This window comes from Achromobacter animicus, from assembly GCF_040775605.1.
Taxonomy (GTDB): Bacteria; Pseudomonadota; Gammaproteobacteria; order Burkholderiales; family Burkholderiaceae_B; genus Achromobacter; species Achromobacter animicus.
The window spans coordinates 340,215-396,942 of sequence record NZ_JAYGJK010000001.1; the positions used below are offsets into that span (position 1 = coordinate 340,215).

Here is a 56,728-nt window from a genome sequence, read left to right on the forward strand (position 1 = left end):
CCCGCCACCGAGGAGCGCATCGCGGCCGTGCCCGATGCGTCGCTGGACCAGTTGAACGCCGCCATCGCGGCGGCCCGCGCGGCGTTCGGCCCGTGGCGCGACCGCCCTATCGGCGAGCGCCAGGCGGCGCTGCGCAAGATGGCCGATGAACTTGAACAGCACGCAGACGGCTTCATGCGGCTATTGACGCGCGAGCAAGGCAAGCCGCACGCGGACGCGCGCGCAGAAGTGGGCCGCTGCGTTGCCTGGCTGCGCGCCTTTGCCGCGCGCGATATGCCGGTGGCGCATCACGACAGCGGCGCGGGCCATCGGTTCGAAACGCGTCGCGTGCCGATCGGCGTGGTCGCCGCCATTGCGCCGTGGAATTTTCCGATGACGCTGGCCATCTGGAAGATCGCGCCCGCGCTGCTGGCCGGCAACACGGTGGTGCTCAAGCCCTCGCCGTACACGCCGCTGACCTCATTGAAGATGGGCGAACTGTTTCGCGGCCTGCTGCCGCCCGGCGTGCTGAACGTGGTCAGCGGCGGCGACCGTCTTGGGCCGTGGCTGACCGAGCATCCCGGCATCGACAAGATCGCCTTCACCGGTTCCACCGTGACCGGCCGCCGCGTCATGCAAAGCGCATCAAGCCGGCTCAAGCGGGTGACGCTGGAGCTGGGCGGCAACGACGCGGCCATCGTGCTGCCCGATGTCGATGTCAAGGAAACGGCGGCCAAGCTGTTCTGGGGCGCGTTCCGCAATTCGTCGCAGTATTGCTTGGCGACCAAGCGGTTGTACGTGCACGAGTCCATCTATGACGCGTTTGCCGACGCGCTGGCGGGCGAGGCGGCCAACGTCGTCGTGGGTGACGGTTCGCAGCCCGGCACCGGACTTGGCCCCATCCAGAACCGCGCGCAGTTCGAACGCGTGAAGGACCTGATCGCCGACGCGCACCGGACCGGCGTGCGCTTTCTGACGGGAGGCGAGGTGCCGGAGGGCAAGGGCTACTTCGTGCCGGTCACCATCCTGGACAATCCGCCCGACGATGCGCGCAGCGTGGTCGAAGAGGCCTTCGGGCCGGTGCTGCCGCTGTTGAAGTACCGCGACATCGATGAGGTGATCCGGCGGGCCAACGACACCGAGTACGGATTGGGCGGTTCGGTGTGGTCCAAGGATGTGGCCCTGGCGCAATCGATTGCGCGGCGGCTGGAGACCGGCACCGTCTGGATCAACCACATCCACATCATGTCGCCCGACGTGCCCTTTGGCGGGCACAAGCAGTCGGGCGTGGGGGTGGAAAACGCGCTGGACGGACTGCTGGAATACACCAACACGCAGACGGTTTCGGTGCTGGTGTAGCGGCAAGGGCCGGCGTGGTGATACGCCGGCCCGATCCTCACGCCGCGTAGCGGCTGGCCTCGCCGTTGCGGTTGCTGGCGGGCCACAGGCGCAGGGCCAGGGCGGCAGCTGCGGCGCCGGCGGCGGTCAGCGTCACGCCGGTCCAGCCCCAGTGCGCCAGCGCCAGGCTGCCCAACGCGCCGCCGGCGGCCATGCCGATGAAGACGCCCGTCATCAGGATGGCGTTAAGGCGGCTGCGGGCGGCCGGATCGATGCCGTAGACGATGCTTTGATGCGCGATCAGCGAGGTCTGTATGCCCAGGTCGAAGCCGACCGCGGCGCCGCCGATGAGCCACAGCGCGGCATGCGTGGGCAGGAAGGGCAGGAAGATCATCGCGGCAAACGACACCATCGTCAGGCCGGCGCCCAGGCTGGCGACCGCCAGCGGCCCCCGTGTATCGGCCACGCGGCCAGCCAGCGGCGCGGCCAGGGCGCCCGCGGCGCCGGCAAGACCGAACGCGCCGGCAGCGCCCGCGCCCAGGTGAAACGGCGCGTCGTGCAACATCACGGCCAGCGTCGACCAGAAGGCGCTGAAGCCCAGCGACAGCAGACCCTGCGCGGTGGCGGCGCGGCGCAGGCCGGGGTGCTGGCGCCACAGCGTCAGCAGCGAACCCAGCAACGCGCTGTAGGCCAGCCGGGTCGACGGCTCGAACCGCGGCAGGCCGCGCCACAGTGCCGCGCCCAGCGCTACGATGCTGACGGCGGCGGCCGCGAACATCATGCGCCAGCCGAACTGCTCCGCTACGAAGCCGCTGACCACCCGCGACAGCAGGATGCCCAGCAACAGGCCCGTCATGACGGTGCCGACGATCTTGCCGCGCTGGTCGGCCGGGGCCAGATGCGCGGCGGCCGGCACGATGTCCTGCGCCAGCGTGGCGGACAGGCCAATGGCGAAGCTGGCGGCCAGCAGCAGGCCGATCGTCGGCGACGCGCCGGCCAGCAGCAGCGCCAGGCTCAGCACGGCGGCCTTGATCAGGATGATGCGCTTGCGGTCATAGCGGTCGCCCAGCGGCGCCAGCATCAGGATGCCGAAGGCGTAGCCCAGCTGCGTCAGCGTCGGAATCCAGCCCAGCGTTTCTGCGCTGGCGTGGATGTCCGCGCCCAGCACGCCAAGCATCGGCTGGCTGTAGTAAAGGGAGGCGACGCCCAGGCCGGCGCCCACGGCCAGCAGGAAGACCAGGCCGCGCGATAGGGAAGGGTGGGAAGTGGGGGATGACATGGTGGTGTCCGGTGGCTTTGGGTACGGGGCAGATTCTGGGCTTGCCGCCGGGGTTTTGGTAGCCGACCTTCGGGTACAGGCGTTATACGATAGGCGTATGACCGCCTCCGCCCTCCCCGCCGCAGCCGGCACCGACCGCATGCTGCTGATCGAAACCTTCGTGCGCATCGTCGAGGCCGGCAGCCTGTCCGCCGCCGCCGCCCAGATGGGCGGCACTCAGCCTACCGTCAGCCGCCGCCTGCAACTGCTGGAACGCACCATGGGCGTGCGCCTGTTGAAGCGCTCCACCCACGCCATCCGCCTGACCGAAGACGGCCAGCGCTGCTACGAGCGCGGCAAGGAGCTGCTGGCCAGCTGGCAATCCTTCGAGAGCGAGGTGCGCGGCGCGGACGATGACCCGGCCGGAATGCTGCGTGTGGTGGCGCCGCACGTGTTCGGCCAGGATCAGTTCATCGAGCCGCTGGCTAAGTATTTGAAGCGTTATCCGAACATGCGGGTGGAGTGGCTCCTGCATGACCGCATGCCGGACCTGATCGCCGAGAACGTGGATTGTGCGATCCGCGTCGGGGCGGTGACCGATCCGTCAGTGATTGCGGTGAAGCTGGGCGAGGTGCCGCGCATCGTCGTGGCGTCACCGGACCTGCTTGCGGGCGGGCCGGTTCCGCAGGATCCGTCGGATCTGGCGCGCCTGCCATGGCTGGCGCTGCGCACCTTCTATCGCACCGAGGTGACCCTCACGCACTGCGGCAGCGGCGACAGACAGTCTTTCGACATCCAGCCGCGCCTGTCCACCGACGGCCTGCACGCGCTGCGCAACGCGGCCATCCAGGGATTGGGCGTGGCGCTGGGATCGGCGTGGGCCATGCAACCCGATCTGGCCGCCGGCCGCCTGGTGCACTTGGCGCCGCAGTGGCGTGCGGACGCCCTGCCCGTCTTCCTGGTCTATGCGCCGTCGCGCTTTCAGCCGGCGCGCCTGCGGCGCTTCATCGAGATCATGCGCGAGCATCTGCCGGTGGAGCTGGCGGGCACGTGACGGTCCGCTACGCGTCCCGCACGGATTCGTACACCAGCGTCGCCAGCGTGAGGTCTTCCAGCGCGCTGCCCACCGCCTTGAATACCGTGATCTCCTGATCGTTGCGCCGTCCGGGGGCCTCGCCTTTGGCGAGCTGGTGCAGGTTGCCTTTGATGCCTTCGCGCGTCAGCACGCCGGCGTCGAATGCCGACAGCAGGTCGCCGGACTTGGTCGGCGCCTCGTCGGTATCGACATAGACGGTGGTGCCGTCAAAGCACGCGGGATCGGTCTCGCGCATTTCCGGCTTGAAGCTGCCGATCAGGTCCAAATGCGTGCCGGGGCGCAGCCACGCGCCGTGGATAAGCGGTTCGGTGGACAGCGTGGCGCAGCTGACGATGTCGGCCTGCCCGGCGGCTGCCTGCAGGTCAGTGACCGCCTGCGCATCGAAGCCCTGCTCGCGCAGGGTTGCCGCCAGCGTCTCGGCGCCTGCCGGCCGAACGTTCCACACCAGCACGCGCTGGATCGGGCGCACCGTGCGCATGGCCTGCGCCACCAGGCCGGCAATGCGGCCGGATCCCACGATCAGCAGCGTGCGGGCATCGGCGCGCGCCAGGTAGTCCGCGCCCAGCGCCGCCGCACCCGCAGTGCGGTACACGGTGACGATATCGCCGTCGACCTGCGCAACCGGCACGCCCGTGGTGGCGCTGTACAGGTTGTACGTGGCGTGCAGGCCCGGCAGGCCCTGATGCGTGTTCTCGGGAAAGATGTTGATGATCTTCACGCCAAAATACCCGCGGTCGCTCCACGCGGGCATGATGAGCGACGTGCCGTGCGCGTTGCCGGACTGGATGGCGTGCACGTGGCGGGCGGGCACCGTGGCGTCTTCGCGGAAGGCGTCCCGCAGGGCGGGAATGACGGTGTCGAAGGACAGGGCGTTGCGGGTCTGTTCGGTGTCGATTAAGCGCATCGGATCGTTGCCTGCGTGGTCGGTCAATCAAGGGGCCTCGGGCAGTCTAGCAGCGTGCGGGGCGCGGCCGCCAAAAGAAAATTGCCCGCGATGACGCGGGCAATGGGTCGCTTACCGCAGGCGAACGGCGTCAATCCACGTCGGGCCGGGGCAGCGGATCGCCCGCGCCGGTGCGCTCGACGATGAGCTTGTAGTGATGCGGGCTGCGATGCTTGGCGAAGTTGAACACGTGGTCGCGGAAGGTCTGGCCCATCCCCAGGTCGATGCGCGCGGTGATGACTTCGTCTTCCTCGCCGCTGGCGCGGGCCACGATCTCGCCGGACGGCGCGACGATCATCGAACTGCCGATCATGTGATGGCCGTCCTCGTGCCCGCACTTGGCTGCCGCACCGATCCACACCGCATTCTGGTAGGCGCTGGCCTGCAGTACGATCTCGTGCGTGGTGGTGCGCAGGTGCGCGGGCTCGTTCCAGTGGATGTTCAGCGACGGCGTGTTGTAGCCCAGCACGATCAGTTCGGCGCTTTGCAGCGACATGACGCGGTAGGTCTCGGGCCAGCGGCGGTCATTGCACAGGCACATGCCGATCTTGACGTCGTTGGTCTCCCACACGCCAAAGCCCAGGTCGCCCACTTCGAAGAACTTCTTTTCCAGATGCTGGAAGGGGGCGTCGACCTTGTGGTCCGAGTGGCCCGGCAGGTGGATCTTGCGGTACTTGCCGATGATCTTGGCGCTGCGGTCCACCAGGATGGCCGTGTTGAACTGGCGGCCTTCCGGCGTCAGTTCGGCATAGCCCAGGTAAAAGCCGATGCCCAGCTCGCGCGCCGTGTCGAACAGCGGCTGCACGTCGGCATTGGGCATGGTTTTTTCGAAATAGCGCTCCACCGCTTCGGCGTCGTCCATCCAGTAGCGCGGGAAGAACGTCGTCAGCGCCAGTTCGGGAAACACGACGAACTCGGCCTGGCGGGCGGCGGCTTCGCGCATCATCTCGACAAGGCGGCGCACGACCACCGCGCGGGTGTCGGCCAGATTGACGGCGCCCATCTGGGCGACGGCCAGGCCCATTTTGCGGGACGGGGAAGAGGGGGTCACGGAGATCTCCAGAATCTTGCGAAGGGGCCGCCACGCGGAGGCGCGTTCAAGGCCGAAGGCGCAAGCATGCCCGCGCTCAGGCGGATCGGAAACCGCGGTCTGGCTGTCTGGCGCCGCGTTGCATTGGCCTCGTCCCGGCATGCAACCCACTGATCTGAATGGAAAATCCCGATAAGCCGCGCCATCGCATCCGGCCCTGTGCATAACGCGGGATCATGGGCGTCGCGCAAAGTTTTATATCGGGTTTCCCCGTAGATCCGGTGATTCAGAGGCACTTTGGCGCGGACTGCCCACCGGTTTTCCTAGCAACGTGCCTATTTCCGAAAGCCACAATTAGCGGGTCAGGAGGGGCGAATTTGCCGTTTAGGCTGCGGGAAGTTCGGTTACATTGCCTTACGCGCAGAATTGCATGCCACGCGCCGCCCATGTGCACCGGTCCCCCATGTCACGTTCCAGAATTGCGGCTTTCGTGTTGTTGTTGTCGGCGCTTGGATTCCTCGCGGGGGTGCTGGCTGGACGCCAGATCGAACTGAACCAGGCCGACGACAAACTAGCCGGGCATAACGCCCGGCTGCTTGCGCACGCGCTGCGGGTGGCGCAGGAAAGCCATCGCCTGATGGCTGCGGCCACGCAGGGCGGCCCGCTGTGTTCCGAAGCCGATGTGGCGACCCTGCGCGTGCTGCTCTTCAATTCCACCTATATCCGCGACATCGGCCGCACGCTGGGCGGCATGCTGCGCTGTTCCGCGGCGTGGGGCAAGCTGCCCGATCCGCTGACCCTGCCGCCGCCGGCCTTCACGTTGGCCAGCGGGCTGCAGCTCTGGGTGGGCGCCGCCAATATCGTCGACCGCCGCATCATCGGCGACATGGCGGCGATGCGCGACATCATCGTGTTCACCGCGCCGGGCGCGTTCGACGGATTTCCGGAACCGGGTTCCGGCATCGACGCCAAGATCGTGACGCGTGACGGCGACCATGTGTACCGGCGCTTTGGCCGCGCGCACGACCTGGACATGCCGCGCGAGAACGTGGACGACCAGGGTTTCGCGCCTGAACGGCGCGCCTCGCTGTGCGCGCCGGACGGCGGCCCCGACATCTGCGTCGTGTCGCGGCTGCGGTCCGACGCCTGGTTCCAGCTTCCGGCGATGGTGCTGTCCGTGGTCGGCGCCCTGGCCCTTGCCTTTCTGGCGGGTCTTTGCGTCATGTGGCGGATGCACGCGGGCAGCGCCAAGAGCGAGCTGCGCAAGGCCATCCTGGGCGGCGACATCCAGGTCCACTACCAGCCGCTGCGCCAGCTTGCCTCCCGGCAACTGGCGGGTTTCGAGGCGCTGGCACGGTGGCGCGCCCGTGGCCGCGATGTGTCGCCCCTGCTGTTCGTGCCGCTGGCCGAAGCCATGGGGCTGGGCCGCGCGCTGTCCCGGCTGGTGACCTCGCAGGCGCTGCGCGACCTGCACGAGCGCCTGCGCGGCAATCCCGCGCTCTACGTCAGCATCAACGTGTCGGCGGCCGATTTGAAAGACGCGGGTTACCGGAACTTCCTGTTGGACGCGGTCAGCGAGCGCGGTCTGAAGCCCGGCAACGTCGCGCTGGAAATCACCGAAGGCACGCCGTTGTCTGATGGCCATGTGCTGGCAATGGTCAAGACCTTGCGCGGCAAGGGCTTCAAGGTGTTCATCGACGATTTCGGCACGGGGCATTCCAACCTGAACTATCTGGCCGAAATGCAGGCCGACGCCATCAAGCTGGACCGCAGCTTCACCAGCGCGATCGGCGCCGAGGACGCGGGCACCCTGATCATCGACCACGTCATCGCAATATCCCGGGAGCTGGGCATCAGCCTCATCATCGAGGGCATTGAAACCGAGGCGCAGGCCAGCTATCTGCTCGCCCGCCAACCGGCCGCAGTGGGCCAGGGCTGGCTGTTCGGCCGTCCGGTTCCGCTTGCCGACATCGTGGCCGATTGACCGATGGCCGGCTGGTTGTCGAATGTCCATTTTATTTTTGGCACAACCGACATAATGCAGCGCCGTCGCGCAAACTACGCGGCCCGCATTATCTACACCCCGGCAAAACAATATGCGCCGCTTTTACAGATAGAATGCGGGCGGTATTTAACGGGTTAATTTGCTGCATCTGCCATGGGACATAACCAGACGCTCGTCGACAACCTGCTGCGCATCCTTCCGTATGTCCAGAACGAAGAAACCGATGCGATGGCGATGGGCATGGGCATGGCGGAAATCCGCGACCGGCTGGCCGCGCTGCAGAACCCGGTGCCCGGCGACAAGCAGATCCGCCGCACGCTGCTCAAGCTGGACAGCGTTGGCAGCGTGGGCGCCACCCGCGGCAAGCTCTGGTATCGCACCATCCAGCGCGCCGATTTCCATATCCAGAACATGAACGCGAACATGGCAATGGCGATGTGCGCGCTCAAGCAGGTGGCCGACCGCCACCTGCCGGCCGTCGTGCTGGACGATCTTGAAACCACCTTCGACAGCGCGTGGCGCTACCTGGAAACGCACCGCTCCCAGCCCGGGATCGGGCCGGCACACGACTGGGCGCGCAAGATCCTGCGCATCGACGGCACCCATCCCACCGTGTTGCCCACGGTGTCTGCCGAGGTCTACCGCCAGGTCAGCGGCGCGCTGTACTTCAACCGCAAGCTGTCGTTCCGCAATACGCCCTTCGGCGAGAAGAAGCCCGCCGACCGCCTGTACGTCATGACGCCGCTGGCGATGGTCGACCGCGCGGGCGTGCTGTACATGGTGGCGTGGGGGGCGCGCCAGCCGGGCAGGCGTTTCCTGTTCCGGATGGACAGGTTGTCCGAGGTCCGGCTGCTGGACGAGGCGGCGGACATGGATCCCACGTTCGACCTGCAGGACTTCGTGCGCCGCGAGGAAGCGCTGAACTTCGATCCGGGCGAGGAAACCCGCATCCGTCTGCACGCCGCCGAACCGGTGCTGGACGATGGCCGGCGCCAGCGTCATCCGCTGCGCGAATTCTGGTTGTCGGCGGACCAGATGATCGACGAGGACGAGCGCGGCTTCACGCTGACAGCCACCGTGCGCCCGTCCGTCATGCTGTGGCAACTGCTGCACGGGCACGCGTCCTCGATCGAGGTGCTGGAACCCGACGACATCCGCGCCCGCTTTGCCCAAGAGGCCCGCGAACTGGCGCGCCGCTACCTCTAGTCCGCCGCCCGCGGCGTCAATCGGCGGGCCAGGCGCGCGCCAGCAGCAGCGGCAGCACTTTTTCTGCCGCGCCCCGGATGCTGTGCGTCGCCACGCGATCCAGCGTTGTCGGATTGGGATTGATCTGCACCAGCTGCGCGCCGCATCCGACCGCCTCGTAGCAGAGCTCGGCCGCCGCGGATGTCTGGCACGACGTGCCCGCTGTCAAGATCAGATCGGCGTTGGCCACCAGCCCCTTGGCCACCCGCCAGACGGCGGGCGCGGGCGCCTCGCCGTGCCACAACCGCCCCGGGCGCACCAGTTCGCCGCAGATACGGCAGGCGGGCGGCGCGGGGTACGGGCCGTGCCGCGCGGACTTGTCCGGCGGGGCGGTCAGCGTGTGGGGCATGCCACAGCCCGAGCAGCGCGGCTGGTCGAACCGGCCTTGCAGATGCAGGATGCGCGGGCTGCCCGCCTGCTCATGCAGCGTGTCGCCGTTCTGCGTCACCACGAACGTGCCCGGCACGCGACCGGCCAGCGCCGCAATGGCGCGGTGCGCCGCGTTGGGCGTGGCCAGCAGCGCGCGGCGCCGCCGTTCCTCGTGCCAGGCCCACACCAGCGACGGATCGTTGCGGTAGCCGGCATCGGTCGCCAGGGCCGCGGCATCGTAGCGCGCCCACAGGCCGCGCATGCCATCGCGGGTTTGTGGCAGGCGGCTGGCGGGGTTCAGGCCTGATCCCGTCACGACGACGATCAGACGCGCCGCGCGCAGCGTTTCCACCAGGGGATCAGGGATATCGAGGGAGCGAAGTTTCATGCGAACCGCCCGCCGTTTGAATGGGCCGCGGCGCGGCCAAGGCTGCAGTTAAACGTATCGAACAAACCAGGCATGTCGCTTCCATTTACTGAAACAGCCTGGATTATGAAACCGCATTCGGACAATTCAGGGTTGAATTAATCGGAACGGATTTCAAGGGATTACTCAGGTATTGGCCGGATAATGTCCAAATTCTTGTTTTGCTATTCTTGGCCTCCGCAAATTGCGCCCGGCCTATTTACGCACCATGCAAAAAACCGGCGACCGCCTGTTGTTTTCCGCCTCCGACCTGGTCGGTTTCCTGGAATGCGAGCACCTCACCACGCTGGATCTGCTCAACCTCGAATCGCCGTTGCCGGCCGCGCCAGAGGACGAGCAGCTCGAACTGATCCAGCAGAAGGGGCTGGACCACGAGCGCGCGTATCTTGAACGGCTGCGCGCAAGCGGCCGGCACATCGTCGACGTCAGCGATGCGGGCGACGGGCTGACCGCGCGCCTGGCCCGGACGCGCGAGGCCATGGCCGACGGCGCAGATGTCATCTACCAGGCGGCGTTTCGGCATGGCCAATACATCGGCCATGCCGATTTCCTGCTTAAGACCGAACGCCCTTCACGCCTGGGCGATTACAGCTACGAGGCCAGCGACACCAAGCTGGCGCGGTCGGCGCGCGCCAAGTTCGCGATCCAGCTCTCGTTCTATTCATGGCTGCTGGGCCTGGAACAGGGCGCGGCGCCGCTGCACATGCACGTGGTGCTGGGCAGCGGCCGCGAGGTGTCCCTGCGCGTGGCCGACTATGCCCATTACTTCCGCCAGGTCATGCGCCGCTTCGAGGCGCACGTCGATCAGCGGGACGCTGCGTCCACGTATCCCGACCCCTGTGAGAAGTGCGCCCAGTGCCGCTGGGATCCGCTGTGCATGGCACGCCGCGCGGAAGACGATCACCTGTCGCTGGTCGCCAACATCACGCGGCAGCAGATCCGCAAGCTGAACGCGCAGGGCATCCGCACGCTGGAACAACTGGGCACGCTGGCGCCCGATGCGGCCGTGGCGCGCCTGGAGCCCGCCATCCTCTCCAAGCTGCGATCGCAGGCGGCGCTGCAGCTGCGCGCCCGGACCGACGGCGGCCGCCATTGGGACCGCATCGCCAAAGACCCGGACGACACCGCGCTGCGCGGCTTTGAACGCATGCCGCAGCCCGACGCGGGCGACATGTTCTTCGACATGGAAGGCGATCCGCTGGAGGAAGGCGGGCTGGAGTACCTGTTCGGACTGTACGTCATCGACGACGGCCAAGAGCGTTTCGTGCCGTTCTGGGCGCATAACCGCGGCGAAGAGAAGCTGGCCTTCGAGGCCTTCATCGATTACGTCGTGGCGCGGCTGCACCGCCATCCCGATGCGCACATCTATCACTACGCGCCCTACGAGGCGACGGCGATCAAGAAGCTGATGTCCGTGCACGCCACGCGCGAGGCAGAGGTCGACAACCTGCTGCGCATGAACAAGCTGGTGGACCTGTACCAGGTCGTGCGCGAAGGCGTACGCGTGTCCGAGCCGGGGTACTCCATCAAGAACATCGAACATTTCTACCTGCCGCAGCGCGAGGGCGGCGTGACCAACGCCGGCGCCAGCATCGTCTACTACGAGCGCTGGAAGCGCACCGGCGAGGCGCAATTGCTGCAGGACATCGCCGACTACAACCGGGACGACGTGCTGTCCACGTACAAGCTGCGCGAATGGCTGTGCGCGCTGCGTCCTGACGGCATGCCTTGGGCGAACCGCCGCGACTCGCAGCAGCAGATCGACGCCGCCCGGTTCCAGGTCGGCGAAAAGACCGCAGCCGAACTGCGCCTGGAGCCGTATCGCGCCGCGCTGCTGGGCTCCCTGCCCGCCGACGAGCTGGACTGGTCAGCGCGCGACCGCTATCGCGCGCTGGTCTACCAATTGCTGGATTTTCATCGCCGCGAACAGAAGCCGGAATGGTGGGCCATGTTCGCCCGCATGGAGGCGACCGATGCCGAACTGATGGAAGACAACGAATGCCTGGCCGGACTGGTGCGCGATGACACTGTGGCGCCCGAACCGGTGGCGCAGTCGCTGCGCTACACCTACCGGTTTCCCGCGCAGCAGACCAAGCTGCGCACAGGGTCCCCCTGTACGGACGTGCGCGGCGGGCCGGCGATCAGCCGGCTGACGGTGGATCCTTCGGCCGGCGTTGCCACCTTCACCCTGTCGCGCAAGGCGACGCCGCCGCAGCGCCTGTCGCTCGGGCCCGGCAGGCCGGTCAGCATCGACGAACTGGCCAACGCCATGTTCCGCTACGGCGACGCGCTGCTCGCCTCGGACGATGGCGCCAGCACGCCGTTCCGCGCGGTGGATGCGCTGCTCAAGCACGAGCCGCCGCGCATTGACGGCGTACCGCCCGGCACTCCGCTGGCCGACCCGGGCGCGACGCTGCTGGATCAGGTCGTGGACATCGTCGGCCGCATGGACCAGACCACCCTCTTCCTGCAAGGCCCGCCCGGCGCGGGCAAGACCTACACCGGCTCGCGCGTGCTGGTGAACCTGCTGCGCCAGGGCAAGCGCATCGCGGTCACGTCCAACAGCCATCACGCCATCAACAACCTGCTGGCCGGCCTGGAGAAGGCGGCGCGCGAGGCGGGCCTGACGTTCACCGGCGCCAAGAAGTCGGGCAAGGAGGGCGACGACTCCTGTTTCAACGGCGACTTCATCGAAGACGTCTTTGCCAACGACAGGATCGACCTCGCGCGCCATCAACTGGTGGCGGGCACGGCGTGGCTGTTCAGCCGCGCCGACTTCCAGCAGCAGTTCGATTACCTGTTCGTGGACGAGGCCGGGCAGGTCAGCCTGGCGAATCTGGTGGCGCTGGGCCAATGCGCGCGCAACATCGTGCTGCTGGGCGACCAGATGCAGCTTGGCCAGCCGACCAAGGGCACGCATCCCGGCCGCTCGGGCGAATCCACGCTGGAATACCTCTTGAATGGCCACGCCACGATCGCGGCTGATCGGGGCATCTTCCTGGACACGTCCTATCGCATGCACCCGGCAATCTGCGGCTTCATTTCCGACGCCATCTACGACGGCCGGCTGCGCGCCGCGGAATCGGCCGCGGGCCAGGGCCTGGTGCTGGGCGCGGACGCACCGGACGCGCTGGCCGCCAGCGGCATCCGGTACGTGCCGGTCGTGCATGAGGGCAACGCGCAGTCCAGCGACGAGGAAGCGCGCGAAGTCGCCGCGCTGTACGCCAGCCTGATGCGGCAGCGCTATCTGGACAAGCACGGGCGCGCGGTGCCGATGACGCCCGACGACGTGCTGGTGGTGGCGCCCTACAACGTGCAGGTCAACACGCTGCGGCAGGCGCTGCCCGAGGGTGCGCGAGTAGGCACCGTCGACAAGTTCCAGGGCCAGGAAGCGCAGGTGGTGATCATTTCCATGGCCACCTCCAGCGGCGAGACCATGCCGCGCGACATGGAGTTTCTGTTCAGCAGGAACCGCCTGAACGTGGCGGTGTCGCGGGCCAAGGCGCTGGCGATCCTGGTCGCCAGCCCCGCCCTGTTGTCGGTACGGTGCCAGACGCCGGAACAGATGGCGCTGGTCAACACGCTGTGCTGGGTGGCCGAGGCGGGTCAGAACGTGTAGCGCGGTCGGCGTAACGCCGTCGCAATACGGGCAAGGAAGGCGGGCGCGCCGTACCGGACAGAAATTGCCGGCCCGGCGCGCCCGCAGGCGTTGCCGTCAGCCTCGGCGGGGCGCTTCGGCGGGCGGCGTGCCGTTGTGGAACAGGGACTTGAGCTGCGAGCGCAGTTCGGGCGAGTCAGCGTGCTTGTGCACCGTGGTGGCGTGCTGCACCGCGGCTTCCAGCAACTCCTCGTCCGAGTCCGCGGACAAGGCGACCGAGCAGTTCATCTCGCTCGGGTACTCGCGGCAATCGATGTATTTGCGTGTCATGGGGCTCCCCCCGCGCATGCCTGCAAAGGCATTGCGTGCTTGAACAGCCGGCGCGCCAGGCGCAACACACCGGCGCGATGGCGCGTCGCATCGCGGCCGGTGTTTTCAAAGTATAGGTCTGCGGCGCCCGCCGCAGACGTCTTATTTCAGGGGGCCGCACCGGGTCCGTTTCTCGCCGGCGCCGCCTCGGCGGCGGTGTCGCCGTGCGATACGGGTCGACCCAGCAGATAGCCCTGGAAGTGCGAGCAGCCCTCCGCCGTCAGGCGTTCCAGCTGCGCCGGTGTTTCCACACCCTCGGCCGTCGTCGGAATGTCCAGACTGCGGCCGATACCGTTGATGGCGCGGATGATGGCCAGCGCCTCGCGGCTGGATTCGACGTCCTGCGTGAACGACTTGTCGATCTTGATCTTGTCGAACTCGAAGGTGCGCAGGTAACCCAGTGACGAATAACCCGTTCCGAAGTCGTCCAGCGCCACCTTGACGCCCAATTCCTTCAAGCGGTGCAGCGTTGCCAGGTTGCCGGAGGAATTGGTGAGCAGCACCGATTCGGTGATCTCCAGTTCCAGCCGGCGCGCGGGCAGCCCGGACTTGGTCAGCGCGGACTCCACCAGCGACACCAGCGCGCCGTTGGTGAACTGGCTGGCCGACAGGTTGACCGCCACGGTTTCGTGGTCGTCCCAGCGCATGGCCTCGACGCAGGCCTCGTGCAGCGTGAAGGCGCCCAGTTCGTGGATCAGGCCGGTTTCTTCCGCGATGGGGATGAAGTCCTGCGGCATGATCAGACCCTTTTTCGGATGCTGCCAGCGCATCAGCGCCTCGCGGCCCACGATGCGCACGTGGCTCACGTCCATGATGGGCTGGTAATAGAGCTGCAGCTGATGCGAGATGATCGCCTGGCGCAGATCCATCTCGACCTCGTGGCGCCGCAGCGCGGCGGCTTCCATTTCAGGCTCGAAGAAAGCCAGGCAGTTGCGGCCGTTGCGCTTGGCCTCGTACAGCGCCATGTCCGCGTAGCGCAGCAGGTGGTCGGCCGACAGCGCCTGTGATTCGGATATGGCGATGCCGATGCTCACGCTGACGGGCACGGTGTGCCCGGCGATCTCGAACGGCTGGCGCACCGCCTCGATCAGGCGCTCGGCCAGCTTGCGCACGTCGTCCTGTTCGGCGATGTTGGGCAGCACGATAGCGAATTCGTCGCCGCCCAGCCGCGCCAGCGTGTCCTGTTCGCGCAGGTGCTTGGGCAGGCGCTTGGCCAACAGGCGCAGCAGTTCGTCGCCGTATTGGTGGCCCAGCGTGTCGTTCACGCTCTTGAAGTTGTCCAGATCCAGGCACAGCACCGCGGTCGAACGCTCGCGGCTTGCGCCCAGCGCGCTCAGCAGCCGGTCGCGGAACAGGCGGCGGTTGGGCATGCCCGTCAGCGTGTCGTGGTGCGCCATGTAGCGCACCTGCGCGTGCGCGGCATTCTCGTCGGTGACGTCGTCCGCGATCAGCAGGACGTAGCGCGAGCGCGGATCGTTGCTGTGAAACGCCAACGTCTTGGTGTTCAGCGTGCGCGGGCCGCGCGCGGTGGCCAGTTCTTCTTCCTCTTCGCGCATGGCGCCGTCCGAACGCAGCGCGTCGTTGGTCAGGCGGTCGAAGAACGCGCACACCAGTTCAGGCAGGGCTTCTTGCGCGGTCTGGCCCTGCAGGCCGCCCGGCTTGCCGCCAAACGTTTCCTCGGCCTGCCGGTTCGCCAGCAGGAACTTGCGCGACACGGCATCCAGCACCAGCACGCAGGAGGGGATGTGCGACACCACCGCCTGCAGGAAGGTCGACATGGACGTGAGCTCGCTGTTGTAGTGCTCGACCAATTGCTTGGCCTTCAACAACTGCTGTTCGCGTTCGCGGCGTTCGGTGTTGTCGCGCGTGACCTTGGCAAAGCCGATCAGCGCGCCCGTGTCGTCGTGGATGGCGTCGATGACGACGTGCGCCCAGAACAGCGTGCCGTCCTTGCGCACGCGCCAGCCTTCGGCTTCGAACTTGCCGGTTTCACGCGCGGTGGCCAGGCCGCGCTGCGGAACGCCGCGTGCCTGGTCTTCCTCGGTGTAGAAGCAGGAAAAGTGGCGGCCGACGATTTCGGCGGCGGTGTAGCCCTTGGCGCGCTGCGCGCCGGCGTTCCAGTTGGCGACGGTGCCATCCGGGTTGAGCATGTAGATGGCGTAGTCGACGACGCCTTGCACCAAGTGGCGGTACATGACGTCGGAATTGGCGAGGATCATTGGATGCGGCGGGCTCGCGCTCCGGCCGCGTTGGGGCAACGCGTCTGCGCGGGTGTGCCCTGAAGAACTAGGGGTTATACGGATTTACGTCGTGAAGCCGGCAATATTTACCTTACTGTCACGAAAAAGACCAATCTATCGAATCGTGTCGTACAAACGCATTTCATTGCATCGGTCCGCGATCAGAATTTGACGCGTTGCTTCAATGCCTGCGCGATCATGGCGACGTCGATGTCCTTGCCTGGGTTCTTCAGGCAGAAGTCGTGCAGCACCGCGATGTAGGCATTGCCCAGCAGCTTGGTGATGGCGCCGGCCGTGGTGGCCGCGATGGTGCCGCCGACGGCGCTGCCTGCGCCGGGGATGAACTTCAGCATGCCCGAGACCACCGAGCGGCCGATGAGCGTGGCGGCCGACGCGCCCAGCGTGGACGTGACCAGCGTGGTGATCGCGGTGGTGTTCAGTTCCATGCCGAAGGTGATGCCGATCTTGGCGATCATGCCGACCTGGATCGGCACCAGCGCAAAGGCGTCCGAGAACGGAATGGGTGCTGCGGCGGCCGAGGCGGCCAGGCCCGCCGCCACGTTCACCTCGATCTCAGCCCGTTTTTTTTTTACTTCCAGGGCCTTCTTGTTGCGGGTGGATAGCGCGTTGGCGTAAGCGCGCTGCTGCGCCTCGGGCACGTGCTCGGCCGTCACCTCGATCAGGCGGTCCAGCCCCATGGGCGGCAGTTCGGCGTCCAGTTCGTCGATCCATTCCGGCAACGCGCGCACGGCGACGACCTGCCGGGCGCGCGGCAACAGCTTGCGCGCCTCGTCGACGAACGGACTGTTCTTGCGCGCTTTGGTCAGCACGGCCACGACAGGGATGCCGGCCTTGTCCAGCATGTCGCACAGTTCGATTTCCGCGTCCTCGACGCGGTGGCTGCTGTCCTGGATGCACAGCCACGCCACGTGCAGGTGCCGATCCTGGTCGTCGGATGCCGAGCGTTCCTGGATCAGCTCGGCAAGCTGCGCGCGCGAACCCTCGTAGTCGCCGACTTCCAGGCCGCGCGTGTCGATGATCGTGAGCGGATGGCCCGGCCGGGTGAATTCCTGCGTGGTCTGGGTGACGGGCTTGCCCGCGCCCGTCCGGGCAAGATCGCCGCGGAACACCGCGTTGAGCAGCGTGCTCTTGCCCACGCCCGTCTTGCCGGCAACCAGGATGTTGACGCGGCCGGCGCCGCGCGTGGCCGTGCTGATGGCATCCGCGATGGCGTCCTGCAGGTCGGGGTGGTCGGGGCGGATGGCGCTCATGAGGGAACAAGGAAAGCGAAGGAAGGATGGCGGAACAATATCAGACGACGACTTCTTTGGCGCAAAACGTAATCGCCGCCAAACGCGTCGTCCATACGGGGGACACCATCGGCACGAGTCATGTCACTCATGCCGCCTAGGCATCCCGTGGGGGCGAATGGGATTTTTTCCTGCCGTAAAAGAAGGGGCCGCAGCAGACGCCACATCAGGAATATTTGGGGGCGGATTGTCCAAGTCTTCAAAGGGTTACATCTCACATAATCCCCTCGCGCTTTCCCAAATGGCGCTGCGTAGAATCAGGCCGTTGTAAGGCTACGCCGCGGCACCCGCGCAACCATCATGCACCGTCTTGCGCTCGTCCCCCGCTTGCTGCGCTCGCGCCCCGTGACCAAGGGGCTGCGCTACTTGTACCGCTACACGCGGTCCAGGGCGGACCGTCATAACGAAACGCTTTGGCCCTTCGTGACCGTGCGCCGCGACGGGCCGGAACGTCTGACCGGCTGCAATTTGCATGGCGTGCGCGGCCCCAAGACCCTTCCGCTGGCCGAACTGCCGCGAGGCATCGGCGGCGATGCGCACCTGATTCTCAGCGGCCCCTCTGTCGCGCAGATCGACTACGCCCAATGCCGCATGCGTACCGTGATGGGCGTGAATGGCTCGATCGCGCTGCGCGCCCGCCATCCGGCGCTGCGGTTTGACTACTACGCCATGCTGGACGCGGGGTTCGTGAAGAAGCGCCGCGACCTGGTGGCCGAGGTGCTGGCGCAGGACCTGGTGTTGTTTGTGACGCCCGAAGTCTACCGCTGGATTGCGCTGCTGTTCGACGATCGGACAGTGCGTTGCCGCATCGCACTGTTCGAGGAAGTGCATCAGCGCGCGCAACGGCCGCGTGCGCAACCTGCGGCGCTTGAGGCGCAACTGCGCGCTGACGAGGAACTGGTGCTGTTCGATGCGCATCATCCGATGCACGCGCACGGCTTCAGCCTGAATGCCGCCCGCGGCCTGTTTGGCGGCGGAACGGTGGCCTACACGGCGTTGCAGCTGCTGGCCTGGCTGGGCGCCAAGACCGTGTACCTGCATGGGCTGGACCTGACGGCCACGGCGGGCCCGCGTTTCTACGAAAGCGCCGGCGCGCAGTTGCCCACCGCGCTGGACCGCCAGTTTGCGGGACATATCGAACCCGCATTCCGGCAGGCCGGCAAGCTGCTGCGGGCGCGAGGTGTCCAGGTCTACAACCTGTCGCTGCTGAGCCGGCTGGGCGACGACATATTTGAAAAACGGCATTGGAGTTGTTTGCTGGAAGACCCCTCCTCGCAACCGCCGACGAGACCCGAATCATGAAGATCCTCTACACCAATTTCCATCAGGGCGATGGCGGCGGTCACACGACGTACGTGATGTCGCTGGCCCGCATCCTGTGCCAGAAATCGCAGGTCACGATCGGCGCGCCGCGCAAGAGCCGCCTGCTGGCCGAAGCCGAGGCCCTGCCCGGTCTGCGCACCGTTGATCTCGAATTCAAGGGCAAGCTGTTCGAACAGCTTGCCGCGTTGCGCCGCCTGCGCAACCTGGTCCGCCAGGAACAGTTCGATGTCATCCACGTCAATGGTTCGGCCGATCACCGGCTCTGCATGCTGGCCACCATGGGCATGGGACGCAAGCGCCCGTTCATCGTGTACACGCAGCATAACGACCGCGATGCCAACAGCCTGGGCGTGCGCCTGCGCGCCAAGTGGGGCACGAACCGCGTCATCTGCGTGTGCAGCCACACGTTCCGGCGCATGAAGCAGTCGGTGTTCCGCAACGAGGATCTGCGCGTGGTGCACAACGGCGTGGATACCGAGAAATACCGTCCGGCCTGCCGCACGGAAACAGCCCAGGCGCGCGCGCGTTTCCTGCCGCCCGCGCTGCGCGACCGGCTGGTGATCGGCAGCAATGCCGGCACGGCGGACTACAAGAGCTGGATCGACATGGTGGCTGCGGTGTCGCTGCTGCCCGCCGGCCAGCGCAGCCAGGTCGCCGTCCTGATTGCCGGGGCGATGCCGGGCGATGACATGCTCAACCGGGTGGCCGAGCTGGGCATGCAGGATCAGGTGGTCTTCACCGGCCTGCTCGACAACGTGGAGCCCGTGCTGGCGGCGCTGGATGTGGGGTTTGTGCTGTCGTCCCGGCTGGAGACGATTTCGTTCGCGTGCCGCGAGATGATGGCCGCGGGCAAGCCGGTCATCGTGTCGAGCGTGGGCGGCCTGACGGAGAACGTCACCGAGGGCCGCAATGGCTGGATCGTGCCGCCCGGGTCCCCGGAATCGGTGGCCCGGACGCTGTCGGACATCCTGGCGAACCGCGGCGTGCTGCACGCCATGGGCGTGGATGCGCGCAGCACGGCGCTCAAGGAGTTCTCGCTGGCGACCTTCGTCGGCAATACCGAACGCGTCTACCGCGAGAACGCTTACGTCAGTAGTGGATCACCGTCCGGATCGACTTACCTTCATGCATCAGATCGAAGGCTTCGTTGATACGGTCCAGGGGCAGCGTGTGCGTGACGAAGGGATCGAGGTCGATCTTGCCGCTCATTGCGTCTTCGACCATGCCCGGCAGCTGCGTGCGGCCCTTGACGCCGCCGAACGCTGAGCCGCGCCACACGCGGCCCGTCACCAGCTGGAACGGACGCGTGCTGATTTCCTGACCGGCGCCGGCCACGCCGATGATGATGCTTTCGCCCCAGCCCTTGTGGCAGCATTCCAGCGCGGCGCGCATCACGTGCACGTTGCCGATGCATTCGAACGAGAAGTCCACGCCGCCGTCGGTCAGTTCGACGATGACTTCCTGGATGGGCTTGTCGTAGTCCTTGGGATTGATGCAGTCGGTCGCGCCCATGGCGCTGGCCAGCACGAACTTGTTGGGGTTGGTGTCCACCGCGATGATGCGGCCGGCCTTGGCCTGCACTGCGCCCTGGATGACCGCCAGGCCGATGCCGCCCAGCCCGAACACCGCAACGGTGTCGCCTTCCTTGACCTTGGCGGTGTTGTGCACCGCGCCGATGCCGGTGGTCACGCCGCAACCCAGCAGGCAGACTTTTTCATGCGGGGCGGCGGGGTTGATCTTGGCCAGCGAGATTTCGTTGACGACGGTGTATTCGCTGAACGTCGAGCAGCCCATGTAGTGATAGAGCGGCTTGCCTTCGTAGCTGAAGCGCGAGGTGCCGTCCGGCATGACGCCCTTGCCCTGCGTGGCGCGCACTTTCTGGCACAGGTTGGTCTTGCCCGACAGGCAGAACTTGCACTCGCGGCATTCGGCCGTGTAGAGCGGAATGACGTGATCGCCGGGTTTCAGCGAGGTCACGCCTTCGCCCACTTCCACCACCACGCCCGCGCCTTCGTGACCCAGCACGGCCGGGAACAGGCCTTCGGGATCGTCGCCGCTCAGCGTGAAGGCGTCCGTGTGGCAGACGCCCGTGTGCGTGATCTGCACCAGCACTTCACCGCGCTGCGGCGGCGCGACGTCGATTTCAACGATTTCCAGGGGCTTGCCGGGGCCGAATGCGACTGCTGCGCGTGATTTCATAGCGATGCTCCACGTAGATGGGGTTATTTCAGATAGGAACGGACGATGCGCATGAGGTCATCGATCTGCGATTCGGTCTCGGGCCTGGGGTCGGGCGGATTCGCCTGAGTAGACTGCAGGAAGGTTTCCCGCAGATGGCTTTCCAGCACTTCGGCCATCAGGCCGTTCGTGGCGCCGCGCAACGCCGCCAGCTGCTGCAGCAGCGCGCCGCATTCCGTGCCTTCGTTCACCGCGCGTTCCAATGCTAACGCCTGCCCCTGAATGCGGCGCAGGCGCGTGACAACGCGTTTCTTTTCTTCTGGGGAGTGCGGCACGGCAGGCTCCGATTCGATACAGGGGGGGAGTATACGGATTTCGAGGGGGCGCGTCCAGGCGGAGCGCGGGCAGACGCCGTCGCCTGCGTCGGCCACCCTCATCGGCCACCTATAATTTCGTCTGTCTTCCGCCCGACCCAACAGGACTAATCCGTGGCCATGATCCCCTCTGACGTGCGGCTGTACCGGGCCGCGGACTATCCCCGCATGCCTTGGCGCAACGGCGGCGGGACGACCCAGGAAGTCGCCTGCAATCCGGGCGGCCATACCGCGTCGTTCGGCTGGCGTCTCTCGCTGGCCGACGTCGCGCAGGATGGCGGTTTTTCTGCCTTTGGCGGATATCAGCGGATCATCACCGTGCTGGAAGGCCGCGGTATCGAGCTGACGGTGGACGGGCAGCGCCAGCCGCCTTTGGCGCCGCGCGTCGCGTATGCGTTTTCCGGTGACGCGCAGGTGGCGTGCCGCCTGCTCGACGGCCCCATCCGCGACTTCAACCTGATCTACGCGCCCAACCTCTGGCACGCCCGTCTGCAATGGGTGAGTGGCGCAGAGCCCTGGGTGTTTCACAGCAGCGCGACGAGCGTGCTGGTGTTCAATGCCGGCGGAGACCTGACGGTGGAGCTGGACGGCGCGCAGCATCGGCTGGCCTCGCGCTACGATTGCCTGCACGCCGAAGGACGGGATGGGTTTGGCCAGTATCGTCTTAGCGCGGAACACGGCATCGACGCGTGTGTCATTGAACTGTCGCCGCGCGCGGGCTGATGCGCGCCGCGTGGATGTAAACAACGCATCAGCGCCACCAAAGCCACGACAACAGCGCATCAACGGCGCTTCGAAAAAGGGGTGTGCATGCGGATCTGCATGATGGAAGGCCCGGCCGGCCTGATGCCGGAGGGCGCGAACTGGGAAGGCATCGCCGAGCGCATCCACGAGTTGGCGCCCGACCTGCTGGTCACCAACGAGATGCCGTTCGGCCCCTGGCTGGCGGCGTTGCTGTCCTATGACGCCGCGCTGGCTGCCGAGTCGGTGCGTATCCACGAGGCCGGTCTTGCCGCGCTGGCGGCGCTGAACGTGCCAGCCATCGTGTCGTCCCGCCCCGTGTATGCCGGCGGGCGGCTTGCCAATGAAGCGTTCGCGTTGCAGGACGGACACTATGCGGCGCTGCATCACAAACAGTATTTTCCGCAGGAACCGGGGTTTTTCGAGGCGGCCTGGTTCCACAGCGCGCGCGACGGGTTCGAGGTCGCCGAGGTGGGCGGCATTCGCGTCGGCGTGCTGCTGTGCACCGAGCTGATGTTCAACGAACGCGCGCGCCGCTATGGCCGAGACGGCGCCGAGCTGATCGTCGTGCCGCGCGCCAGCGGCGCGTCTAGCGGCCGCTGGCTGACGGCGGGCGCCATGGCCGCGCTGGTGTCCGGCTGCTATGTTGTCAGTTCGAACCGCGCCGGGCGCACGCCCGAGGGACAGGTGTTCGGCGGCGTGGCGTTTGCGTTCCAGCCAGGGGGCGAGCCGCTGGCGCAAAGCACCGATACGGAGTCCATCGTGGCGTTCGAGGTGGACCCCGCCCGGTCGCGGGCGCAGCAGGCGCTGTATCCCTGCTACGTGAAGGAATAACCCATCAGGCCGGCAATAGCGCCGGCTGGCCGTAGGCAGGCACCGCCTGCTGCGCGGCGCCCTGTCCCTGCGCCGGCAGCCGGAATGCGCTGACCGCCGCCTGCAGCCGCTGCGCCTGCGTTTCCAGCGACGACGCGGCCGCCGCGGCTTCCTCGACCAGCGCCGCGTTCTGCTGCGTGACCTGGTCCATCTGCGTGACGGCGGTATTGACCTGGTCGATTCCGGTCACCTGCTCGTTGGACGCGGTGGCGATGTCGTTCACCAGCATCGTCAGCCGCTCGATGGTCTCCAGGATCTCGGTCATCGTCAGGCCCGCCGCCTCGACCTGCGCCGAGCCGGCCTGCACCGTGGCGCCCGAGGCGTCCAGCAATTGCTTGATCTCCTTGGCGGCGCTGGCGCTGCGCTGCGCCAGCGACCGGACCTCGGCGGCCACCACGGCAAAGCCCTTGCCTTCCTCGCCCGCGCGGGCCGCTTCCACCGCCGCGTTCAGCGCCAGGATGTTGGTCTGGAACGCAATCCCGTCGATCACGCCGACGATGTCCTCGATGCGGCTGGAATCCTGCGCGATCTTGCGCATCGTGCTGACCGCGGCCTGTACGGCATCGCCGCCGCGCTGCACCACCTCGGACGCGGTGGCGGCCATCTCGTTGGCCATGCGGGCATTTTCAGCGTTGCTCGTCACGGTGGACAGCAGTTGCTCCATGCTGGCCGCGGTTTCCTCCAGCGACGCCGCCTGCTGTTCTGTGCGGCTGGACAGGTCCTGGTTGCCCGCCGCGATCTCGCTGGAACCCGTGTTGATCTCGACGACGCCGTCGCGCACGGCGTGCACGGTGCGCACCAGGCTCGCCTGCATGTCCTGAAGGAACGGGATGATCTGGCCCACGCAGTTCCTGCCGAACGACGGAATCGGCGTGGTCAGGTCGCCGCCCGCGATGCGCTGGAAGTGGCCCTTCAGCGAATCCAGCGGGCGCTTGACGAAATACACGACGTAGCGGTCGCCCAGGATCAGCAGCAGCAGGCAGATGCCTAGCACCACACCCATGCCGATATAGGCCTGGCGGCGGTTGGCGTCGGCATTGGCCAGCAGCTGGACTTCGCGCGCCTGCGCGTACGCCTCGTATTCCTCCATGCTCTTGCCGAAGCTGCGGCTGGCGGTGACCACCGGCCCGGACGCCTGGGCGCGCGCCTTGTCGACCTCGCCCGCATCCAGATGCCGGCGCTGCACGGCAATGCCGTCGGCCAGCGCGTCAAATCCCGAACGCATGGCGTCCAGCAACGCCGCCGGGGCGTCGCGCCGGGCCAGCTCGATGAATTGCGCCTGATGCTTCTTCGCTTCGGTCAGCGCGGTGTCGATGCTGCGCCCTTCGGCCGCGGCCTGGTCTTTCTGGCCGCCGGCCACGTATTCCAGCTGGCGCGACAGCCGCAGCCGCGCGCGCATGACCTGGTCGTTGACGCGGGAAAGCGCCGATACCTCGTGCAGGAGTTCGTTGCTGGCTGCGAGCGCTTCCTCTGCGCTGCGCAGCCCATGGACGCTGATGGCCGACAAACCGGCGATGAAGAGGCTGATCACGAGCAAGGTGCCCAGGATCATGCGGCGGATGGTGATGTCTTTCAGAAACTGTGTCATGCGCGTCGTCCCAAAGGTGCAGCAAGCCTGCATAAGGACAACGGCCCCGCCAGAACCTTATTTAGCGGATGTTGCACATCTTACGAATATGACGTCGCACCGCCCGAATATATCGACACGAACGGCAATAGTGTTGCGTGATGACGTTGTCATCGGACTATTGGCGTATCAGCGCGACGCCGGGGTCTGCACCGGTTCACTTGCGTCGAACCGCAGGCGGGCAAAGCTGGCGATGCAGGCCAACCCGGCGCACAGGCCGCCCAGCCAAAGGGCCGCGATGGCGCCGTGTGTGGTCGAGACGTTGAAGCACGCAGCGACCAAGGCCGCACCCGTGGCTTGGCCCAGCAGGCGCACCGTGCCGATCATGCCGCTGGCGCCGCCCGCCCGCGACGCCGGGGCCGAGGTCATGATGGCGCGCAGGTTGGGGGACTGGAAAAAACCAAAGCCCGCGCCGCAGATCGCCATGCGCCACGAGATGTCCAGCACCGACGGGTCGGCCGGCATCAGCGCCAGCAACGCCATGCCCAGCGCCAGCAAAGCAAGCCCCACGCCGCCCAGCATGCCCGCCGGATAGCTGTCGGACAGCCGTCCCGCGATCGGCGCCATGAAGGCCACGACGACGGGCCATGGCGTGATGAGAAACCCGGTCTGGACCTGGCTGTAGCCCAGCACCGACTGGAACAGGAACGGCAGCGACACGAAGGCCAGCGCCTGGGCGGCGAACGCGCACACGGCGGTGGCCGCGGACAGCGCAAAGAGGGGGCGGCGCAGCAGGTCCACTGCCAGGATGGGCGCGGGGTGACCGGCCTGGCGCCGCATCAGCAGCCAGAGGCTGCCCGCCGCCAAGCCGCCCTCCAGCGCCACGCGCGGCCACGGCGCGCCGTGCGCAAGTTCATTGGTCGCCAGGACAAGCAGCCCCAGCGCCATCGCGCACAGCACCGCGGCCAGGCCGTCGAATCCGTGACCGGATCGCGTGGTGTCGGGCAGGCCGCGCAGGGCCAGCACCGCCGCCAGGATGCCGATGGGGAAATTGACCAGAAACAGCCAGTGCCAGGACCCGAGCAGCAGGATGGCCGACGCCACGGTGGGCCCGCCGGCAAACGACAGCCCCACCACCATGGCGTTCAGTCCCAGGCCGCGGCCCAGCATGTGCGAGGGGTAGATGAAGCGCAGCAGCGCGCCGTTCACGCTCATCACGCCCGCCGCGCCCAGCCCTTGCAGAATGCGCGTGGCCACCAGCACGGGCAGCGACGGCGCCAGGCCGCTGGCCAGCGAGGCCAGCGTGAATACCGCGAGTCCGACGATGTAGACGCGCCGGTGACCCAGGATTTCGCCCAGCGCGGCCGCCGGCAGCAAGCCGGCCACCATCGCCAGCTGATAGCCGCTGATGACCCAGATGGAACCCGCCTCGCTGGCCTGCAGGTCGCGCGCGATGGTCGGCAATGCGGTATTGGCGATGGCCGTATCCAGGCTGGCCATGCAGACCGCCAGCATGACGGCGATGAGTGCGCCCAGCCGTTCGGCGGCGGGCAGGCCGACGCCGGCCGGATAGACGGTGCTGCGGGAGAACGAGAGCATGAATGGGCTGCGCTGCGAGGGCGTCCGGCCGGTGCGTCCGGATTCGTAGGCACTGATTCTAATGCGCTGTTTGAATTCGGGCTTTTCGTCTGACGGCATGCGCGCCAGGGTGGGCTCGGGTCAGGGCGGCAATTCAGGATGTGCGCGCCCGATTAAACCTGTCATGCGCGGCGATTATCCGATTGGATAATCAGGCGGTAATTGTCACTTAATGAAACTGCTATGGAAATTCAATCACAACAATATGTACAGCGGAAATTCCCACGGCTTCTAAGAAGAGGTTAATTATTGCGGTGCGGTATCCCAGGCCGATTCGTTAATAATCGTAATAAATTCCCCTGGTATATGAAACTATTTGGTGCCGCATACCAATATTTGGACGTACGATTATCCGCAGCAGGATTGATGGTGCAACCGTATATCGTGGAGGCATACCTCATGAAACGCCCGACCTTGCGCGCAGCGACGCTGTGTTTGTTTATCGGTGGTGCAGCGCCCGGCATAGCGCTCGCTCAGACCGCCACCGCCAATTTCAACGTCACGCTTACCATTACGGCCAATTGCGTCATTTCCGCGACTGATCTCAGTTTCGGCAGTCAGGGCGTGCTGAATACCGCGGTTACCGGCAATACCAACCTGTCAGTTACGTGCAGCAATACCACCCCGTATACCGTCGGCCTGAATGCGGGCACGGGCACGGGGTCGACGGAAGCCCAGCGATTTCTGAGCGGCACCGGCGCCAATACCGCGACGGTGGCTTATCAGTTGTACAAACCGGGCAGCACGACCGTCGTGTGGGGCGATGCCGACGTTGCAGCGCGAGTGGGCGGCACCGGCACCGGCGCCGCGCAGCCCATCCAGGTGAACGGCGTCGTGCCCGCGCAGACCACGCCGGCGCCCGGCACCTACTCTTCCACGGTTACCGCGACGGTCTACTTCTAAGGGGGCCGCCCGATGCGGATGTTTTTTCGGGCGCTGCTTACCGCCTGCCTGGCAGGCTGGGGCGGCGCAGCGGTGGCGGCTGCCCTGCAGATCTCTCCGGTGCTCGTCGAGCTTGCGCCCACGCAGGGAGCAAGCGGCATCATGCTGCGCAATCCCGGGTCCACGCCGATCTACGGGCAGGTGCGCATCTACGGTTGGGAACAGGCGGACGGCGACGACGTGCTCTCGCCAACCGACGACATCCAGGCCAGTCCACCCATCATCCAGGTGCCGCCCGGCGGCGAGCAACTCGTCCGTCTGGTGCGCGTGTCCAAGGATGCGCCGTCGCTGCAGCAGGGGTTCCGCCTCATCATCGACGAAATTCCTGACCCGTCCTCGCCCGGCGTGAATGGCGTGGTGCTGCGCCTGCGTTATTCGGTGCCGGTGTTCGTGTCCGGCACGGCGCCATCTCCGGAACCCGAGCTGGCGTGGCGCGCGGAACGCGCTGGCGGCGACTGGGTGGTGAGGCTGTCCAACAGCGGCAGCCGCTATGCGCAGGTGGCCGCGCTGCAGATCCTGAATGCGGCGGGCAAGCCCGTGGCCGAGGTGGAGGGGCTGCTGGGCTATGCGCTGGCCAACCGGGCGCGCCAATGGAGCATTCCGGCAAAGCAGGGCGCGGCCGGGCCGGTAAAGATCAGGGCAATGATCAACGGCGACACGGTCACCGTCAGCCCGCGTTGACCGTATGACCGCGTTCCGGCTTGCCGCTCGGCCCGCCGGCAACCACAGAAGGGCAGTCTATGGCAGTGCGCGCTACCCGTCTCCGCGGGCAACGCGCCTTGGGTGTCGCACTCTTCCTGCTGGGTGCGCCTGCCCAGGCGGCGGATGTGCCCGGTCAACTGGTCTCGTTCGGCAGCATCGCCGAGCGTGACGTGTACCTGGAGGTCAGCATCAACGGCGTCAACACATCCCAGCTATTGCGCTTTTACGACACGCATGGCCGCCTGTCCGTCAGCGGCGCCGCGTTGCGTTCGCTGGGCGTGGACCTGTCCGTGATCGGCATGTCCGCGACGCGCGAAGTCAGCCTGGATGCCGTGGCCGGCCTGCGCTACGTGTACAACCCGGCGGCGCAGTCGGTGGATCTGGTGCTGCCCGACACGTTGCGCGTGCCGTACGAGGTGAATACCCGCGGACTGCCGGCCACGCCGCTGGCGACGGCCGGGCGCGGCGTGGTGGTGAACTACGACGCCTATGCGCAGACCGACTACGAGTACGGGCTGTCGCTGTATTCCGAACAGCGTTACTTCGATTCGAATGGCGTGTTCAGCAATTCGGGCACGGCCTACTTCGGCGGCCGCGGCGATGAATACGTGCGCTACGACACATTCTGGACGCGCTCGGATCAGGAGACGCTGCGCACGCTGCGCCTGGGCGACACGATCACCTCGTCGCTGAACTGGTCGCGCTCGGTACGCGTGGCCGGCGTGCAATGGGGGCGCAACTTCGCGCTGCGTCCGGACCTGGTCACCTTTCCCGTGTCGTCGCTGAGCGCGTCGTCGGTCGTGCCGTCGTCGGTGTCGCTGTTCGTCAATGGCGTGCAGCAGTACTCGGGCAACGTGCCCCCGGGGCCGTTCGTGGTCAACCAGATTCCGGGCATCACCGGCGCGGGCCAGGCAACCTTGATCACGCGCGACGCGCTGGGCCGCACCGTCAGCACGTCGGTCCCCTTGTACATCGACCCGCGGATGCTGGCGGCGGGGCTGTCCAGCTGGTCGGTCGAGGCGGGCTTCGTGCGCCGCCAGTTCAGCGTGCGCTCGTTCGACTACGACAGCAAGCCGGTGCTGACGGCGTCTGGGCGTTACGGCTACACCGACAACCTGACGCTGGAGGCGCACACCGAGGCCGGCCCGGGGCTGTACAACGCGGGCGCCGGCGCGATGGTGAAGATGGGGCAGCTGGGCGTGCTGAGCAGCTCGCTTTCCGGCAGCGCCGGGGACTACAGCGGCGGACAGGTCAGCCTGGGGTACCAGTACGTGCGGCCCGAATTCAGCGTGGACACGCAGGTCACGCGTTTGATCGGCAACTACGGCGACCTGGGCTCGCGCGAGGACGCGCCGGTGCCGCGCCAGACCGACCGCGTGACGGTGTCGATGCCGCTGGGCCGCTCGCAAAGCGTGGCGCTCAGCTACATCGGCTACCGCATGCCGGACGTGCCGATGGCAAAGCTGGGGTCGGCCTCGTACACGGCCAACCTGCACAGCCGCGTGGTCCTGACGCTGAGCGCGTACAAGGACTTTTCGCAATCGAATTCGGAAGGCGTGTTCCTGGGTCTGGCGGTGATGCTGGGCGAGCGCGCGCAGGCCGGCGTGTCGGTCGGCCGCCAGGGCGGCGAGGACACCTACAGCGTCAACGCGCAGAGCAGCGTGCCGTACGAGGGCGGCTGGGGGTGGGCAGTGCAGAACGGCCGCAGCGGCGGCATGCAGCTCAACCAGGGCCAACTCCAGTATCTGGGCCAGTACGGGCTGGTCAGCGGGCTGGTGCAGGACTATGGCGGCCGCACGCAGGCGTCGGTGCAGGCCTCGGGGTCGCTGGTGATGATGGACAGCACGGTGATCCCGTCGCGCCGCATCAACGACAGCTTCGCGCTGGTCTCCACCGATGGCACGGCCGACGTCGCGGTGCTGCACGAAAACCGCCGGCTGGGCCGCACGAACGGCAGCGGTCATCTGCTGGTGCCCGACCTGAACGCCTACCAGACCAACCGCATCTCCATCGACCCGGAAGACCTGCCCGTGGACGTGCGGCTGGACTCGACGCGGGCGGTCGTCGTGCCGCAGTCCGGCGCCGGCGTGCTGACCGCGTTCAAGGTGGAAAAGTACGACGCGGCCTCGGTGATCCTGACGCTGCCGGACGGGGCCTTCGTGCCAGTCGGGGCCGAGGTTGCGCACATCGAAAGCGGCAAGCGCACGGTGGTGGGCTACGACGGCCTGGCGTTCGTGGAGGACGTGGCAGCGACCAACCGGTTGCGGGTGCGCGGTGGTGGCGTGTCGTGCGAGGCCGTGTTCGATTACGCGCACTCGGATGCCGATCCGCTGCCGACGCTGGGACCGATCGTGTGCGAGCCGTTGGAAAGGGGGCAACCATGAGAATCGCCCTGCTGCTTGCCGCCATGGGCGTCTGCGCGGGCTACGCCGGCTCGGCGCAGGCAAACACCTGCGCGCTGTCGGCCGGCACGACTGCCACGCTGGACTTCGGCACGGTCAATCCGCTGCTGCCGGGCGACACGGTGGCGGACGGAACGGTTGCCGTGACCTGCAATTTTTCGCTGCTCGCCATCGGCGCGCGGCTGTGCTTCAGCCTGGGCGTGGGCAACACCAGTCCGTCCATCGCGGCGCGCGCCCTGGGCGCGGGCACGAACCGCATGAACTACAACCTGTACACGGACGCGGCGCGGACGCAGATATGGGGCGCGGCGACGGCCGGGCAACCGACGTCGCAGACGCTCACCGGCCCGCTGCTGGGGGGCGGCAACGTGTCGACCACCTTCCGGTTCTACGGCAAGCTGCCGGGCGGGCAGTCTACGGTGCCGACGGTCGGCAACGCCAATACCGTCTACAGCGAAACCTATGCGACGACCGGCCGCCTGGACGTGCTGTTCGGCCTGCTGTCGGGCCTGTCCAACTGCCCGCTGGCGGCGCCGACGCAGCGCATCACGATTCCGCTGGTGGTGCGCACGACCGTGCAGAAGAACTGCACCATCAACGCGACGGACATGGCGTTTCCCCCGCGCGGCGTGTTGAGCGCTGCGGTCACGGCCAACAGCCAGATCACCGTCCGATGCACCAACGCCAACGCCTTCTCCCTGGCGTTGAATGGCGGCTCGGTCGCCGGCAACGTGCTGGCGCGCAAAATGAAGCACACGACCGCCGCCGACACCGTGAGCTATCAGCTCTACCAGGATGCGGCCTACGGCACGGTGTGGGGCGATGCCTCGGGCGGCGCGCCGCGGGCGGGCGTGGGCACGGGCGCCAATCAGACCTTCACGGTCTATGGCCGCGTGCCTGCGCAGACGACGCCCCGGCCCGGCACGTACCGCGACGTGGTCACCGCCACGATCACGTTCTGAACACGCGGCGCCGCAGCCGCGTCCGTTCAGGCGCACCATGTCAGTCAGGCCTGCCCTGCGCAGCGCGTCAGGATTGCACGGGCGTGGCGCGCGGCTTGACTGGCCAGAACAGCGCCGCCGGCCGCCGCAGGATGCGGCGGCGCACCCCGGCAGTCAGCGACACGCGATCGTCGCGGCGCATGTCGCGCGACGCCAGCGCTACGTTGAAGGCCAGCGCAAAACTGACGATGACGTTCAGCGCGCCTGTCGCCACCGTGCCCGCCACGGCCAGCCAGAACACCTGCGTATGCACGAGCTCCCAGCCCAGCGTCGCAATCGCGGCCGCGATCTGGCCGGCGCTGAGCGACACGTGGCGGACTTCCAGCGTCGATCCCAGCGCGCTGACGAGGGCCGGCAGCAGGCCCAGCATCAGTCCCAGCGAAACGTTGGCGGCGATCTGCGAAACGTTGCGCCGCCAGAAGCCCGCCCACCGAACGGCGCCGCGCGCCCCGAGCAGGTAGCGGGTGCGCCGGCCGTACGCCATCACGTCGTGCACGCGATGCAGCGCGAACCAGTTGTCGGCCCAACCTGCGATCAGGCTGGACACCCAGATCAATGCGCCGGTCACCGCGGCGTACAGCGGCGTCGGTCCCCAGAACGACAACGATTGCAGCGTGTCTTGCGCCTTGTCGGCATCGATCAAAGGCTGTTCCAGAAACCGCATGGCCAACCATTGAATCGCCCAGGCCAGCGGAAACACCACGGCCAGGTTGCCCGCGATCGCGGCGGCGTTCGAACGCAGCATCGCCAGCGTGTCGTCGACGAAGGCCTCGCGCCCGTCGGGCGAGTAGGCCGCGTCCAGCCGGCGGGCAAGCGCAGGCCCGGTCATGGCCGGCTGCTTGGTGGCCAGCGTGAAATGCGCGAACTGGATCACGAGAAAACTGCCGGCGTAGTTCAGTGCGTTCAGCAGGCCTTCCATCCATTTGTCCAGGTGGGCCGACGTGATGATGAACTTGACGTACACCGTGAACGCCACGACGAAGCCGCCGCCCATGGACGCCTTCAGCATGTCCATGTATTCCAGCGTGTCGCGGGCGATGTAGTGTTCGCCGGTCTCCGCGCTGCGGTCCATCACGCGGCGCGCCAACTGCAATAGCGACGACGCCGCCAGATGCCGGATGCTGCTGCGGGCCAATGTGCAACGGATCAGCTCGGCCATCAGGTGCGCGTACCGGTGGCGTTGGGTGGGGTCGATCCACACGCCCAGCAGCAGTTCGATGCGCGCCAGGCGCAGCTTCATGCACTCGATCTGGTAGACCACGTCGACCGCGACGCCGTTGCGCTTGAGTTCTTCATAGACGGCGTCGCCGGCCGCGCGGCAGTCGTCCAGCAAGGCGCGCAGCACGTTCAGGCGCTGGCCCACCACCTCGTGCGGCGTGTCCGGTGTGCTGTCGAAGAGTTCTGCGGCGGTGCCCTCCAGCGTGAAAAACGGCGATTCTTCGACGCGGCCCGGCACACGGGAGCGGATATCCTGGCTGAGTCCGACGGCGCCCACCTGGCTGACGAGCACCTGCATGCTGCTGGTCAGTGCCTGGTCCAGCCGCCGGGCAAGCGCCTCGGGCGTGGGGGCTGACAACGCATCGGTTTCTGTTGCCGGCACGTGCGCTTTCAGACGCAGCAGCGCGCGCCCGCGCGCCAGCGTCTCGTCGTCCAGCGATTCGATCCATTGCGCGTCGCCGGCGCGGCGAAACAGCAGCGTGAAGAGGCCCGACATATCGCCCTGATTGACGGTCGGCGGCAGCATCCAGGCGACGACGCGGCGCCACAACTCACCCCAGAAGCCGGGGCGTGACGCCACGCCGGTGTCGCACAGGAGCGCGGTGGGGTCGTTGTCCACCAGTACCGAGCGCAGCGTGGCCGCCGTGCGGGCCGCGACAGCGGGATTGCGTTCCAGCACCTGCAACAGGTAGCGCAGGCGGGCGTGACGCGGGTCGCGCCCGTCTTCCCGTGCCGGTTCGCCGTCCGGACGGTTCAGCCAGCGGCCAAGGTCGACCAGCCACAGATTCCGTTCGGCCAGCGGGGCTTGGGGGTCGGCGTTGGACAGGATGACGTCAAGCTGCGACCCGCCACGCCGCCAGGTCCGCCAATTGCGCCACAGAGAGGTAAGCATGGTCGGGCCTCGCGCGTCATCGGGAATCGGGGGCGCGGCGCAGCGAGAAACCCTGCGCCTCGTTCATGGCCAGGTAGCTGACGTTGCGCGACACCACCGGCGGCTTGTCGCCCGCGTGCAAGGCGCGCACCTCGTCCAGCACCATCTTGTCGGCCAGCGTCATGCGGTCGATCATCCGCAGGTACTGCATCCAGCTTTCCACCAGAAAGACCTCGCGCCAGACGCCCTCGCGCTCCAGGTCGCGGAACAATTGCCACTGCTGCGCGCCATTGCGCAGCCGCAAGAGGCGCAGCGGCCGGGCGGCGTGGATCAGCGCGGCAAGCTTGTCCGGGTTGACCTGATATTCGACGGCAACCAGCACCGCGCCGCGCTGCGTGTTGAAGCCGGCGGCGGCCATGGCCGGTTCGGTGTCGTCGGCGCGCGTCAGCGACCGCGCGTCCACCTGTTCCGGCAGACGCGAGCGGTACAGCAGCGCCACGGTCACGCCCAGCACGATGCCGGCGGCCGACATCGCGCCGGACACGCCCATCGTGCCCGCGAAGTGACCCCACATGAACGAGCCCGCCGCCAGGCCGCCGAAGATCGCGGTCTGATACAGCGCCAGCGCGCGCGCCTTCACCCAGTCCGGCACCAGAAGCTGCACGGTCGTGTTGTAGGTGGCCAGCACGCCGATCCAGCAGCCGCCCGACAGGAGCAGCGCCGGAAACGCAACCCACAGCGTATCGGTGAGGCCCAGCGCCAGCAGACAGGCGGCCAGGAGCGCGGCGGCCACGCTGATCAGGCCGCCGGATCCCCACGCCGCGCGCGCCCGGCGCACCACCACGCTGCCCAGGATGGCGCCCACGCCCAGCGCGCCAAGCATGTAGCCGTACAGCAGCGCGCTGCCGCTTTCGTGCTCGTGCGCCAAGAGCGGCAACAGCGCCCACAGCGCGCTGGCGGACAGGCCGAAGGCGAACGAGCGCAGCATCACCACGCGCGTCACCGTCGAATGCTGCGTGTAGCGCAGCGCGGCGACCACGCCTTCAAAGAGGCCTTCGGGCGGCAGCCGGCGCACGGGCAGGTCGCGCTTCCAGCGCCAGATCGCCCAGATCAGCCCGGCGTAGCAAAAACAGTTCAGCAGAAAGACCCAGGACGTGCCCAACGCGCCCAGCAGCAGGCCGCCGATGGCCGGCCCCACCGCCCGCGCGACGTTGAAGTTGACGCTGTTCAGCAGCACGGCGCTGCCGACGTGCTCGCGCGGCACCTGTTCGCCCACGGCGGCCTGCCATGCGGGCGTGACGATCGCGCTGCCGATGGCGATGCAGAACACGGATGCAATCAGCGTGATGGGGTGCAGCAGCCCCGCGAAGGCCAGGATGGTGATGAAGACGCCGCCCGCCAGCTCCAGCAGCATGCCCGCAAGCATGACGCGGCGCCGGTCGTGGTTGTCGGCCAGCACCCCGGTCAGGATCGACAGGGCGACCAGCGGAAACGCCGCCGCCACCTGGATCATCGCGACCATCAGCGGGCTGCTCTGCTCCGTGGTGATGACCCACGCGGCGGCCACCGATTGCGCCCAGGTGCCCAGGTTGGCGAACAGGTTGGCGATCCAGATGATGCGAAAGGCGGGAAAGGCGAGGGGGGAAAGCGTGCTGACCTGGAGGACAGGCGCGGGCGCGGCCGGTGGGGCCGCCGGCAGATCGGTCGAAGCCGAAACGGGCTGCAGCATGGGAACGTGGCCGGACGCGAGGATCGCGCCCGTTCTGGGCTGGGTCGGGGTCGCTCCATGGTACGCCCAAGGCAGGCGGCCGAGGAGGGCGGCCCGCGCTTTTCCGGTAACCTGCGCGCTGGCCTTGTTACCGGCCGGGGCGCGGGCGTAGCAGCGCTGCGTGTGCGGATTCTTGCGCGAATTCAGGCAGCGATGCGCAGCCGCCGCGAACGCAGCCGCGCCCCTCCCTGTTTCACTATTTACGTTTGCTGATTCAATGACTTCGACTTTCAACGGGCGCGCGTTCGCCGCCCTGCTTGCCGTGACCGCCGTGCTGGCGCTGATCGCCACCGTGGGCGCGCCCTATCCCTTCCTGCGTGGATTCGTGGGGGACGTGGTGGCGGTGGGCTGGGCCTATCTGCTGTACCGCAGCTTTGTTCGAGCGGGCGTGCTGCCGCTGGCGCTGGCGGCGCTGTTCACGGGGTATGCGGTCGAACTGGGCCAATACCTGGCGCGGCACTTTGGCTGGCGCATCGAGCAGCCCGTGCTGCGCGTGGTGTTCGGCAGCGTGCCGGATTGGTGGGACGTGCTGGCCTACACCGTGGGCTTTGCGATTGTGCTGGTGCTTGCCGGCGGCAATGCCCGGCGTCAGCGGAATGCGGCGCAGCAGAACGCCCGGATGCAGGTCAGTCTGCGCGCACGGCGCTGACGGGACTAACAGCGCTAGCGGGGCTAACAGCGCTAGCGGGGCTAACAGCGCTGACGGCGCCGCGCTCGTCCGGGAAGACGTCCTGGGCGTTCTAGCCGGGGTGTTTCGATCCCGGCCTTTTCAGGCCAGGACGTTCTGTCCTGGGCTTTTCCTTCAGCCAGCTTGGCAGACGGTCTCGTCGCGTTGCGTGCGTGCGGCGGGTGCGGTTGCGCGTAGCGGTTGCAGACGCGCGTTGCGGAACGGGGCCAGCAATTCGGCCCAGGACGACGGGAACAGCGGCGTGGCGTGGCGCACGGCGTCGCGGCGAGCGTAGTGGGTGAGCAGTTGTTGACCGATCGGGGCGTCGCCCAGCGGGTGGCGGGTGTTCATGGTATTTCCGTATTGCGTTGAAATTGTATTCATTGTACGCCTTCGGCGCGCGCCGGTCCAATTCGCCTCATGGATGGTAAGTGCTTGATCTGGTTGAAACTGTCCCTCTTTAAGCGAGGAACTCCGGGATTGCCCTAGCGGCTCAAAACAGTAGACGGTATACAATGTTCATCATGCCCGGGCTGACACAGGCCTGGAATTTCTCCCACTGGACCTGGAGCGAGTCATGGCAGAACTGATGAACCGAGATGAATTCCGCACGGCGCTGGAAAACGCGATCAAGGGCAAGAGCGCCAACGCGTCGCCCTTTTCGATCGCCTGGGCCGAAGGCAAGCTGAGCCGCGAGCATCTGTCGCGCTGGGCCGAGAACCACTATCACTATGTCGGCCCCTTTGCCGACTACCTGGGCTATCTGTACGCCCGCACGCCGGACACCTATACCGAGGCCAAGGATTTCCTGCTGGCAAACATGTACGAAGAGGAGATCGGCGGTGATCGCCACACCGACCTGCTGATCCGCTTTGCCGAAGCCTGCGGCACCACCCGCGAACGGGTCACCAATCCGGACAACATGTCGCCCACGACGCGCGCGCTGCAAAGCTGGTGTTATGCCGTGGCCATGCGCGAGGATCCGATCGTCGCGGTGGCCGGCCTGGTGGTGGGCCTGGAATCGCAGGTGCCCTCCATCTACCGCAAGCAGACGCCGACCCTGCGCGAGAAGTACGGCTTCACCGACGAGGAAGTGGAGTTCTTCGACCTGCACATCGTGTCCGACGAGATCCATGGTGAACGCGGCTACCAGATCGTGCTGGAGCACGCCAACACGGTGGACCTGCAGCAGCGCTGCCTGAAGATCTGCGAAATCGGCGCGCAGATGCGGCTGCTGTACACCACGGCGCTCTACACCGACTACGTGCAGGACGAGATCAAGCTGCCCGAACTGGGCCTTGCCGCCTGATCGCCCGAACCCGCCCGGCCCGCCCAGCCCGGCCGGGCGGTGGCCGCACCGCAGAACCTGGACGAAGACCTCATGCCTACCGTTGTGTTTCATAAAGGCGGCCAGACCTACACCGACGTGGTGAAGGACAACACCAACCTGGTGGTGCGGGCCGGCATCAAGCAGTTTCCGTTTCCGCATCTGCGCTATGAATGCGGCATGGGCAAATGCGCCAAGTGCGCATGCCGCATCATCGCCGGGGCTGAGCATCTGCCGCCGGTGAACTGGAAGGAAAAGAAGCAGCTGGGCGACCGTGTCGACCAGGGCTACCGGCTGGCATGCCAGCTTTGGCTGAGCAGCGACATCGAGCTGTCGCAGGACGTGGAGGCATGATGGCGGCGCAATCCACCTATGTGATCCTGACCTCCAAGCCCGGCGTCTTCCGCACCGAGGCGGGCGACGGCGCCGACATCATCGAGACCTACGACTACGTGTTCTACGGGCGCGCGCTGGCGGTGTTCAGCATTGCCCGCCTGGACCGCGAGATCAAGCTGGTGGTCACCGAGGAAACGCCGCCCTACGTGGTCAACCACGTGCCGTCCAAGTTTCTGGAGAAGTTCTCGTCGGTGGACGCGGCCCGCAAGGAGCTGGCGCACCTGACGCGTTTTGGCAGCATGGCGTCGACGCTGACGCTGCGGTCGGGCGTGCGCGCCGCGGAGCACTGAATATATGGTCCAGATCACGTTCCTATCCAACGGCGGCATGGTCGCCACCGCGCCGGAAAACAGCAACCTGTTGCGCGTGTCGCTCAAGGAAAAGGGCGGCATCCCGTTCAAGTGCGGGGGCGGCCTGTGCGGCACCTGCAAATGCCGGATCGAAGAGGGGCTGGAAAACACCGACGCCATCAAGCCGAAGGAGCGCAAGCACCTGCGGCCGGAAGACTTCGAGGCCGGCTACCGCATGGCCTGCCAGACGTTCGTGAATGGCGACGTGAAGGTGTCGTGGGTGGTGCAGAACGGCAAGGGGATCGTGGTCGGCGCGGCGCCGGGCGCGGTGGAAGCGGCCACGACGGGATGAGCGGATGGCGGGGGCGCCCCGGCGCCGGCGCGGCGGCGGTGACAGCCGCTCGTCGGGGGGCAGTCGCTCAGGCCACCGACGCCTGCTGCGGCGGCTGCTGCGCCTCGGTGTAGGCCTTGGCCGCGTTGTGCACGTGCTGGCTGGCCAGCAGCGCCGCCAGATCGCCGTTGCCCGCGATGACGGCATTCAGGATCTGCGAATGCTCGTCCCAGTTCTGCTTGGCGCGGCGCATGTTGCTGGGCGCGAACAGCAGGGCGGTGCGGTCGCGCAGCGAGCGCATCAGGTCGGTCAGCACCACGTTGCCGCCGATCGTGGCCAGCATTTCATGGAACTGCGAATTGAGCGCCAGGAACTTGTCCAGTTTCTCGTCGCGCGCGGCTTCCGTGCCTTCGCGCAGAAACGCCTGCAGGCGCTCCACTGTCTTTTCGTCGCGGCGCTGCGCGGCCAGCTTGGCGTTCAGGCCTTCCAGCGTGGCGCGCACTTCCACCATGTCGTAGGCCACGGCATCGGATAGCACCGACACCGACGCGCCGCGCCGCGGCTCGATTGTGACCAGGCCTTCGGCGGCTAGCGCCCGCAATGCCTCGCGCACCGGGATACGGGATACACCCATTTCTTCGGACAGGCGGCCTTCCACTAGGCGGTCGCCGGGCGTGAACTCGCCGCTCAGGATACGTTCGCGCAGCTTGTCGCGGATGACGGCAAACAACTGCGGGTGCTGCTCGCCGATCTTCAGCGGGGAGGAATGCTGCGTCTCGACGGCTTGCGGGCTGACGGGGGAAGTTGTCATGGCGAGCAGGTTTGGCGTAATGGATATAGTCGGCATTGTATTACCGGGTGTAGCCGTCCGTCGCTGGCGGTTTGCCGCATCAGTGCACCCAGAATGACTTCACCAGCACGCCCACCGCGCCCATGGCGCAGGCGACGAGCAGCACACCGCGCACCGCGCGGGGAGGCAGCAGGGTGCGCAGCCGGCTGGAGACGGCGAATCCGGCCAGCAGAAACGGCGCCAGGCTGAGCGCCAGCCCGGCGTGATAGCCCGTGTAGCGCTTGGCCAGCGCCAGCATGGCGAGCGAAAAAATGGATCCCAGAAAGAGCACCATGCCCAGCGTGGCACGCAGCCGCGGCGGCGCGGCGTGCTGCAGCACGATGGCGATGGGCGGGGCGCCCACCGACGTCATCGTGCCCATGATCCCCGAGGCCACGCCCGCCCCGGACACCCGGCCCGGCGTCGCGGAGAACTTCAGTCCCGCCACGCTGAGCGCGACGGCGGCCAGGATCATGCAGGCAAAAAGCACGCCCAGCGCCTGGGGCGCAAAGCGCGCCATGGCGTAGATCGCGATCAGGGTGCCGACGGCGCGCCCGGCCAGGGCGTAGGATACGGCGGGCCAATCGATGGCGGCCCGCTCGCGCAGGGCGGTCAAGAGCGAAATGAAGCCGCCCAGGGTCAGAAGCGGGCCAGGCGCCAATTGCGGGAAGAACATGGCGGCGACGGGTGCGGCGAACATCGCAAACCCCACGCCGCCCACGCCTTGGGCGACGGCCGCGCCGAACACGACGGCTGCCATGGCGGCGTAATGCCACAGATCGGTGGTTATCAGGGAGGACAACATGCCTGAGGGCTTTGTAATTTCTGTATACGATAGTCTATCGGTGAATTCGGACCTTGATCGCAAATTTCCAAAAACTCCGGGTAATCCCTTGATTTTCAGCTGAAAATCAGGCTGAAATCCGCACTATCGGTTTCCCTAGGCGGCGCATATTTCGGTTGGTATGGCTTCTAACGAAATATAGTATACCGAGTGTGGCGACCCAACAGCCACGCATACAAGGGGAATAGCGCATGCAATCCGACGTCGTGCTCACTGCCGCTCATTGGATTTACCTGATCAGTGTGGCCGCCATCATCCTGACGATGATCCTGCGCGCCAATGTCGTGGTGCCTTCCGTCATCGGTACGTTCCTGGTCGTGCTGGCGATCACGGGCAATCCGATCAGCGGGCTGATCGGCATCTTTTCCGCCAGCTTCGTCGCCGCCAAAGAGCTCTTCAACATCTTTCTCGTCATCACCTTCATGACGGCGCTTCTCAATTCCTTGAAGACGCTGCAGGCGGACGTGCGCATGGTCCAGCCATTTCGGCGGGTCATGCGGGGCGGGCATTCGTCGTTCGTGATCATCGCCCTCTGTACCTATGTAATCTCGCTGTTCTTCTGGCCCACGCCCGCCGTGCCGCTGGTGTCCGCCATCCTGCTGCCGGCGGCCATCGCGGCCGGGCTGCCGCCGCTGGCCGGCGCCATGGCCATCGCGATCGCGGGGCAGGGGATGGCCCTGTCGTCGGATTACGTGATCGGCGTGGCGCCGAGCATCAGCGCCAAGGCGGCGGGGGCGGCCGTCAGCGCCGCCGTCGTGGCCGACCGCGCGCTCGTGCTGTCCTTGATCACCGGCGGGATCGCGCTGGTGGCGGCCTACCTGCTGGTGCGCCGTCACATCGTGCCGGCCGATCCCGCGCTGCTGACGGCCTGGCAGGCCCGCGCGCAGGACGGCAGCCTGGCGCGCATGGAACAGGCCGGGTCGTTCGACAAGGCGGAACTTGCCCGCGGCACGATGGGCGCCGATCCCGCGCTGCCCGCCGGCCCCGCGCTGAGCGAGGAAGAGCAGCGCCGTGTCCGCTGGTCGAAGGTGTTTGCGGTGGTGACGCCGCTGGCATTCCTGGCCGTGATCGCCGTGATGGTGCTGCCCCGGCTGTTCCCGTCGCTGCCCGCCCTGCGCGGCGGCGATGCGGCGGCGCTGGTCGGCGGCGTCGCCTTCGTGGTGATGATGCTGGTGACGCTGGCCGCCGAAGGCCCTCGCAAGATGCTGGACGTCTGTCCGGAACACGTGACCGACGGCTTCGTGTTCGCCTTCAAGGCGATGGGTTCCGTGCTGCCCATCGCGGGCTTCTTCTTCGTGGGTGCCAATGAGACGGCCGCGCAGATCCTGGGCGTGCCGGCGGCGCAGGCGCCCGGCCTGCTCTTCGAGGTGATCTCCGCCGCACAGCACCTCATCCCGGAAAACCACTTCCTCGTTGCCTTCGGTGTGCTGCTGGTCGGCATGATCACCGGCATCGACGGCTCGGGCTTCGCAGGTCTGCCGCTCACGGGCACGTTATCCGGCGCGCTGGGTCCGGTCGTCGGCGTAGACCCCGCGACGCTGGCGGCGGTCGGCCAGATGGGCGCCGTCTGGACGGGCGGCGGCACGCTGATCGCCTGGTCCTCGCTGATCGCGGTGGCGGGGTTTGCGCGGGTGAATGTGCTGTCGCTGGTGCGCGCGCTGCTGCTGCCCGTGCTGCTGGCGCTCTTCGTCTCGACGATCTGCGCTGTGCTGATCTGGAGTTGAACGGCGCGACCTGACGCGAAAAGGCTCCCGCGCGGGAGCCTTTTTGCTGACGCTTCAGGTGGGGTTTCCACGGATCGTCGCCTAATGATTAAAGTATACAATGTTCTGAACGTAGCCCAGGCGCCTTGCGCCTGCCGCGCCCGCCCAGACTCAATCAAGGAAGCGCTCCCGTGGACGATCTCTCGCAGCAGACCTTTTTGAACCACATCGGCGGCAAATGGACGCCCAGCGTGTCGGGTAAAACCGCGCCGAACCGCAACCCGGCCGACACGGACGACGTCGTCGGGCAATTCCAGGTCTCCAACGCCGAAGACGCCCGGCAGGCGGTCCTGGCGGCCGAGGGGGCGTTTGCCGCGTGGCGCGACACGCCGATCTCCAAGCGCGCGGCCATCCTGTTCAAGGCGGCCCAGCATCTGGAAGACAACGCCGCGTCGATCGCGCGCGAACTGACCCGTGAAGAAGGCAAGGGCCTGAACCTGGCCAAGGACGAGGTCTTGCGTTCGGCGCAGACGATCCGTTTCTACGCGGTCGAAGGCCAGTCATTCACGGGCGAGACCTATCCCAACGACGATCCGGACATGATCGTCTACAGCCAGCGCGAACCGCTGGGCGTGGTGACGGTGATCTCGCCCTGGAATTTCCCCATCTCGATTCCGGCGCGCAAGATCGCACCGGCCCTCATCACGGGCAACACGGTGGTGTTCAAGCCCTCATCCGACGCGCCGATGTCGGGCTATCGCCTGACCGAGGCCTTTGTGCAGGCCGGATTGCCGGCCGGCGTGCTGAACTTCCTGACGGGCCCGGCAGGAGCGGTGGGCGAAGCCATCACGGGGGCGAGCCAGGTGCGCGCCATTTCGTTCACCGGCTCCACGGCCGCCGGCGAGCAGATCCATCGCACGGCCGGCCTGACTACCCGGACGCAGATGGAACTGGGCGGCAAGAATCCCTTGATCGTGCTGGCCGACGCCGACCTGGACCGCGCGGTGGACCTGGCAGTCAAAGGCGGTTTCTCGCTGAGCGGCCAGGCGTGCACCGGCACCAGCCGCGTGCTGGTCGACCGCAAGGTCAGCGGCGCCTATACGGAAAAGCTGCTCGCCAGGATCAAGACGCTGACCATCGGCAACGGCCTGGACGGCAATTTCGACCTGGGCCCGCTGGCCACCGCCCGCCAGCTCGACAACGTGCTGGGCTACGTCGAACTGGGCAAACAGGAAGCCACGCACCTGTACGGCGGTGATCGCCTGACGGGCGCGGGTTTCGACCGCGGCTATTACGTCACGCCCGCGCTCTTTGCCGGCGTGACGCAGCAGATGCGCATTGCCCGCGAAGAAATCTTCGGTCCGGTGATCGCGCTGATCGAGGTCGACGGCTATGAAGACGCCATCGCGCAGGCCAACGACACGGAATACGGCCTGTCGGCCGCCATCGCCACCACCGACGCGCGCTACGCGCACCGCTTCGCCCGCGATATCCAGGCAGGCACCGTGAAGATCAACCGCACCACTACCGGCAACCTGATCAACGCGCCGTTCGGCGGGCTGAAGCATTCCAGCACCTCCACATTCCGCGAATCTGGCCGCGTGGGCCTGGAGTTCTACACGCAGATCAAAACCGTCTACCGCGCCGGCTGACGGCTCATCCATCCAAAGAGGCTTTGCACATGAAACAGATCTATCGCCTGGAACTTGAAGAAGCGCGCGTCATGGTGCGCGCCGCCATCGCCAAGTCGCAGGAAATCGGCGTGCTGGAGTCGATCTGCATCGTGGATGACGGCGGCTATCCGATTGCGCTCGAGCGCATGGACGGCGCCCGCATCACGGGCCCGCAGATCGCCTGGAACAAGGCGTTCACCGCCGCCGGGCACAAGCGCTCGACGCACCTTTTCAATACGCCGCCCAACGGCCCCGCGCTGCCCGGCAACGAAGCCTTCGGCATCCAGTGGAGCTTCGACGGCAAGTTCGCGGTGTTCGTCGGCGGCTTTCCCATCGTGGTGAAGGGCGAGGTGATCGGCGGCGTGGGCCTGAGCGGCGGCAACGGCGAGCAGGACACCAAAGCAGGTCTTGCGGCACTGGCTGCGCTGGGTGAACTGCTGGAGCCGCGCGGCATGAAGGTGCTGGTGGAAGCGGACATCAAGAAATAGGCGAGGGCGTCATGGCATACCGCGTGCACATCCTGGAACCCGCAGAAGCCTTTGTCGTCGATGAAGGCGAATCCGTGCTGGAAGCCGCGGAGCGTTCGGCGGTGAAGCTGCCGCACGAATGCACGTTCGGCGGCTGCGGCACCTGCCGCATCAAACTCGAATCGGGCACTGTCCGGTATGACGAATTCCCCATGGCGCTGACCCCGGAAGAGGCCGAGCAGGGCTACGCGCTGGCGTGCCAGGCCCGTCCGACGGCCGACCTGTGCATCAGCGTGGCGAGCAGCCGGCAGACCTTTCCTCCCCCCCGCCGCATGCCTGCCACGATCCATCGCATCGCCGCGTTCTGTGACGACGTCATCCACCTGACCCTGGCGCTGCCCGGCGACGGCCTGGATTACGTGCCGGGACAGTACATGAACGTGGTGCTCCCCGACGGCGAGACGCGCAGCTTTTCCATGGCGTCGGCGCGGGCGGGCAACCTGATCGACTTCCACGTGCGCCGCATTCCCGGCGGCCGCTACACCGACCAGTGGCTGGGGCAGGCCAGCGCCGGCACGCCGGTGGAGATCGAGGCGCCGCTTGGCGTCTTCAGCTATCACGAGGAAGATTGGCGCCCGCTCATCATGATGGCCACCGGCACCGGCATTGCGCCCATCAAAGCGATTCTCGAGTCGCTGCTGGACAACGAGGACTGCCCGCCCGTGACCCTGTATTGGGGCATGCGCACCGAGGCGGACCTGTACCTGCGCGACGAGATCGAAAGCTGGGCCGGGCGGCTCTATGAATTCAATTTCGTGCCCGTGCTGTCGCGCGCGGGGGCGGACTGGCAGGGGCGCCGGGGCTACGTGCAGCAGGCGGTGCTGGAAGATCACGCGGACCTGTCGGAACATGCGTTCTATCTGTGCGGCGCGCCGGAGATGATTCGCCAGGCCAAAAGCCTGTTGGCCGAACACGGCGCCAGTCTGGATCACCTGTACGCGGACAGCTTTACGTTTCAGCACGCGCTGGCGGCCGCTTGACCGCGGCCACCCGGCCCGGCACCTTGATGCAAGGCTAGCGATACACCAGCACCGGCAGCCGCGTGCGCGCCAGCACGCGCTGCGTCTCGCTGCCCAGCAAAAAGCCCGTCATGCCGTGCCGTCCGTGCGAGCCCATCACGATCAGGTCGCACCCGGACTTTTGCGCCGTCTCCACGATGGCCTCGTGCGGATGGTCGTTCACCGTGACGATGGCTTCGCAGGGCACCAGCGCGTGCCGCGCCTCGGCTTCAAGCCCGTCCAGATACGCCTGCGCGTTCTTGCGCGCCTGATCGGTGTGATGCCCTTCGGTGGTGCCCAGCATTTCGGCCTGGTAAACCAACAGGTGGTCTTCCGGGATGGCGCGCAGCAGGGTGATGGTGGCGCCCATTTCCTTGGCGAAAACGAGGGCGCGCTTGAATGCCGATTCGGACAGCAGGGATCCGTCCACGGCGATGAGCAAGTGCCTGTACATGTTGCCTCTCCTTTAGGTAAAGGAATGTCCAGCAACGGCGAATCCAGTATAGGCCTGCGGGCAGGCGCAAGCCAGCCCCCCTTAAGGCGGAGCCCGCGGCGGCGTCAGGCGATCCGCCGCTGCGCCTCGTCCCGCGGTTCCAGTCCCCGGGGCAGCGCGGCGATGAGGCTGCGCGTGTACGGGTGGCGGGCGTCGCGCCAGAGCGTGGCGTTCGGCCCCTCCTCGACGATTTGCCCCGCGTTCATCACCAGCACCCGGTCCGCCAGGTAATGCACCACGGACAGGTCGTGCGAAATGAACAGGTAGGACAGCCGGAACTCATCCTTCAGGTCGACCAGCAGGTTGAGGATCTGCGCCTGCACGGACACGTCCAGCGCCGACACCGGTTCGTCGCAGATGACCAGCGCCGGGCGCAGCACCAGCGCCCGCGCGATGCCGATGCGCTGGCGCTGGCCGCCCGAGAATTCGCTGGGGTAGCGTGCCAAGGCGTCGCGCGGCAGGCCCACGGCGTCCAGGATGTGGAGAATGCGGCGCCGGCGTTCGTCGCGATCCTTCACATGGTGAATGCGAAGCGCCGCCTCCAGGATGTCCGCCACGGTGTGCCGGGGATTGAGGGACGCGTACGGATCCTGGAAGATCATCTGCACGCGCTGGCGGTAGCCCGCCAGACGCCCGGCGTCCAGTTCCGTGGTGTCTTCGCCGCCAAGCAGGATGCGGCCCGAGGCCGGTGGCAGCAGCCGAACCAGCGCGCGCGACAGCGTCGACTTGCCGCAACCCGATTCGCCCACCAGACCCACGGTTTCGCCCGCTGCGATCTCGAACGACACGCCATCGACCGCGGCGGTGACGCCGCGGGACGTCCGGTACTGCACGCGCAGGTCCTGCACCTGCAGCAGCGGGCCGTTTGCGCTGGCCGCGGGATCGTTGGCGGCTGCGGGCGCGCGCGGCGGCGTCACCAGTCCAAAAGCCGGTTTGCCCGACGCAGGATCCAGCCGCGTGCGAATCTCCGGCAGCCTCAGCCTGCTGTAATGCGTGGCGTCGTCCAGCCGCAGCGATGCACCAAGCAGGCCGCGCGTGTACGGGTGGCGCGGCTGGCCCAGCAGCGTGGACGCCGCGCCTTCTTCCACCTTTTCGCCTTGCACCATCACCGCCACGCGGTCGGCCCATTCGCCCACCACCGCCAGGTCGTGCGTGATCAGCAACAGCCCCATCCCCAGTTCACCGCGCAGGTCGTCCAGCAGCTTCAGGATCTGCGCCTGGACTGTGACGTCCAGCGCGGTGGTGGGCTCGTCGGCCACCAGCAGCGCGGGCTGGCAGGCGATGGCCGCGGCGATCATCGCCCGCTGGCGCTGACCGCCGGACAGGTGGTGCGGATAGTCGTCCACCCGGCGCTGCGGCTCGGGCACGCGCACCAGGTCGAGCAGTTCGATGGCGCGGGCGCGGGCCGCGCGGGCGGACGCGCCGCGATGCAGACGCAGCGCTTCGCCGATCTGGTCGCCCAGCGTCAGCACCGGATTCAGGCTGGTCATCGGCTCCTGGAAGATCATGGCAATGCGGTCGCCGCGCAGCGCGCAGCGGCGGCGCTCAGGCTGCGCCAGCAGGTCCTGGCCCTCGAACAGCACGCGGCCCTGCACTTTCGCATGGCGCGGCAGCAGCCCCAGCAGCGCGAGCGCCGTGGTGGACTTGCCGCAGCCGGACTCGCCCACCAGCGCCAGTGTTTCGCCCGCGCGCAGTTGCAGGTCCAGGTTCCGCACGGCCTGGTGGCCGGGGAAGGCGACGTTCAATCCTTGGATGTCGATCAGCGTGGTCATGGCAGGAGATGAAGTTACGGCTGGCCGGCGGCGGCGGGCTGTGCCGCCACGCGGCGGCGGCGCAGCTTGGGGTTGAGCGCGTCGTTGATGGCGTCGCTGAGCAGGTTCAGCGCCAGCACCGTCGCCATGATGGTCAGGCCGGGCAGCGCGGTCATGTACCACGCGGTGCGCAGCGCCTCGCGGCCCGCGCCGACCATGCTGCCCCAGCTCACCACGTTGGGATCGCCCAGTCCCAGAAAGGACAGTCCCGCTTCGGACAGGATGGCGTGAGCCACCAGCACGGCGGTGGTCACGATGATGGGCGGCAGGGCGTTGGGCAGGATCTCGCGGAAGATAATGCGGGCGTGGCCGGCGCCCAGCGTCTGCGCGGCCCGCACGAATTCGCGTTCGCGCAGCGAAATGAATTCGCCGCGCGTCAGCCGCGCGATGCCGGTCCACGACGTGATGCCCAGCGCAAAGATGATGGTCGACAGCGACGGCCCCAGAATCGCCACCAGCACGATCGCCAAGAGGAACGAGGGCACCGTCTGGAACAGCTCGGTGATGCGCATCAGCACGGCGTCGGTACGCGGACCGGCATACCCGGCAAAGGCGCCCACCAAGAGGCCGATGCCCAGCGCAATCGCCGCCGACGCGCCACCCACCAGCAGCGACACGCGCGCCCCGTGGAAAAGTCCGGCCAAAATGTCGCGGCCCATCAGGTCGGTACCCGCCGGAAACGCGGCGTCCTCGCCGGGCCAGGTGAACGGCGCGCCGACCATCTCCAGCGGATCGTCCGGGAACAGCCAGGATGCGGTGGCGGCCGCGCCGATCACGATGGCCAGAATGACCGCGCCGACGGCGGCCGAAGGCGTGCGCAGCAGGCGCAGGGCGGCAAGGGCGGGTGCTTTCATGTCTTTCTCACTCGGGGGTCGAGCAGGCCGTAGCAGGCATCGACGGCAATGTTCATCAGGGCGACCAGCGCCGCGCTCATCAGCAAAATGCCAAGCAGCAAATTCACGTCGCGGCTGGCGATGGCTTCGAACGACAACTGCCCCAGGCCCGGCCACGCGAACACGGTCTCGACGACGATGCTGCCGCCCAGCAGCGCGCTGCTTTGCAGACCCAGCATGGTGATGACCGGCAGAATGGCGTTCTTCAGGGCATGGCGCCAGATCACGCGCGCCTCGCCGTTGCCGCGGGCGCGGGCCGTGCGGATGTAGTCCTCCTGCAGGGTCTCGATCATCGACGCGCGCGACAGCCGGGTGTAGATGGCCACGTAGTAGATCGCCACGGTCGTGACCGGCAGCGCCAGGTGGCGCGCGTAGTCCAGCCACAGCGCCCAGCCTTGGTGCGCCGCGCCCACGTCACGGATGCCGCCGACCGGCAGCCAGTTCAGATGCACGCCAAAGCCCACGATCAGCATCAGCGCCGTCCAGAACATGGGCGCGGAATAGCCGGCCGTGGCCAGCCCGGACAGCAGCGTGTCCAGGATGCCCTGCGGACGCCGGGCGGCCAGCACGCCCAACAGCACGCCGACGGCCACGGACAGCGCCAAGCCCGTGCCAATCAGCGCCAGCGTCGCGGGCAGCCGGTTGAAGATCAGGTCGGACACCGGCTCGCCATAGCGGAACGAATACCCCAGGTCCAGCGACAGCAGGCTCTTGAGGTAGTAGCCCAACTGCGCGAACACGCTCTGGTCCAGGCCATACGCCTGGCGCAACTGCGCGACGTGCTCGGGCGTGATGCCGCTGTTTTCAGAGGCGATCACGTCCACCAGATCACCAGGAACAAGTTTCAGCAGGAAGAAGTTGGCAATCGCGGTGACGCCCACCACGAACAGGATCTGCAGCAGGTAGCGCAGCGGACGGGGCAGGCGAAGGGACATGGCGATCTTTCCCCGGCCGTCAGGCCTTGCCCAGCCAGACGTTGGCAAAGTTGTTGCGCGAATGGGACGAGGCATCCGTCACGTTGCGCACCTGTTTGTCCCACACGCCAAACCAGCGGAACTCGAACAGCCCGATCAGCGGCAGATCACGCTGCGCCAGCCGCTGTACCTCGTTGTACTGCTCGATGCGCTTTTGCGGATCGGTTTCGATCTGCGCGGCTTCGATGGCCCGGTCCATGTCGGCGTTCTTGTAGCCGGACACGTTGTACCAGGGCGTGCCCTTGGCTTCAGCTTTGCTCCAGTAGCGCGTCTCCACGCCCAGCTGCGGATCGATCAGCACGGTGCCCCAAGAACTGATGAGCTGGAAGTTGTAGTCGGTGAACACATTGCGCGTCCACGTCGCCAGGTCCAGCCCGCGCAGCGTCACGTCGATGCCGATCTTGCGCAGCGCCTGGCGCACGAACTCGCCGGTGCGCCGGTAGTCGTCGCCGAACGGGATGTAGTCGTGCGTCAGCGCAAAGCGCCAGCCGTCGGCCTTGCGCGGATAGCCCGCTTCGTCCAGCAGCTTCTCGGCCAGCGCTGGATCAAACGGATACTGCTGCACGTTGGGATTGTGATAGGGCTTGACCAGCGACGGCACCGGGCTGACGAACGGTTCGGCATAGCCGTTCCAGACGGTCTTGACCAGCACCTGCTTGTTCACTGCATGCGCGATGGCCTGGCGCACCTTCAGGTTCGACAGGATGGGATCGCGCAGGTTGGCTTCCAGCCACAGCCACGCCGCAAAGCCGTTGTAGCCGGACGTGTCGACCGCCAGCTTGGGCAGCTTGGACAGGCGCGTCGCATCGGTGAAGGCCACCGGATTGCGCTCGCCGTAGGCCACGCCGCCGGTTTCCAGCGCAGTGGCGCGGCCCGAGACGTCGGGAATGATCTTCCAGACGATGCGGTCCAGGTACGGACGCTCGGGCTGCCAGTATTTCTCGTTCTTCTCCAGCACGATGTAGTTGCCCCGGTTCCATTCCTTGAACACGAAGGGGCCCGTGCCGATGGGCTTGTTGTTGTACGGATTGTTCTGGATGTCCGTGCCTTCGAACAGGTGGCGCGGCAGGATCGGCGCACCCAGCGAGTCGATGGCGTTCAGCGCCACGGGGGTGGGCTGGGACAGGTGCAGCACCACGGTGTGATCGTCCGGCGCTTCCACCTTCTGCAGGTACTGGAACACGCGGCGCGCGCTGGGCGCATGTTTGAGCCACACTTCCTCGGCCGACCACTTCACATCCGCCGACGTGAACGGCTTGCCGTCATGCCACAGCACGCCCTGGCGAAGCTTGAAGGTAATGGTCTTGCCGTCCTCCGACACGGTCCAGCTTTCGGCCAGGACGGGACGCGGTTTGAGGTCCGGGCCGTACTCCACCAGCCCGTCGAAGATCTTGCTCACCACCGCGCCGGTCGGCGTGGACGAGTTCAGGTAGAACGCCAGCGTCGGCGGTTCCGGATGCACCACCGCATTGAGCACGCCGCCGCGCACCGCGCCGTCCACCGTATTGGGCAGGCTGTTCGTGTCCGCGTGCGCCGGCGCGAAGATCACATTGGGAAACAGGGCGCCCGAGCCCATCAGCGCCGCGGCGCCCATGAGCCAGCGTCGCAACGGGCTGGCGGGCTGGTCCTGATCGTCCGCGGCGGGGGGAAGAGACTGCGTCATCGTGGTGTCCTTGCGTGTGAAATGGAAGCGTCGTGCAGAGAAGGGGGAGGGTGTGCGGAATCACGCCGCCAGGCTGGTCAATGCAGGCAGATCCGCCGGATCACGCCGCAGCAGCGTGGCCAGCAGCTCGCGCCGCCACGCGTCGTACAGCGCGACGTGGTTGCGGGTGTCCAGGCGCGTGGCGTGTTGGTTCAGTTGCCAGGAGTCGCGCAGATAGGGACCCAGGATGCGCTGCGCATCCTCGTCGGCCTGGATCAGGCCTTCCACCCAGTCTTCGCGTTGGGCCGGGTCTGCGCGTTCCAGCTTGTTCAGCCACCACTGCGTGATGCGGATGCGGTGCGCCTCCTCGTCCGGCAGAATGCGGTTCTCGCCGAATTCGCGGTGGCCGAAGTCCAGGACCTGTGCGGTGCGCCGGTTCACGAACAGGCGCGCCAGGATGTAGTGCTCGTAGTGAAACTGCCACGCCAGGAAGTTCTGCCAATTGCGCAGCGCAAAGCCGCCGATCAGATCCCATGCATCGCGCACGCCCTCCTCGACCAGCGGCAGCGGATCGGCGCCCAGCAGAATTGCGGCGCGTCCGCGCGAAAACTCCGCGTGCGCCGCGTCGTCGCCAAGCTGACGCGCCAGCGCAAACTGAAACTCGACGTCGTCGTCGAACAGGCCCGATATCGCATGCGCGGCAACCTGCGTGATGAAGAGATCATGCACGGTATTCCACACGGCGTAGCGGCCGGCGGCCTCGCGCTCTTCCGCGTTTGCCAGGTCGCGCGGCGCGTCGAGGCGCGCGGCCGGAATGTTCGGCGCAACGACAAGCCGCAGATCGTCAAACAGCTGCGCTTCAAGCGCGCCGTCGTAATGCAGGGACAAGGGCAGATCCAGTTCGGGCATGGCGGCTGCTAGGTGGTTGGCGGAAAGACTCGACTCTAAGCAAGCGCCAACGCCCGCCACAAACATTCTTTGGTGATTTGGATATGCGCGCCGCGCCCCGCTAACAGGGGCGTGCGCAGCGTTCGGGCGCATATGCCGATTTCAAATAAGCCAATGCAAAATCAGTTCTTCCGCTTCGCCTCAGCCGCGACGTAGGCTGCATGTCTTCTCAACGCCGGGGCATTCCATGCCGCAAGCTTCAAGCATTTCCACCACGCACGATATCGACGAGGCGCCGCGGGTCGTGCATGCCGTCCGCATCGCCGGCGACGCGCAGGCCATCGACGCCGCGTATGCGCTGGCGGCCGATTTCGCACAAGGCGCGGCGCAGCGGGACCGCGAGCGCGGCTTGCCGTGGCGCGAGATCGAACGCTACTCGGCGAGCGGCCTGGGCGGCATCACGGTGCCGCGTGAATACGGCGGACCGGACGTGTCCCATGTCACGCTGGCCGAGGTCTTTCGCATCATCAGCGCGGTGGACCCGTCGCTGGGCCAGATCCCGCAGAATCACTTCGGATTTCTGAATCTGCTTCGCCTGACGGGATCGCCCGCGCAGAAGCGGCGGTACTACGAAGGTGTGCTGGCGGGGCGGCGGCTGGGCAACGCGGGCCCCGAACGTCACACGCGCCACACCCGCGACATCCAGACACGCCTTGTCCCCGACGGCGACGGCTTTCGCCTTACCGGCCGCAAGTTCTACTCCACCGGCGCGCTGTTCGCGCACTGGATTCCCTCCAAGGTGCTGGACGCGCAGGGCAGGCTGGTGACGGTCGTGCTGGAACGCGGCGCGCCGGGCCTGACGGTGGTGGACGACTGGTCCAGCTTCGGCCAGCGCACCACGGCCAGCGGCACGGTGCTGCTGGACAACGTGCGCGTGGAAGCGGACAGCATCCTGCCCGCCTGGACCGTGCAGGAAAGCCCCGTGCTGATCGGCCCCTTCGCGCAGCTGATGCAGGCCGCCATCGACGCCGGCATCGCGCAGGGTGCGCTGAACGACACGATCGCCTTCCTGCGCGAACGCGCGCGCCCCTGGGTGGAGGCCAACGTCGAACGCGCGACGCAGGACCCGTACGTCATCGCCGACGTGGGGCGTCTGTACACCGACCTGCATGCTGCCGAGGCCTTGCTGACCGAGGCCGCGCAACACCTGGACGACGCCGCCCGACGCGAGCTGGACGCCGACGCCGTCGCGGCCGCGTCCATCGTGGTGGCGCGCGCCAAAGCGCTGACCACGGAGATCGCGCTTACCGCCAGCGAGAAGCTCTTTGAACTCTCGGGCTCGCGCGCATCGCTGGCCGAGTTCAACCTGGACCGCCACTGGCGCAATGCGCGCACGCACTCGTTGCACGACCCGGTGCGCTGGAAGTACCACGCCATCGGCAACCACGTGCTGAACGGACAGCGTCCCAACCGCCATTCCTGGATCTGACCTCATGCCGCACCAGAACGTGTCCACGCTGGCGCCCCGCCGCGCCGCCATCATCCAGAACGACGCGCAGGCCATCGAAACCGCCCACGCGCTGGCCGCCGAATTTGCCGAAGAGGCGTCGGTACGCGACCGCGAACGCCGACTGCCCCTGCCGGAGCTGGAGCGCTATTCCCAGTCGGGCCTGTGGGGCATCACCGTGCCCCGCGAGCATGGCGGCGCCGGCGTCTCCCGCGTAACGCTCGCCGCCGTCACGGCTATCATCTCGCGCGCCGACGGCTCGCTGGGCCAGATCCCGCAGAACCACTACTACGCGCTGGAAGTCCTGCGCGTGAACGGCAACGCCGACCAGCAGGCCCGCTTCTACGCACGCGCCCTGGCCGGCGACCGCTTCGGCAATGCGCTCGCCGAGGTCGGCACACGCACCGCCGCCGAGCGCCGCACCCGCCTGACGCCCGACGGCCAGGACGGCTGGCGCATCAACGGCAGCAAGTTCTACTGCACCGGCGCACTCTATGCCCAGTGGATCCCCACCGCCACCGTTGACGAGGGCGGCATCCAGCGCCTGGCCTTCGTGCGCCGCGACAGCCCCGGCGTCGAAGTCATCGACGACTGGTCCGGCTTCGGCCAGCGCGTGACCGGCAGCGGCACCGTGGTCTTCAAGGACGTCGCGGTGCCGCGGCAAGACGTGCTGCTGCTTGCCGATCCGTCCGCGCCCGCCAACACGATCAAGCCGCTGGCGCAGCTGATCCACGCCGCCATCGACCTGGGGATCGGCCAGGCCGCGCTGGCCGACGCCGTCGACTTCGTACGCGAACGCTCGCGGCCTTGGATCGACGCCGGCGTCGACGAGGCGCGGCACGACCCGCTGACAATCAGCGAATTCGGCCGCCTGTCCGTCCGGTTGGAGGCTGCCCGCGCCCTGGTGGCGCGCGCCGGCCGAATCCTGGACATCGCCACCACGGACGCCACCGCAGAACACATCGCCGCTGCCGCCATCGCCGTGGCCGAGGCCCGCGCGCTCACCACCGAGGCGTCGCTGGCCGCCGGCACCAAGCTCTTCGAGCTGTCGGGAACGCAATCCACGCTGGACCACCTGAACCTCGACCGCCACTGGCGCAACGCCCGCACCCACACGCTGCACGACCCGGTGCGCTGGAAGATCCATGCCGTCGGAAACTACTACCTCAACGACGCCCCGCCCGCGCGCGTGGGCACCACCTGATACGCCGGAGCGGCTCGCCATGGCTAAAAAGCAAATCCTCCTGAACGCGTTCAACATGAACTGCGTCGGCCACATCAACCACGGCCTGTGGACGCATCCGCGCGACACGTCCACCCAATACAAGACGCTGGAGTACTGGACGGATCTGGCCAGGCTGCTGGAACGCGGCCTGTTCGATGGCCTGTTCCTGGCCGACATCGTTGGTGTGTACGACGTCTACCAGGACTCGGCCGACATCACGCTGCGCGAGTCCATCCAGCTCCCGGTCAACGACCCCCTGCTCACGGTCTCCGCCATGGCCGCCGCCACGCGCCACCTGGGCTTCGGCGTGACGGTGAATCTGACCTACGAAGCGCCGTACCTGCTGGCGCGCCGCTTCTCGACGCTGGACCACCTGACCAACGGCCGCATCGGCTGGAACATCGTCACCGGCTACCTGGAAAGCGCGGCGCGCGCGATGGGCCTGTCCGAACAGATCGCCCACGACGAACGCTACGACCGCGCCGACGAGTTCCTGGAAGTCGCCTACAAACTCTGGGAAGGCAGTTGGGACGATGACGCGGTACACGCCGACAAACGCGCGCGCCTGTACGCAGACCCGACCGCCGTTCGCCCGGTGGACCACAGCGGCAAGTACTACCGAGTACAGGGCTATCACCTGTCCGAACCCTCGCGCCAGCGCACACCGGTCCTCTACCAGGCTGGCTCCTCCGGCCGCGGCCAGGCCTTCGCCGCGCGCCATGCCGAGTGCGTGTTCGTCTCAAGCCAAACCAAGGAAGGCCTGCGCAAACTCGTCGCCGACGTCCGCGACGCGGTGGCACGCGAAGGCCGCAATCCGCGCGACATCAAGTTCTTCATGGGCGTGACAGTGGTGCCGGGAAGAACGGAAGCCGAGGCACGCGAGAAGCACGCCGAGTACCTGCGCTACGCCAACCCCGAAGCGGGCCTCGCGCACTACGCCAGCTCCACCGGCATCGACTTTTCGCGCTATGCCCCAGACGAACCGATCCGCTACGTGAAGAACAACGCGATCGAATCGGCCGTCAAGAACCTGACCGTGGCCCGCACCGACCGCACGGTCAACGACCTGCTGGCCGACATGGCATTAGGGGGCAGATATCCGGCGCTGGTCGGCAGCGCATCGCAGATCGCGGACGAACTGGAATCGTGGGTGGCTGAAGCGGATATCGACGGATTCAACCTGGCGAGGACGGTGACGCCGGAATGCTACGAGGACTTTATCGACATCGTGGTGCCTGAATTGCAGGAACGGGGGTCGTACAAGCGGGCGTATTCGGAGGGGTCTTTGAGGGAGAAGTTGTTTGGGGAAGGGAGGGGGAGATTGGCGGAGGGACATGTGGGGGCTGGATTTGGAAGTGTGTTGGTTTGAGATGTTGAGGCAAGGCGTAGTAGGCGGCGTCAGATATTCGTAGGCTGGATCAGATCTTCTAGGCTGCGTCAGATCTTCGTAGGTCGCCCGACGCCGCGGTCCCCGTGGGCACGATCGCCCACGATTGCGGTCCGGAGCCTTCGCTCCGGACTGCCCCTTCGTCATCTTCGTCCGCCTTCGGCTCCCTTCAGATTCCCTCGGGCGCATCGACGGCGCTCGTGCCCACGGGGACCGCGACGCCGTGCTACTAGGGTCTTTGGTATGGGGCGCTACAAGACCTGTGGTCAGGGCAGGAGATCTGCGGGGCCGCCGGGTTGCTGCCGCCCGGACGGCGGCAACCCGGCATCGGGCCGGTGAGGCGTCGTGGCGATGGTCGCTTGCGCGCTGGTGATGGTTGGTTTGCTAATGGCCCGCCGTCACGGGGGGAGGGGCGGTGATGGGCGGCGCGTCGACGTTCAGCCACAACTTGCCGACCCGTACGCGCCGCCCATCGGGCACTGGAGTTCAACTGACGGTTATTGCCGTCGCTGCCGGAACCTACCGATGCCGTCTGCCGCTGGCGGTGTCTGACACCCTCGGAAGATGCACGTGGTATGAAGCGAATCTCACCGCTGCCGGTGTCTGACACCCTCGGGAGATGCACTTGGTATGAAGCAAATTTCACCGGGGTGTCAGACACCTCATTCGGTCTTACGAATTTGAGGCTGTCAGCCACCCAAACCCAAAAGCAGCCACACGCGAAGCGTCATCGCCACGACGCAAGACGCCGCGTAAGTCTCCGGAGGCCGCCCGCGCGGCCGAACGGAGACGGGCACCGCAAGATGCTTCTAGCCCGAAGGCATCTGCGCAAAAAGGCCAAGCACGCCGACCGCCGCGGCGGCAATCAAATTTCAATTGCCAGAGTCCGGTGCGGTGGCGGCCCGGGGTGCGCGGGGCGTCGATAAGCCCGAGGGAATCTGAAGGGAGCCGAAGGCGGACGAAGATGACGAAGGGGAAGTCCGGAGCGAAGGCTCCGGACCGCAATCGTGGCCCCGCGCGCCCCGGGCCGCCACCGTGCCGGACGTCTTAAAAACTCAATCACCGCGCCGGCCGCCACCGTGCCGGACGTCTTAAAAACTCAATCACCGCGCCGGCCGCCACGTGCCGCACGTCTTAAGAACTCGATCATCGGACCCACGCCGCACCCGACGTCTTAAGAAGAACCCAACCCTCCACCAGCAACCAAATCACCATCCGCGCTAACAAGCACACCCTTTGCACACATAACCTCATATCGACTAAGTATTTTTCGCCCGCAAACCCCGATGACAGAATCACCTCATCAAGCATTCACCTCATCGGACACAAAACGAAATGGCCTCCTTGCTCCGCCTCCTGACCACAGCAGCACTAACGCTCGCGTTCATCACAAGCGCACAAGCCCAGAACAACAGCAAGGACACCATCACAGTAGGCATCTCCGTAGGCACCGCTGAAAAAATCTTCGACGTCGTCAAGCAAGTCGCCGCCCGCGACGGCCTGCAGATCAAGCTCGTC

The 56,728-nt window shown here is 66.9% G+C and carries 48 protein-coding genes (2 of these 48 only partly in view); 26 read left to right on the forward strand and 22 right to left on the reverse strand.

Going from position 1 to position 56,728, the window contains the following annotated elements:
* Nucleotides 1–1,338, forward strand: partial view of an aldehyde dehydrogenase family protein gene (locus AB3147_RS01500; RefSeq protein WP_367351291.1) — the 3' portion only. The gene continues 84 nt to the left of window position 1, outside the view; only the last 1,338 of its 1,422 coding nucleotides appear in the window; its start codon lies off the left edge, out of view; its stop codon occupies nt 1,336–1,338.
* Nucleotides 1,339–1,375: 37 nt separating this feature from the next.
* Here AB3147_RS01500 and AB3147_RS01505 read toward each other — a convergent pair whose 3' ends face one another.
* Nucleotides 1,376–2,596: an MFS transporter gene (locus tag AB3147_RS01505; protein WP_175137131.1), complete on the reverse strand. Its 1,221-nt coding sequence runs from the start codon at nt 2,594–2,596 to the stop codon at nt 1,376–1,378.
* 97 nt (nt 2,597–2,693) lie between these two features.
* On the opposite strand from AB3147_RS01505, the gene AB3147_RS01510 reads away from it, so the two are divergent.
* Nucleotides 2,694–3,629, forward strand: a complete 936-nt coding sequence (locus AB3147_RS01510; RefSeq protein ID WP_367351292.1) for a LysR family transcriptional regulator — start codon at nt 2,694–2,696, stop codon at nt 3,627–3,629.
* Nucleotides 3,630–3,636: 7 nt separating this feature from the next.
* Here the strand turns inward: AB3147_RS01510 and AB3147_RS01515 are convergent, their stop codons facing one another.
* Both AB3147_RS01515 and AB3147_RS01520 read right to left on the reverse strand, forming a co-directional pair.
* Entirely contained in the window at nt 3,637–4,575 is a 939-nt protein-coding gene (locus AB3147_RS01515; protein ID WP_367353508.1) for a bifunctional Delta(1)-pyrroline-2-carboxylate/Delta(1)-piperideine-2-carboxylate reductase, read from the reverse strand.
* A gap of 130 nt (nt 4,576–4,705) precedes the next feature.
* Nucleotides 4,706–5,638: an N-carbamoyl-D-amino-acid hydrolase gene (locus AB3147_RS01520; RefSeq protein WP_175123973.1), complete on the reverse strand. Its 933-nt coding sequence runs from the start codon at nt 5,636–5,638 to the stop codon at nt 4,706–4,708.
* 469 nt (nt 5,639–6,107) lie between these two features.
* Between AB3147_RS01520 and AB3147_RS01525 the strand changes: the two genes are divergently transcribed.
* Both AB3147_RS01525 and AB3147_RS01530 read left to right on the forward strand, forming a co-directional pair.
* The gene (locus AB3147_RS01525; protein WP_239215271.1) at nt 6,108–7,628 is read left to right on the forward strand and encodes an EAL domain-containing protein; all 1,521 of its coding nucleotides are present in this window, start codon (nt 6,108–6,110) and stop codon (nt 7,626–7,628) included.
* 174 nt (nt 7,629–7,802) lie between these two features.
* Complete coding sequence (locus tag AB3147_RS01530; protein ID WP_279975896.1) at nt 7,803–8,855, forward strand: helix-turn-helix transcriptional regulator; 1,053 nt, start codon at nt 7,803–7,805, stop codon at nt 8,853–8,855.
* Nucleotides 8,856–8,871: 16 nt separating this feature from the next.
* Here the strand turns inward: AB3147_RS01530 and AB3147_RS01535 are convergent, their stop codons facing one another.
* A complete protein-coding gene (locus AB3147_RS01535) occupies nt 8,872–9,651 on the reverse strand; it encodes a Sir2 family NAD-dependent protein deacetylase (protein ID WP_175123781.1) in 780 nt (259 codons plus the stop codon).
* 247 nt (nt 9,652–9,898) lie between these two features.
* On the opposite strand from AB3147_RS01535, the gene AB3147_RS01540 reads away from it, so the two are divergent.
* Nucleotides 9,899–13,309, forward strand: coding sequence for a TM0106 family RecB-like putative nuclease (locus tag AB3147_RS01540; RefSeq protein WP_367351293.1), 3,411 nt, complete (start codon nt 9,899–9,901; stop codon nt 13,307–13,309).
* Nucleotides 13,310–13,405: 96 nt separating this feature from the next.
* On the opposite strand, the gene AB3147_RS01545 is transcribed toward AB3147_RS01540, so the two are convergent.
* The 3 genes from AB3147_RS01545 to AB3147_RS01555 form a co-directional block, all read right to left on the reverse strand.
* Nucleotides 13,406–13,618 carry a DUF1059 domain-containing protein gene (locus AB3147_RS01545; RefSeq protein ID WP_056565214.1) on the reverse strand — a complete coding sequence of 71 codons (213 nt, stop codon included), beginning with the start codon at nt 13,616–13,618 and terminating at the stop codon, nt 13,406–13,408.
* Between the two features lie 146 nt (nt 13,619–13,764).
* Nucleotides 13,765–15,876 carry a putative bifunctional diguanylate cyclase/phosphodiesterase gene (locus AB3147_RS01550; RefSeq protein ID WP_367351294.1) on the reverse strand — a complete coding sequence of 704 codons (2,112 nt, stop codon included), beginning with the start codon at nt 15,874–15,876 and terminating at the stop codon, nt 13,765–13,767.
* A 182-nt stretch (nt 15,877–16,058) separates the two neighbouring features.
* Nucleotides 16,059–17,168: a YcjF family protein gene (locus AB3147_RS01555; protein ID WP_175123777.1), complete on the reverse strand. Its 1,110-nt coding sequence runs from the start codon at nt 17,166–17,168 to the stop codon at nt 16,059–16,061.
* Between the two features lie 339 nt (nt 17,169–17,507).
* Here AB3147_RS01555 and AB3147_RS01560 point away from each other — a divergent pair, with 339 nt between their 5' ends.
* Together AB3147_RS01560 and AB3147_RS01565 are read left to right on the forward strand one after the other, a co-directional pair.
* The gene (locus AB3147_RS01560; RefSeq protein ID WP_367351295.1) at nt 17,508–18,509 is read left to right on the forward strand and encodes a hypothetical protein; all 1,002 of its coding nucleotides are present in this window, start codon (nt 17,508–17,510) and stop codon (nt 18,507–18,509) included.
* Nucleotides 18,506–19,681 (forward strand): glycosyltransferase family 4 protein, encoded by a 1,176-nt coding sequence (locus AB3147_RS01565; RefSeq protein WP_175123775.1) that lies wholly within the window; start codon nt 18,506–18,508, stop codon nt 19,679–19,681. The genes AB3147_RS01560 and AB3147_RS01565 overlap by 4 nt, the downstream gene beginning before the upstream one ends.
* Here AB3147_RS01565 and AB3147_RS01570 read toward each other — a convergent pair.
* Together AB3147_RS01570 and AB3147_RS01575 are read right to left on the reverse strand one after the other, a co-directional pair.
* Complete coding sequence (locus AB3147_RS01570) at nt 19,620–20,729, reverse strand: S-(hydroxymethyl)glutathione dehydrogenase/class III alcohol dehydrogenase (protein WP_056319378.1); 1,110 nt, start codon at nt 20,727–20,729, stop codon at nt 19,620–19,622. The two genes, AB3147_RS01565 and AB3147_RS01570, sit on opposite strands and share 62 nt — an antisense overlap.
* 23 nt (nt 20,730–20,752) lie before the next feature.
* Complete coding sequence (locus AB3147_RS01575; protein WP_175123774.1) at nt 20,753–21,043, reverse strand: metal/formaldehyde-sensitive transcriptional repressor; 291 nt, start codon at nt 21,041–21,043, stop codon at nt 20,753–20,755.
* A gap of 159 nt (nt 21,044–21,202) precedes the next feature.
* On the opposite strand from AB3147_RS01575, the gene AB3147_RS01580 reads away from it, so the two are divergent.
* Nucleotides 21,203–21,805, forward strand: a complete 603-nt coding sequence (locus AB3147_RS01580; protein WP_367351296.1) for a HutD/Ves family protein — start codon at nt 21,203–21,205, stop codon at nt 21,803–21,805.
* An 87-nt stretch (nt 21,806–21,892) separates the two neighbouring features.
* Nucleotides 21,893–22,657, forward strand: a complete 765-nt coding sequence (locus AB3147_RS01585) for a carbon-nitrogen hydrolase family protein (RefSeq protein ID WP_367351297.1) — start codon at nt 21,893–21,895, stop codon at nt 22,655–22,657.
* 4 nt (nt 22,658–22,661) lie between these two features.
* Here the strand turns inward: AB3147_RS01585 and AB3147_RS01590 are convergent, their stop codons facing one another.
* Together AB3147_RS01590 and AB3147_RS01595 are read right to left on the reverse strand one after the other, a co-directional pair.
* Nucleotides 22,662–24,284: a methyl-accepting chemotaxis protein gene (locus tag AB3147_RS01590; RefSeq protein WP_367351298.1), complete on the reverse strand. Its 1,623-nt coding sequence runs from the start codon at nt 24,282–24,284 to the stop codon at nt 22,662–22,664.
* A 168-nt stretch (nt 24,285–24,452) separates the two neighbouring features.
* Nucleotides 24,453–25,862: an MFS transporter gene (locus AB3147_RS01595; protein WP_367351299.1), complete on the reverse strand. Its 1,410-nt coding sequence runs from the start codon at nt 25,860–25,862 to the stop codon at nt 24,453–24,455.
* 438 nt (nt 25,863–26,300) lie between these two features.
* Between AB3147_RS01595 and AB3147_RS01600 the strand changes: the two genes are divergently transcribed.
* From AB3147_RS01600 to AB3147_RS01615, 4 genes are read left to right on the forward strand one after another with little or no spacing between them, the layout of a single operon-like run.
* Complete coding sequence (locus tag AB3147_RS01600; RefSeq protein ID WP_175123769.1) at nt 26,301–26,804, forward strand: Csu type fimbrial protein; 504 nt, start codon at nt 26,301–26,303, stop codon at nt 26,802–26,804.
* A 12-nt stretch (nt 26,805–26,816) separates the two neighbouring features.
* Entirely contained in the window at nt 26,817–27,524 is a 708-nt protein-coding gene (locus AB3147_RS01605) for a fimbrial biogenesis chaperone (RefSeq protein ID WP_367351300.1), read from the forward strand.
* 59 nt (nt 27,525–27,583) lie between these two features.
* Nucleotides 27,584–29,929, forward strand: coding sequence for a fimbria/pilus outer membrane usher protein (locus tag AB3147_RS01610; RefSeq protein WP_438860959.1), 2,346 nt, complete (start codon nt 27,584–27,586; stop codon nt 29,927–29,929).
* A complete protein-coding gene (locus AB3147_RS01615; RefSeq protein WP_239215299.1) occupies nt 29,926–30,909 on the forward strand; it encodes a Csu type fimbrial protein in 984 nt (327 codons plus the stop codon). Before AB3147_RS01610 ends, AB3147_RS01615 begins: the two co-directional genes overlap by 4 nt.
* 67 nt (nt 30,910–30,976) lie before the next feature.
* Here the strand turns inward: AB3147_RS01615 and AB3147_RS01620 are convergent, their stop codons facing one another.
* Both AB3147_RS01620 and AB3147_RS01625 read right to left on the reverse strand, forming a co-directional pair.
* Nucleotides 30,977–33,058, reverse strand: coding sequence for a site-specific recombinase (locus tag AB3147_RS01620; protein WP_367351302.1), 2,082 nt, complete (start codon nt 33,056–33,058; stop codon nt 30,977–30,979).
* A gap of 16 nt (nt 33,059–33,074) precedes the next feature.
* The gene (locus tag AB3147_RS01625) at nt 33,075–34,766 is read right to left on the reverse strand and encodes an MFS transporter (protein WP_367351303.1); all 1,692 of its coding nucleotides are present in this window, start codon (nt 34,764–34,766) and stop codon (nt 33,075–33,077) included.
* A gap of 256 nt (nt 34,767–35,022) precedes the next feature.
* On the opposite strand from AB3147_RS01625, the gene AB3147_RS01630 reads away from it, so the two are divergent.
* Complete coding sequence (locus AB3147_RS01630; protein WP_367351304.1) at nt 35,023–35,454, forward strand: ribosomal maturation YjgA family protein; 432 nt, start codon at nt 35,023–35,025, stop codon at nt 35,452–35,454.
* Between the two features lie 153 nt (nt 35,455–35,607).
* On the opposite strand, the gene AB3147_RS01635 is transcribed toward AB3147_RS01630, so the two are convergent.
* The gene (locus AB3147_RS01635) at nt 35,608–35,823 is read right to left on the reverse strand and encodes a hypothetical protein (RefSeq protein ID WP_367351305.1); all 216 of its coding nucleotides are present in this window, start codon (nt 35,821–35,823) and stop codon (nt 35,608–35,610) included.
* A 226-nt stretch (nt 35,824–36,049) separates the two neighbouring features.
* Here AB3147_RS01635 and AB3147_RS01640 point away from each other — a divergent pair, with 226 nt between their 5' ends.
* From AB3147_RS01640 to AB3147_RS01655, 4 genes are all read left to right on the forward strand, one after another.
* Nucleotides 36,050–36,781: a TenA family transcriptional regulator gene (locus tag AB3147_RS01640; protein ID WP_056319353.1), complete on the forward strand. Its 732-nt coding sequence runs from the start codon at nt 36,050–36,052 to the stop codon at nt 36,779–36,781.
* Nucleotides 36,782–36,853: 72 nt separating this feature from the next.
* Entirely contained in the window at nt 36,854–37,153 is a 300-nt protein-coding gene (locus AB3147_RS01645; protein ID WP_056566926.1) for a 2Fe-2S iron-sulfur cluster-binding protein, read from the forward strand.
* A complete protein-coding gene (locus tag AB3147_RS01650) occupies nt 37,150–37,485 on the forward strand; it encodes a ferredoxin (RefSeq protein ID WP_254594973.1) in 336 nt (111 codons plus the stop codon). The genes AB3147_RS01645 and AB3147_RS01650 overlap by 4 nt, the downstream gene beginning before the upstream one ends.
* A gap of 4 nt (nt 37,486–37,489) precedes the next feature.
* Nucleotides 37,490–37,837: a 2Fe-2S iron-sulfur cluster-binding protein gene (locus tag AB3147_RS01655; RefSeq protein ID WP_175137147.1), complete on the forward strand. Its 348-nt coding sequence runs from the start codon at nt 37,490–37,492 to the stop codon at nt 37,835–37,837.
* A gap of 67 nt (nt 37,838–37,904) precedes the next feature.
* Here the strand turns inward: AB3147_RS01655 and AB3147_RS01660 are convergent, their stop codons facing one another.
* Complete coding sequence (locus tag AB3147_RS01660; protein WP_105237069.1) at nt 37,905–38,627, reverse strand: GntR family transcriptional regulator; 723 nt, start codon at nt 38,625–38,627, stop codon at nt 37,905–37,907.
* Between the two features lie 79 nt (nt 38,628–38,706).
* On the reverse strand, nt 38,707–39,450 hold the full coding sequence (locus AB3147_RS01665) for a sulfite exporter TauE/SafE family protein (protein ID WP_175123762.1): 744 nt from the start codon (nt 39,448–39,450) through the stop codon (nt 38,707–38,709).
* A gap of 230 nt (nt 39,451–39,680) precedes the next feature.
* Between AB3147_RS01665 and AB3147_RS01670 the strand changes: the two genes are divergently transcribed.
* The 4 genes from AB3147_RS01670 to AB3147_RS01685 all read left to right on the forward strand — a co-directional run bounded on the left by AB3147_RS01670 (nt 39,681) and on the right by AB3147_RS01685 (nt 44,372).
* The gene (locus AB3147_RS01670; protein ID WP_279975293.1) at nt 39,681–41,213 is read left to right on the forward strand and encodes a hypothetical protein; all 1,533 of its coding nucleotides are present in this window, start codon (nt 39,681–39,683) and stop codon (nt 41,211–41,213) included.
* Nucleotides 41,214–41,383: 170 nt separating this feature from the next.
* Nucleotides 41,384–42,844: an aldehyde dehydrogenase family protein gene (locus tag AB3147_RS01675; protein WP_367351306.1), complete on the forward strand. Its 1,461-nt coding sequence runs from the start codon at nt 41,384–41,386 to the stop codon at nt 42,842–42,844.
* A 29-nt stretch (nt 42,845–42,873) separates the two neighbouring features.
* Complete coding sequence (locus AB3147_RS01680) at nt 42,874–43,353, forward strand: GlcG/HbpS family heme-binding protein (RefSeq protein ID WP_367351307.1); 480 nt, start codon at nt 42,874–42,876, stop codon at nt 43,351–43,353.
* Between the two features lie 11 nt (nt 43,354–43,364).
* Entirely contained in the window at nt 43,365–44,372 is a 1,008-nt protein-coding gene (locus tag AB3147_RS01685) for a 2Fe-2S iron-sulfur cluster-binding protein (RefSeq protein WP_367351308.1), read from the forward strand.
* Between the two features lie 34 nt (nt 44,373–44,406).
* On the opposite strand, the gene AB3147_RS01690 is transcribed toward AB3147_RS01685, so the two are convergent.
* The 6 genes from AB3147_RS01690 to AB3147_RS01715 form a co-directional block, all read right to left on the reverse strand.
* Nucleotides 44,407–44,844, reverse strand: a complete 438-nt coding sequence (locus AB3147_RS01690) for a universal stress protein (RefSeq protein ID WP_175123758.1) — start codon at nt 44,842–44,844, stop codon at nt 44,407–44,409.
* Nucleotides 44,845–44,948: 104 nt separating this feature from the next.
* Nucleotides 44,949–46,655, reverse strand: a complete 1,707-nt coding sequence (locus tag AB3147_RS01695) for an ABC transporter ATP-binding protein (RefSeq protein ID WP_367351309.1) — start codon at nt 46,653–46,655, stop codon at nt 44,949–44,951.
* A gap of 14 nt (nt 46,656–46,669) precedes the next feature.
* Nucleotides 46,670–47,548 (reverse strand): ABC transporter permease, encoded by an 879-nt coding sequence (locus AB3147_RS01700; protein ID WP_175137151.1) that lies wholly within the window; start codon nt 47,546–47,548, stop codon nt 46,670–46,672.
* Nucleotides 47,545–48,522, reverse strand: coding sequence for an ABC transporter permease (locus AB3147_RS01705; RefSeq protein WP_367351310.1), 978 nt, complete (start codon nt 48,520–48,522; stop codon nt 47,545–47,547). Before AB3147_RS01705 ends, AB3147_RS01700 begins: the two co-directional genes overlap by 4 nt.
* A 19-nt stretch (nt 48,523–48,541) precedes the next feature.
* Nucleotides 48,542–50,224 carry an ABC transporter substrate-binding protein gene (locus tag AB3147_RS01710; RefSeq protein WP_175137153.1) on the reverse strand — a complete coding sequence of 561 codons (1,683 nt, stop codon included), beginning with the start codon at nt 50,222–50,224 and terminating at the stop codon, nt 48,542–48,544.
* 60 nt (nt 50,225–50,284) lie between these two features.
* Nucleotides 50,285–51,112 carry a hypothetical protein gene (locus AB3147_RS01715; RefSeq protein ID WP_218342292.1) on the reverse strand — a complete coding sequence of 276 codons (828 nt, stop codon included), beginning with the start codon at nt 51,110–51,112 and terminating at the stop codon, nt 50,285–50,287.
* Nucleotides 51,113–51,338: 226 nt separating this feature from the next.
* On the opposite strand from AB3147_RS01715, the gene AB3147_RS01720 reads away from it, so the two are divergent.
* The 4 genes from AB3147_RS01720 to AB3147_RS01735 form a co-directional block, all read left to right on the forward strand.
* Nucleotides 51,339–52,580: an SfnB family sulfur acquisition oxidoreductase gene (locus AB3147_RS01720; protein WP_367351311.1), complete on the forward strand. Its 1,242-nt coding sequence runs from the start codon at nt 51,339–51,341 to the stop codon at nt 52,578–52,580.
* A 4-nt stretch (nt 52,581–52,584) separates the two neighbouring features.
* Nucleotides 52,585–53,802, forward strand: a complete 1,218-nt coding sequence (locus tag AB3147_RS01725) for an SfnB family sulfur acquisition oxidoreductase (RefSeq protein WP_367351312.1) — start codon at nt 52,585–52,587, stop codon at nt 53,800–53,802.
* Between the two features lie 19 nt (nt 53,803–53,821).
* A complete protein-coding gene (locus AB3147_RS01730; RefSeq protein WP_367351313.1) occupies nt 53,822–55,192 on the forward strand; it encodes an LLM class flavin-dependent oxidoreductase in 1,371 nt (456 codons plus the stop codon).
* A gap of 1,353 nt (nt 55,193–56,545) precedes the next feature.
* A protein-coding gene (locus AB3147_RS01735; protein WP_367351314.1) for a MetQ/NlpA family ABC transporter substrate-binding protein crosses the window boundary here: on the forward strand, nt 56,546–56,728 show its start. The gene runs 624 nt beyond the window's last position; the window shows 183 of its 807 coding nt (coding positions 1–183); it begins with the start codon at nt 56,546–56,548; its stop codon lies off the right edge, out of view.

Excerpts from the sequence above, each read along its gene's own strand:
- AB3147_RS01515 (WP_367353508.1), bottom strand. The coding sequence starts at position 4,575 with ATGCGCTTAATCGACACCGAACAGACCCGCAACGCCCTGTCCTTCGAC.
- AB3147_RS01715 (WP_218342292.1), bottom strand. The coding sequence starts at position 51,112 with ATGCCCGAACTGGATCTGCCCTTGTCCCTGCATTACGACGGCGCGCTT.
- AB3147_RS01630 (WP_367351304.1), top strand. The coding sequence starts at position 35,023 with ATGACTTCGACTTTCAACGGGCGCGCGTTCGCCGCCCTGCTTGCCGTG.
- AB3147_RS01695 (WP_367351309.1), bottom strand. The coding sequence starts at position 46,655 with ATGACCACGCTGATCGACATCCAAGGATTGAACGTCGCCTTCCCCGGC.
- AB3147_RS01585 (WP_367351297.1), top strand. The coding sequence starts at position 21,893 with ATGCGGATCTGCATGATGGAAGGCCCGGCCGGCCTGATGCCGGAGGGC.
- AB3147_RS01660 (WP_105237069.1), bottom strand. The coding sequence starts at position 38,627 with ATGACAACTTCCCCCGTCAGCCCGCAAGCCGTCGAGACGCAGCATTCC.
- AB3147_RS01580 (WP_367351296.1), top strand. The coding sequence starts at position 21,203 with ATGATCCCCTCTGACGTGCGGCTGTACCGGGCCGCGGACTATCCCCGC.
- AB3147_RS01635 (WP_367351305.1), bottom strand. The coding sequence starts at position 35,823 with ATGAACACCCGCCACCCGCTGGGCGACGCCCCGATCGGTCAACAACTG.
- AB3147_RS01590 (WP_367351298.1), bottom strand. The coding sequence starts at position 24,284 with ATGACACAGTTTCTGAAAGACATCACCATCCGCCGCATGATCCTGGGC.
- AB3147_RS01550 (WP_367351294.1), bottom strand. The coding sequence starts at position 15,876 with ATGATCCTCGCCAATTCCGACGTCATGTACCGCCACTTGGTGCAAGGC.
- AB3147_RS01520 (WP_175123973.1), bottom strand. The coding sequence starts at position 5,638 with ATGGGCCTGGCCGTCGCCCAGATGGGCGCCGTCAATCTGGCCGACACC.
- AB3147_RS01640 (WP_056319353.1), top strand. The coding sequence starts at position 36,050 with ATGGCAGAACTGATGAACCGAGATGAATTCCGCACGGCGCTGGAAAAC.
- AB3147_RS01565 (WP_175123775.1), top strand. The coding sequence starts at position 18,506 with ATGAAGATCCTCTACACCAATTTCCATCAGGGCGATGGCGGCGGTCAC.
- AB3147_RS01555 (WP_175123777.1), bottom strand. The coding sequence starts at position 17,168 with ATGAGCGCCATCCGCCCCGACCACCCCGACCTGCAGGACGCCATCGCG.
- AB3147_RS01650 (WP_254594973.1), top strand. The coding sequence starts at position 37,150 with ATGATGGCGGCGCAATCCACCTATGTGATCCTGACCTCCAAGCCCGGC.
- AB3147_RS01690 (WP_175123758.1), bottom strand. The coding sequence starts at position 44,844 with ATGTACAGGCACTTGCTCATCGCCGTGGACGGATCCCTGCTGTCCGAA.
- AB3147_RS01570 (WP_056319378.1), bottom strand. The coding sequence starts at position 20,729 with ATGAAATCACGCGCAGCAGTCGCATTCGGCCCCGGCAAGCCCCTGGAA.
- AB3147_RS01625 (WP_367351303.1), bottom strand. The coding sequence starts at position 34,766 with ATGCTGCAGCCCGTTTCGGCTTCGACCGATCTGCCGGCGGCCCCACCG.
- AB3147_RS01610 (WP_438860959.1), top strand. The coding sequence starts at position 27,584 with ATGGCAGTGCGCGCTACCCGTCTCCGCGGGCAACGCGCCTTGGGTGTC.
- AB3147_RS01680 (WP_367351307.1), top strand. The coding sequence starts at position 42,874 with ATGAAACAGATCTATCGCCTGGAACTTGAAGAAGCGCGCGTCATGGTG.
- AB3147_RS01645 (WP_056566926.1), top strand. The coding sequence starts at position 36,854 with ATGCCTACCGTTGTGTTTCATAAAGGCGGCCAGACCTACACCGACGTG.
- AB3147_RS01705 (WP_367351310.1), bottom strand. The coding sequence starts at position 48,522 with ATGTCCCTTCGCCTGCCCCGTCCGCTGCGCTACCTGCTGCAGATCCTG.
- AB3147_RS01700 (WP_175137151.1), bottom strand. The coding sequence starts at position 47,548 with ATGAAAGCACCCGCCCTTGCCGCCCTGCGCCTGCTGCGCACGCCTTCG.
- AB3147_RS01665 (WP_175123762.1), bottom strand. The coding sequence starts at position 39,450 with ATGTTGTCCTCCCTGATAACCACCGATCTGTGGCATTACGCCGCCATG.
- AB3147_RS01730 (WP_367351313.1), top strand. The coding sequence starts at position 53,822 with ATGGCTAAAAAGCAAATCCTCCTGAACGCGTTCAACATGAACTGCGTC.
- AB3147_RS01655 (WP_175137147.1), top strand. The coding sequence starts at position 37,490 with ATGGTCCAGATCACGTTCCTATCCAACGGCGGCATGGTCGCCACCGCG.
- AB3147_RS01525 (WP_239215271.1), top strand. The coding sequence starts at position 6,108 with ATGTCACGTTCCAGAATTGCGGCTTTCGTGTTGTTGTTGTCGGCGCTT.
- AB3147_RS01505 (WP_175137131.1), bottom strand. The coding sequence starts at position 2,596 with ATGTCATCCCCCACTTCCCACCCTTCCCTATCGCGCGGCCTGGTCTTC.
- AB3147_RS01595 (WP_367351299.1), bottom strand. The coding sequence starts at position 25,862 with ATGCTCTCGTTCTCCCGCAGCACCGTCTATCCGGCCGGCGTCGGCCTG.
- AB3147_RS01530 (WP_279975896.1), top strand. The coding sequence starts at position 7,803 with ATGGGACATAACCAGACGCTCGTCGACAACCTGCTGCGCATCCTTCCG.
- AB3147_RS01545 (WP_056565214.1), bottom strand. The coding sequence starts at position 13,618 with ATGACACGCAAATACATCGATTGCCGCGAGTACCCGAGCGAGATGAAC.
- AB3147_RS01670 (WP_279975293.1), top strand. The coding sequence starts at position 39,681 with ATGCAATCCGACGTCGTGCTCACTGCCGCTCATTGGATTTACCTGATC.
- AB3147_RS01540 (WP_367351293.1), top strand. The coding sequence starts at position 9,899 with ATGCAAAAAACCGGCGACCGCCTGTTGTTTTCCGCCTCCGACCTGGTC.
- AB3147_RS01560 (WP_367351295.1), top strand. The coding sequence starts at position 17,508 with ATGCACCGTCTTGCGCTCGTCCCCCGCTTGCTGCGCTCGCGCCCCGTG.
- AB3147_RS01725 (WP_367351312.1), top strand. The coding sequence starts at position 52,585 with ATGCCGCACCAGAACGTGTCCACGCTGGCGCCCCGCCGCGCCGCCATC.
- AB3147_RS01605 (WP_367351300.1), top strand. The coding sequence starts at position 26,817 with ATGCGGATGTTTTTTCGGGCGCTGCTTACCGCCTGCCTGGCAGGCTGG.
- AB3147_RS01720 (WP_367351311.1), top strand. The coding sequence starts at position 51,339 with ATGCCGCAAGCTTCAAGCATTTCCACCACGCACGATATCGACGAGGCG.
- AB3147_RS01510 (WP_367351292.1), top strand. The coding sequence starts at position 2,694 with ATGACCGCCTCCGCCCTCCCCGCCGCAGCCGGCACCGACCGCATGCTG.
- AB3147_RS01535 (WP_175123781.1), bottom strand. The coding sequence starts at position 9,651 with ATGAAACTTCGCTCCCTCGATATCCCTGATCCCCTGGTGGAAACGCTG.
- AB3147_RS01600 (WP_175123769.1), top strand. The coding sequence starts at position 26,301 with ATGAAACGCCCGACCTTGCGCGCAGCGACGCTGTGTTTGTTTATCGGT.
- AB3147_RS01615 (WP_239215299.1), top strand. The coding sequence starts at position 29,926 with ATGAGAATCGCCCTGCTGCTTGCCGCCATGGGCGTCTGCGCGGGCTAC.
- AB3147_RS01710 (WP_175137153.1), bottom strand. The coding sequence starts at position 50,224 with ATGACGCAGTCTCTTCCCCCCGCCGCGGACGATCAGGACCAGCCCGCC.
- AB3147_RS01620 (WP_367351302.1), bottom strand. The coding sequence starts at position 33,058 with ATGCTTACCTCTCTGTGGCGCAATTGGCGGACCTGGCGGCGTGGCGGG.
- AB3147_RS01685 (WP_367351308.1), top strand. The coding sequence starts at position 43,365 with ATGGCATACCGCGTGCACATCCTGGAACCCGCAGAAGCCTTTGTCGTC.